General features: G+C 44.6%; 33 protein-coding genes, 1 tRNA gene and 5 pseudogenes (1 of these 39 running past the window's edge). 15 read left to right on the forward strand and 24 right to left on the reverse strand.

Annotated features, from left to right (window positions below):
* Positions 1-189: 189 nt before the first annotated feature.
* The 6 genes from QTN95_RS08060 to QTN95_RS08085 form a co-directional block, all read right to left on the reverse strand.
* Positions 190-1782 carry an ABC transporter ATP-binding protein gene (locus tag QTN95_RS08060; protein ID WP_331417084.1) on the reverse strand — a complete coding sequence of 531 codons (1593 nt, stop codon included), beginning with the start codon at positions 1780-1782 and terminating at the stop codon, positions 190-192.
* Positions 1783-1784: 2 nt separating this feature from the next.
* Positions 1785-2819, reverse strand: a complete 1035-nt coding sequence (locus tag QTN95_RS08065) for an ABC transporter permease (protein ID WP_331417085.1) — start codon at positions 2817-2819, stop codon at positions 1785-1787.
* On the reverse strand, positions 2819-3907 hold the full coding sequence (locus tag QTN95_RS08070; protein ID WP_331417086.1) for a microcin C ABC transporter permease YejB: 1089 nt from the start codon (positions 3905-3907) through the stop codon (positions 2819-2821). The genes QTN95_RS08065 and QTN95_RS08070 overlap by 1 nt, the downstream gene beginning before the upstream one ends.
* A gap of 11 nt (positions 3908-3918) precedes the next feature.
* Complete coding sequence (locus QTN95_RS08075) at positions 3919-5733, reverse strand: extracellular solute-binding protein (RefSeq protein ID WP_443088806.1); 1815 nt, start codon at positions 5731-5733, stop codon at positions 3919-3921.
* Positions 5734-5950: 217 nt separating this feature from the next.
* Positions 5951-6469 (reverse strand): NUDIX hydrolase, encoded by a 519-nt coding sequence (locus QTN95_RS08080; RefSeq protein WP_331417088.1) that lies wholly within the window; start codon positions 6467-6469, stop codon positions 5951-5953.
* A 61-nt stretch (positions 6470-6530) separates the two neighbouring features.
* Positions 6531-6998, reverse strand: a complete 468-nt coding sequence (locus QTN95_RS08085) for a GNAT family N-acetyltransferase (protein ID WP_138972593.1) — start codon at positions 6996-6998, stop codon at positions 6531-6533.
* A gap of 165 nt (positions 6999-7163) precedes the next feature.
* On the opposite strand from QTN95_RS08085, the pseudogene QTN95_RS08090 reads away from it, so the two are divergent.
* Positions 7164-7346: pseudogene (locus QTN95_RS08090) on the forward strand (2-hydroxyacid dehydrogenase); the annotation flags it as partial.
* Between the two features lie 48 nt (positions 7347-7394).
* Here the strand turns inward: QTN95_RS08090 and QTN95_RS08095 are convergent.
* Positions 7395-9755: a Lon protease family protein gene (locus QTN95_RS08095; protein WP_331417089.1), complete on the reverse strand. Its 2361-nt coding sequence runs from the start codon at positions 9753-9755 to the stop codon at positions 7395-7397.
* A gap of 206 nt (positions 9756-9961) precedes the next feature.
* On the opposite strand from QTN95_RS08095, the pseudogene QTN95_RS08100 reads away from it, so the two are divergent.
* Together QTN95_RS08100 and QTN95_RS08105 are read left to right on the forward strand one after the other, a co-directional pair.
* Positions 9962-10464, forward strand: a pseudogene (locus QTN95_RS08100) (hypothetical protein).
* Between the two features lie 13 nt (positions 10465-10477).
* Positions 10478-10936: pseudogene (locus QTN95_RS08105) on the forward strand (ATP-binding cassette domain-containing protein); the annotation flags it as partial.
* 202 nt (positions 10937-11138) lie between these two features.
* On the opposite strand, the gene QTN95_RS08110 reads toward QTN95_RS08105, so the two are convergent.
* From QTN95_RS08110 to QTN95_RS08120, 3 genes are all read right to left on the reverse strand, one after another.
* On the reverse strand, positions 11139-11309 hold the full coding sequence (locus QTN95_RS08110; RefSeq protein WP_331417090.1) for a hypothetical protein: 171 nt from the start codon (positions 11307-11309) through the stop codon (positions 11139-11141).
* Positions 11299-11601, reverse strand: coding sequence for a hypothetical protein (locus QTN95_RS08115; protein ID WP_331417091.1), 303 nt, complete (start codon positions 11599-11601; stop codon positions 11299-11301). The genes QTN95_RS08110 and QTN95_RS08115 overlap by 11 nt, the downstream gene beginning before the upstream one ends.
* A gap of 110 nt (positions 11602-11711) precedes the next feature.
* Complete coding sequence (locus QTN95_RS08120) at positions 11712-12611, reverse strand: LysR family transcriptional regulator (RefSeq protein WP_331417092.1); 900 nt, start codon at positions 12609-12611, stop codon at positions 11712-11714.
* A 157-nt stretch (positions 12612-12768) separates the two neighbouring features.
* Here QTN95_RS08120 and QTN95_RS08125 point away from each other — a divergent pair.
* From QTN95_RS08125 to QTN95_RS08145, 5 genes and pseudogenes are all read left to right on the forward strand, one after another.
* Positions 12769-13014, forward strand: a pseudogene (locus tag QTN95_RS08125) (L-lactate permease); the annotation flags it as partial.
* A 278-nt stretch (positions 13015-13292) separates the two neighbouring features.
* Complete coding sequence (gene lldD, locus QTN95_RS08130; protein WP_331417093.1) at positions 13293-14432, forward strand: FMN-dependent L-lactate dehydrogenase LldD; 1140 nt, start codon at positions 13293-13295, stop codon at positions 14430-14432.
* A gap of 100 nt (positions 14433-14532) precedes the next feature.
* The gene (locus QTN95_RS08135; RefSeq protein ID WP_331417094.1) at positions 14533-17382 is read left to right on the forward strand and encodes an FAD-binding and (Fe-S)-binding domain-containing protein; all 2850 of its coding nucleotides are present in this window, start codon (positions 14533-14535) and stop codon (positions 17380-17382) included.
* A gap of 159 nt (positions 17383-17541) precedes the next feature.
* Positions 17542-18330, forward strand: coding sequence for a PhzF family phenazine biosynthesis protein (locus tag QTN95_RS08140; protein WP_331417095.1), 789 nt, complete (start codon positions 17542-17544; stop codon positions 18328-18330).
* A 151-nt stretch (positions 18331-18481) separates the two neighbouring features.
* Positions 18482-19099: pseudogene (locus QTN95_RS08145) on the forward strand (esterase/lipase family protein).
* 32 nt (positions 19100-19131) lie between these two features.
* Here QTN95_RS08145 and QTN95_RS08150 read toward each other — a convergent pair.
* Positions 19132-21882 (reverse strand): M16 family metallopeptidase, encoded by a 2751-nt coding sequence (locus tag QTN95_RS08150; RefSeq protein ID WP_331417096.1) that lies wholly within the window; start codon positions 21880-21882, stop codon positions 19132-19134.
* Between the two features lie 165 nt (positions 21883-22047).
* Here QTN95_RS08150 and QTN95_RS08155 point away from each other — a divergent pair, with 165 nt between their 5' ends.
* Positions 22048-22389: an ArsR/SmtB family transcription factor gene (locus tag QTN95_RS08155; RefSeq protein WP_331417097.1), complete on the forward strand. Its 342-nt coding sequence runs from the start codon at positions 22048-22050 to the stop codon at positions 22387-22389.
* A gap of 66 nt (positions 22390-22455) precedes the next feature.
* Here QTN95_RS08155 and QTN95_RS08160 read toward each other — a convergent pair whose 3' ends face one another.
* The 8 genes from QTN95_RS08160 to QTN95_RS08195 all read right to left on the reverse strand — a co-directional run bounded on the left by QTN95_RS08160 (position 22456) and on the right by QTN95_RS08195 (position 44583).
* Positions 22456-24492: an EAL domain-containing protein gene (locus QTN95_RS08160; protein ID WP_331417098.1), complete on the reverse strand. Its 2037-nt coding sequence runs from the start codon at positions 24490-24492 to the stop codon at positions 22456-22458.
* A 253-nt stretch (positions 24493-24745) separates the two neighbouring features.
* Positions 24746-25606 (reverse strand): mechanosensitive ion channel family protein, encoded by an 861-nt coding sequence (locus tag QTN95_RS08165; protein ID WP_331417099.1) that lies wholly within the window; start codon positions 25604-25606, stop codon positions 24746-24748.
* Between the two features lie 71 nt (positions 25607-25677).
* The gene (locus tag QTN95_RS08170) at positions 25678-26568 is read right to left on the reverse strand and encodes an OmpA family protein (protein WP_331417134.1); all 891 of its coding nucleotides are present in this window, start codon (positions 26566-26568) and stop codon (positions 25678-25680) included.
* A gap of 15 nt (positions 26569-26583) precedes the next feature.
* Positions 26584-30117, reverse strand: coding sequence for a hypothetical protein (locus tag QTN95_RS08175; protein ID WP_331417100.1), 3534 nt, complete (start codon positions 30115-30117; stop codon positions 26584-26586).
* A 46-nt stretch (positions 30118-30163) separates the two neighbouring features.
* Positions 30164-41173 carry a DUF11 domain-containing protein gene (locus QTN95_RS08180; RefSeq protein WP_331417101.1) on the reverse strand — a complete coding sequence of 3670 codons (11010 nt, stop codon included), beginning with the start codon at positions 41171-41173 and terminating at the stop codon, positions 30164-30166.
* A 263-nt stretch (positions 41174-41436) separates the two neighbouring features.
* On the reverse strand, positions 41437-41904 hold the full coding sequence (locus tag QTN95_RS08185) for a DM13 domain-containing protein (protein WP_331417102.1): 468 nt from the start codon (positions 41902-41904) through the stop codon (positions 41437-41439).
* A 75-nt stretch (positions 41905-41979) separates the two neighbouring features.
* Positions 41980-43209 carry a peptidase T gene (pepT, locus tag QTN95_RS08190; RefSeq protein ID WP_331417103.1) on the reverse strand — a complete coding sequence of 410 codons (1230 nt, stop codon included), beginning with the start codon at positions 43207-43209 and terminating at the stop codon, positions 41980-41982.
* Positions 43210-43374: 165 nt separating this feature from the next.
* Positions 43375-44583 (reverse strand): NupC/NupG family nucleoside CNT transporter, encoded by a 1209-nt coding sequence (locus tag QTN95_RS08195; RefSeq protein WP_331417104.1) that lies wholly within the window; start codon positions 44581-44583, stop codon positions 43375-43377.
* 541 nt (positions 44584-45124) lie between these two features.
* Between QTN95_RS08195 and QTN95_RS08200 the strand changes: the two genes are divergently transcribed.
* From QTN95_RS08200 to QTN95_RS08210, 3 genes are all read left to right on the forward strand, one after another.
* Positions 45125-45571: an exoribonuclease R gene (locus tag QTN95_RS08200; RefSeq protein WP_331417105.1), complete on the forward strand. Its 447-nt coding sequence runs from the start codon at positions 45125-45127 to the stop codon at positions 45569-45571.
* 179 nt (positions 45572-45750) lie between these two features.
* Complete coding sequence (locus QTN95_RS08205) at positions 45751-46035, forward strand: type II toxin-antitoxin system RelB/DinJ family antitoxin (protein ID WP_331417106.1); 285 nt, start codon at positions 45751-45753, stop codon at positions 46033-46035.
* On the forward strand, positions 46032-46310 hold the full coding sequence (locus tag QTN95_RS08210; RefSeq protein ID WP_331417107.1) for a type II toxin-antitoxin system RelE/ParE family toxin: 279 nt from the start codon (positions 46032-46034) through the stop codon (positions 46308-46310). The genes QTN95_RS08205 and QTN95_RS08210 overlap by 4 nt, the downstream gene beginning before the upstream one ends.
* Positions 46311-46600: 290 nt before the next feature.
* Here QTN95_RS08210 and QTN95_RS08215 read toward each other — a convergent pair whose 3' ends face one another.
* Positions 46601-47812: an MFS transporter gene (locus QTN95_RS08215; RefSeq protein ID WP_331417108.1), complete on the reverse strand. Its 1212-nt coding sequence runs from the start codon at positions 47810-47812 to the stop codon at positions 46601-46603.
* 91 nt (positions 47813-47903) lie between these two features.
* Here QTN95_RS08215 and QTN95_RS08220 point away from each other — a divergent pair, with 91 nt between their 5' ends.
* On the forward strand, positions 47904-49610 hold the full coding sequence (locus QTN95_RS08220; RefSeq protein WP_331417109.1) for an ABC transporter substrate-binding protein: 1707 nt from the start codon (positions 47904-47906) through the stop codon (positions 49608-49610).
* A 168-nt stretch (positions 49611-49778) separates the two neighbouring features.
* On the opposite strand, the gene QTN95_RS08225 is transcribed toward QTN95_RS08220, so the two are convergent.
* The 4 genes from QTN95_RS08225 to QTN95_RS08240 all read right to left on the reverse strand — a co-directional run bounded on the left by QTN95_RS08225 (position 49779) and on the right by QTN95_RS08240 (position 54241).
* A tRNA-Gly gene (locus QTN95_RS08225) sits at positions 49779-49853 on the reverse strand.
* A gap of 184 nt (positions 49854-50037) precedes the next feature.
* Entirely contained in the window at positions 50038-51396 is a 1359-nt protein-coding gene (locus QTN95_RS08230; RefSeq protein WP_331417110.1) for a transporter substrate-binding domain-containing diguanylate cyclase, read from the reverse strand.
* A 143-nt stretch (positions 51397-51539) separates the two neighbouring features.
* Entirely contained in the window at positions 51540-53540 is a 2001-nt protein-coding gene (locus QTN95_RS08235) for a HAMP domain-containing methyl-accepting chemotaxis protein (RefSeq protein ID WP_331417111.1), read from the reverse strand.
* A gap of 161 nt (positions 53541-53701) precedes the next feature.
* The gene (locus tag QTN95_RS08240; RefSeq protein WP_331417112.1) at positions 53702-54241 is read right to left on the reverse strand and encodes a DUF3332 domain-containing protein; all 540 of its coding nucleotides are present in this window, start codon (positions 54239-54241) and stop codon (positions 53702-53704) included.
* A gap of 569 nt (positions 54242-54810) precedes the next feature.
* Between QTN95_RS08240 and QTN95_RS08245 the strand changes: the two genes are divergently transcribed.
* Both QTN95_RS08245 and pdhA read left to right on the forward strand, forming a co-directional pair.
* A complete protein-coding gene (locus QTN95_RS08245; RefSeq protein ID WP_138973655.1) occupies positions 54811-56361 on the forward strand; it encodes an alanine/glycine:cation symporter family protein in 1551 nt (516 codons plus the stop codon).
* Positions 56362-56848: 487 nt separating this feature from the next.
* Positions 56849-57671 carry the 5' portion of a pyruvate dehydrogenase (acetyl-transferring) E1 component subunit alpha gene (gene pdhA, locus QTN95_RS08250; protein ID WP_331417113.1) on the forward strand. Its footprint extends 281 nt past the window's final position, so the window shows 823 of its 1104 coding nt (coding positions 1-823); its start codon is at positions 56849-56851; its stop codon lies beyond the right edge, outside the window.

A 57671-nucleotide genomic window follows, 5' to 3' on the forward strand; every position in this document is an offset into this window, starting at 1 on the left:
TAAGTGAATCAGGAGAAGCGAAGTCATCAACATCAATAAGCCAGTGAGCCAACATAAAAAATACCCTCAAATATGAAATGTTTGAGGGTATTTTCAACCAACCACAGGATCGTTCAACTGATCATTTACTTAACTGATCGGAGTTAGCCAATTATGGCGGCTTTTTGCTACCAGCTTATCTCGGGAAATTCATAAACTCGACAACTCAACTAGATGGCGGGTGTATTCCTGTTGTGGATGACTAAATAGAGCCTGCGTCTCTCCTTGCTCCAGCACGAGTCCTTGCTTCATCACAATGGTGTAGTGACACAAAGATTTCACGACATTGAGATCATGGCTAATAAACAGGTAGGTCAGATGATATTTTTCTTGCAGAGATTTTAACAGATCAAGCACCTGAGCTTGCACCGTTCGATCCAGTGAAGAGGTCGGTTCATCAAGTAGAATAAACTCTGGCTTCAAAATCAGCGCGCGTGCAATCGCAATACGTTGACGTTGCCCCCCCGAAAATTCATTGGGATAACGGTAACGAGTTTCAGGATCAAGATCCACCTCTCTCATCACTTCGCATATCAAGGCATCAATTTCTGATTCGTCATATTGCTGATGAACTCGTAAGCCTTCACCAATAACTTGAGCAACCGACATCCTTGGGTTGAGCGCAGAAAACGGGTCTTGGAAAACCACTTGCATTTTACTGCGGTAAGGGAGCATACCTTTACGATCCAAACCTTGTAATTCGCGCCCTTGATAAGAGATTGAACCTTCAGATTTTATCAGCTTTAGGATTGCCATTCCTGTGGTCGATTTACCCGAGCCGCTCTCCCCGACAAGTCCAATAGAATAGCCCTTTTTAAGGGTAAAATTCATATCGGTGACAGCTTTAATATGTGAAACCACCCGTTTAAAAATGCCACCAGTGAGTGGAAACCAAACCCGCAACGATTTGACGTTCAATAGAGGCTCTGCGTTGTCGTCAACGTTTGCCGGCAAACCTCTCGGGTCAGAGTTAATCAGTGCCTGAGTGTATGGGTGCTCTGGGGCACTAAATACCTGTTGGCACTCCCCGACCTCAACCAATGCGCCATCTTGCATCACAGCCACTCTGTCTGCAATTCGCTTTACAATGCTGAGGTCATGAGTGATAAACAACATCGCCATCCCTAACTCTTGCTGGAGCTCTTTCAGCAAATCGAGTATCTGAGCTTGGACGGAAACATCCAGCGCGGTTGTTGGCTCGTCGGCAATGAGCAGTTCAGGTTCATTGATTAGCGCCATTGCAATCATCACTCGCTGACGTTCACCGCCAGAGAGCTCGTGCGGATAGGACAAAATCTTTTGCTCTGGATGGCGTATTCCTACTTTTTCTAGCCATTCAATCGCCAGCGGTTCTGCGTGACGGGTTCTCATCCCCCGGTGGATTGAGAGGGTTTCGACTAACTGCTTGCCAATTTTATGCAGCGGATTTAGCGATACCATTGGTTCTTGAAAGATCATGCCAATGCGCCCACCACGAATGCCTCTAAGTTCACGTTCAGAACACGAGAGAATATCGACACCATTAAAGTCAATTGAGCCATTTAGGTAATGAGATGAGCCTTTAGGCATCAGCTTTAACACTGAGTTGGCGGTCACCGACTTGCCGGAACCACTCTCGCCCACCAGCGCCAATGTTTCCCCTTTACGGATAGATAAAGAGACATCGTGAGTCACTTGCTGAATGCTATTTTTTTGCCCAAAGCCCACCGACAGATTCTCAATGGTGAGTACCGTTTGATTCATGGTTATCTTCCTTGATGGTGAGGGTCAAAGGCATCACGTACTGCTTCGCCAATGAAAACAAGCAGGGTTAGCATCACCGACAGTACAAAGAATGCAGAAAAGCCGAGCCACGGCGCTTGCAGGTTTGCCTTACCCTGTGCAAGTAGCTCCCCCAGCGAAGGAGAGCCTGCCGGTAACCCAAATCCCAAAAAGTCGAGCGAGGTGAGTGTCGTGACTGAACCAGATAGAATAAACGGCATCATGGCTAGCGAGGCGACCATAGCATTGGGTAACATATGACGGAGCATGATACGTTTATCATCGACACCCATCGCCTGCGCAGCGCGAACATAATCAAAATTGCGGCAACGCAGAAACTCCGCCCTAACGACACCAACCAAACTCATCCAACTGAAAGCCACCATGATGCCTAACAACCACCAGAAATTCGGTTCAACAAAGCTTGAGAGAATAATCAGTAGAAATAAGGTCGGCATGCCTGACCAAACTTCGATAAAACGTTGACCAAATAGGTCGAGCCAACCGCCGTAATATCCCTGAGTTGCCCCGACCGCAACACCAATGATGCTTGAAACGATCGTTAATACAAATCCAAACAGCACCGAAATGCGAAAGCCATATATCACACGGGCAAGGACATCTCTTCCTTTGTCATCGGTTCCAAGCCAGTTAACGCTATCAGGTGCTGAAGGCACACTACCATCAATATTGAAATTGATAGTATCGTAGCTAAATCGAATCAACGGCCAGACAATATAGCCCTTATCCTCAATCAATTCGATCACATAGGGGTCGGTATAATCGGCTTCGGTTTCAAACTCTCCGCCAAATTCAGTTTCAGCATATTGATTGACGATCGGCAAATACCACTGGTTGTTGTACTCCACCAGCAAGGGCTTGTCATTGGCAATGACTTCAGCCAATAAGCTGATCGCAAATAGCACTGTGAATATCCACATCGACCAGAAGCCACGTTTATTGGCCTTAAATCTTTGCCATCGCGCCTGATTTAGCGGGTTCTTACTACGACGAAACATCAACGTGCCTCAAAATCAATTCGTGGGTCAACCCAGGTATAGGTCAAATCAGAGATGATGCTCAGCACAAGACCAAGCAATGTCATTATGTACAGTGAGCTGAATACAACTGGATAGTCCCGTTGAATGGTCGATTCAAAGCCAAGCAAACCAATCCCTTCCAACGAAAACATGACTTCAATCAGCATCGACCCAGTAAAGAAAATACTGATAAAAGCAGCAGGAAAACCCGCGATGATGATCAACATAGCGTTGCGAAAGACATGTTTATAAAGGATGTCACGCTCATCGAGACCCTTTGCACGTGCTGTCACCACATATTGCTTGTTGATTTCATCAAGAAACGAGTTTTTAGTTAGCATGCTCAAGGTGGCAAAACCACCTATCACCATAGCGAAGATAGGTAAGGCCAAATGCCAAAAGTAATCGACAATCTGTTGATACCATGTCAGTTGATCGAAGTTACTCGATACCAGTCCTCGCAGTGGAAACCAGCTAAAGTAATTGCCGCTGGCAAATAGGATAATCAAAATGATCGCAAACAAAAATCCCGGTATCGCATAGCCGATAATAACAACAGCACTCGACCAAATATCAAAACGGCTACCATGATGAATCGCTTTAAGAACACCAAGAGGAATGGAGATTAAATAGATAATCAACGTACTCCATAAGCCTAACGATATCGAAACGGGTAGCCTTTCGACAATTAGGTCAATGACATTACCGCCCTTAAACAAACTTTCACCAAAATTGAACGTAGCGTAGTTTTTGAGCATATCAAAGTAACGCTCATGGATCGGTTTATCAAAGCCGAACTGTTTTTTTAGGGCTTCGACGACTTCAGGGTCTAAGCCTCTAGAGCCTTTGTATCCGGTAGCCCCCGCTTCATCGCCGACACTGAGTTCTACTTCATTTCCGCCGCCTGAGAAGCGTTCCATAATACCTGAAGAGTGCCCTTCTAGTTGAGCTATTGCCTGTTCGACAGGACCGCCGGGAGCAATTTGTATGATAAAAAAATTAATAGTAATGATCGCCCAAAGCGTGGGGATCACCAGCAACAAACGTCTGAATATATACGCTGCCATTATTCCCTCATCTATCGACGTTTTTCAGGTAGCAAAGCCGCTTTTGACTCTGATACCCACCAAGTATCAACACCTAAATCATACTTAGGTAAGATCTCTGGACGTTCAAACTTGTCCCACATCGCCACTCGATACTTGCTCACATACCACTGGGGGATGATGTAAAAGTTCCATTGCAGCACACGATCCAAGGCTCGACCTAGAGGGAGTAACCCCTCTGAATTCTGCTGATTTTTGGCGATTTCCATAGTAAGGAAATCCACCACAGGGTCGGTGACACCAGCGGTGTTATACGTCGAGTCGATGTAGTTCGAGTTCCACACAATCATCAGATTCGGGCTTGGATATGGGTTAGCGCTGTAAGATGAGGACACCATATCAAAGTCACGGTCACGAAGTCGCTTAATGTACTGGGTGGTATCGACGGTACGTATTTTCATATCGATACCCATACTCTGTAAGTTTTTTTGGACTGGTATCGCAATTCGTTCCGTGGTTGGACTGTAGATCAGCAACTCAAAGGCCATAGGCTGCCCCGTTTCTGAGTTCGTCATAACCTTGTTTTTTAGTTCCCAGCCCGCTTCTTTGAGTAGCGTAAAGGCCATGCGCATCTGAGTTCTAATACGACCAGAACCATCGGTCACTGGTGGCTGATATTCTTCAGTGAAGACACGTTCAGGCAACTTATCTTTAAACGGAGCAAGTATCTTCTGCTCCGCTTCGGAAGGTACACCTTTCGCTTCATAATCCGTATTTTGGAAATAACTGCGTGTGCGACTGTATTGGCTGTAGAACATGTTCTTGTTCATCCACTCAAAGTCCATCGCGTAGTTGAGCGCCTCACGAACTCTAGGGTCACGAAATACGTCACGTTGAGTGTTAAATACAAATGCTTGAGTGCTCTCTGGTTTTTGATGAAGGATTTCTTGCTTGGTAATGTACCCTTTATCAAAGTTGACACCCGTGTAGGAGTTAGCCCAAAACTTAGCCGAGGACTCTAATCGAAAATCAAACTCCCCCGCTTTAAATGCCTCAAGCATAACCGTGTCGTCTCGGTAGTAATCATATTGGACCTGTTTAAAGTTTTTGCGCCCAATGCTGACAGGAAGATCAGCGGCCCAATAGTCATCAACTAAACTGTAAGTGACACTCTGGCCTGATTTGTAATCGGTAATTTTGTATGCTGCACTGCCCACTGGAGGGGTAGATAGCGGCTCTGATAAGTTCTTGTCACTCCAGAAGTGTTTGGGCAATACACGAGTGCCCTGAGCAAAACTGAACATCTTTTCACGATTTGGCGTCGCCATTTCGATCCTGACTGTTAAATCATCTTTTGCCGTAACGGATTTAATATCTTGGTAGTAAATACGGTACTGAGGGGCGCCTTCGGACATGAACTTATCGAACGTAAACGCGACGTCATGAGCGGTAATTGGCTTACCATCATGAAAACGAGCTGCTGGGTTAATATCTAACTCAAGCCAGCTGTAGTCATCGGAGTAACGAACTTTTTGTGCGATCAATGGGTAGTATGAGTCAATCTCATCACTAGGAGAAAACATTAAAGTGTCGTACAGCTCGCCACTGGCGGCTGCGGGTACGCCTCTCGACGCAAAGCGATTGAAGTTATCGTAAGTTCCGACTTGACCATAGGTCACTTTGCCATATTTGGGCGCATCCGGATTAACATAGTCAAAGTGCTTAAAGTCTTCCGCGTATTTCGCTTCTCCAAATCCCACTAGCGTCGTGGTTTCGATTATTTTGGCATAAGATCCAAAGCTCGCTGTTGTGGCAACCAGTCCACCTAGTACGAAGCGCATCAACATCTTCATATACTAATCCCTTAGTCGTTATCCGAATCGCTGTGTTTACTATAATATTAATTAGTATTAATAATTCAATTACTTGGATAAGTATAGAAAGAATATGAGAATTCTGTGCGCTAAATTGAATGCGCATTATGTTAACTCACTAATAGCTAACAAAGAGAAACAACTTTTCAGCGCCTAAAAAGCCTGCATGTGCAGGCCTTGGGAGATGAGCCTAAAGCATTTCTTTGACGATTAAGTGAAGTAAGAAGGTTTCTCGTTCAATACTCAAGCCCTTTTTAGGGCTTTCGGCCATTGTCTTCTCGTTGTGAGCGATAGCGTCGTGAATATTTTTCCAGACAGCTTTCATGCCATTGTTGATTTCATAATCTTCGTAATTGGTTTCGCCTAACTGGCGGTCAATTTTGCAGCTGTAGCAATGTGAAATCATATGAACGATGTCCGCATCCTCTTTATGCCAAGGACGAAACTCTTCATAGGTGCCGAACGGTTTGATGGCATGAATGTTCTGTGCGCCAGTCTCTTCTTCGAGTTCTCGAACCATACCAGCAATGACATCTTCGCCTTCGTCAAGACCACCTCCAGGGATGGTATAGTCATGGTAACGCTCGGTGTATAGTAGGAGTATGTCTTCGCCATCAATCACGATAGCTCGGGCAGCGTTACGCTTATAGATAATCTTGCCATCCAAATGGTCTATGTCAGGATGAATCGTGGTCTTGAGGTGTCTCATAAATTTACTACAACTGAAAGTTTGCCCTGATTCTAGCACCAGTAGTCTGCCGACATAACCCCTATAGAGGCATGAACATTATATGCTGTGGTCCCGCAGCGCCGCCCAGATATAATTGATTGCTATCCTTGAAACCATTGTTAACATAGCACTGGTACGCTGGCGTATTTTTGCAATTAACGGTTAGATAAACAGCGCCAAAATTAGGATATTGTTCACTGAGATATCCAGCCAACTTCGACATCGACTTAGCGCCAATTCCCTTGCCCTGAGAACCACTATCGATTAAAAATGCACGAAATCCAACGGCATCAGAGGGTGAAAAATCGTAATTTTGCCCATAAGTGGTATCAATGAGAAAAATACCAACAACCTTCTCTTGTCGCCAAACTAAATGGGGATGAACCTTGTCATCTGCATTAAGTAATATTTCTTCAATAGTGCCGACATAAGGAAGCTGCTCTTTCTCTATCCTCAGGTTCATCACTTGTTCCAAATCACTGCTTTTCATCGGGGCTAGTTGGATCATTTACTCTCTCGCTTCCACTATATCTATCCATTCGAACTATATATATCAACTATTTAAATCATTTAGCAAGCAAACAAATCCCCCAGAAAATTCGTGGTTTATTTTCATGTGAATTAGGTATTCAATAAGTGCTGTTACTCTCCTTTTCTCTTTTGAGAGGTTTGATCGAATGACGTCATTGTTGACGATGTCTTCCGCCGTTTATCTGCATGCCATAACGTACTTTTCATCGGTCACCAGGCATTCTTGACTCATGAAGCCCTTGGCAATATTGCCGAAGCAACACTGGGAAATATTGACGCATTCGCGAAAGGCGTTGCCTCAGGTAATGAAGTGATTGAACTTTAAACCCATCTAAACGAAAGAGCCCATTTGTGGGCTCTTTCTTCTCGTTATTTACTTACGCAATGCATTGATTTTCGCCTGTGCGATACCAAAAACGGTATCTATTGGGTAACTGCCCTCATCACTCGGTTCACCAGCTGGCTTGCCGGTAAACAGTTCTATTGCCTCGGTGACATGGTCTATCGCCCAGATGTGGAATTCACCTCGTTCTACCGCCTTGACGATATCAGGTCGCAGCATCAAGTTATGCATGTTAGAGCGAGGGATAATCACACCCTGCTGATTGCTACGTCCTTTGATGGTACATACATCAAAGAAACCTTCGATCTTTTCGTTTACACCACCAATAGGCTGAGACTCACCAAACTGGTTCATTGAGCCAGTAATGGCGATATCCTGCCGGTTAGGTTGTTTGGAGAAAGCCGATACCACCGCACAAAACTCAGCCATACTCGCGCTATCGCCATCAACGCCACCATATGATTGCTCAAAAGTAATGGTGGTACTCAATGGTACTTTCGCCGTTTTACCAAAGACAGAGGACAAATAAGCGGTCAGGATCATAACGCCTTTTGAGTGTATGCTTCCGCCGAGATCAACGCTGCGTTCAATATCTATCACTTCGCCGTCACCGTAGCAGGTCGTGGCGGTGATTCTGTTTGGTGCACCAAACATATACTCACTGGTGCTCAGCACCGACAAGGCATTCACCTGTCCCACTGCCACACCTTCAGTATGAATTAAGGTTGTACCGTTGATAAAGCTTTCCATTACACTGTCTTTCAAACGACTAATGCGCAACTCCTGATTCGCCAGTGCCTCTTCGACGTGGCTTGAACGAATCATGTTCGAATTAGCCTGTTTCGCGACATAGTTCGATTCACGCAGCAAATTAGCAATATTGGCCGAATGCAGCGAAATTTTAGTCTGATCGCCCACCAGTCTAGAGCTATGTTCAATGATGCGAGCAATCGCCTTACGGTCGCAGTGAAGCATGCCATTATCATTAACCACACTAGAGATAAAACGTGCATACTGAAGTTCAGAATCCGCATCGCGTTTCATCTCATCTTCAAAGTCTGCCGTTACACGAAATAGCTCACTGAACTCCGGATCATAATGTTGTAGCAACTGATAAGTGCGGTAGTCGCCAAACAGAATGATTTTAACATCAAGCGGTATTGGTTCCGGATCCAAAGAGACGGTACCTGTCAGTGTCACCTCTTTCTCTAATGATGTGAAACTTAGCTGACGAGCCCGCAATGCGCGTTTTAATCCATCCCAAACATAGGGTTGCTCTAGCACTTTTTGTGCATCCATTAGCAACACACCACCGTTTGCCTTATGCAGGCTGCCCGGACGAATAAGTGAGAAATCTGTGAAAACCGTTCCTTTGAAGGTTGCCGTTTCAATGTAACCAAACAGGGTGTGATAGTTAGGGTTCTCTTCTACCACAATAGGAAATTCGCTACTCTTACGGCTTACTAGAACATTAACCTTGTATCGACGTGGTAATTTCTTATCCAAAGAGGCACTCGCAACTTCCCCTTGCTCAGCGCTCTGTTCTAGGAAAATATCCGCGTTTTCAACAATATCTTGCTGAAGTTCGGTTAAGTAACTCTTGATCGCCGGATAACCAGAATAGTCCTTCTTCAACTGTTTGATAAAGTGGGTAATCACATCGAGAGTCACTTCATCGTTGAGCTTCTTAATCTTTTCCGTGTACGCTTCTTCCCATTCAGTGAGCTGACGAGCCATAGTTCTTAATTTGACCTCAAGCTCGTCGATGGTCTCACCAAAATACTCTTGCTCTTTCTTGCTCAGCGCATCAAAACTCTCTTCGTTGTGAAGCTCTTCACCGTTCATCGCCACAAACTGATAATCACCCTGAGTCGTGATGGTCAAGCTAATGCCCTTGGCTTTGGCATCTTTGGTGATAACTTCTAGTTCTGCTTCCTGCTTTGCTGCAAGCTGATTCTTCAACTTATCAGCCCGGCTGTAATAGAGTTCATTGTCAAACGCTAATGGCATAGCATTGACCAGCTTAGACATCAGTTTTTCGATATCTTGCTTGAGTTTGCTACCTACACCGCATGGCAGTTTAAGGACACGTGGTGTACGAATGTCCTCAAAATTGGCGACATAACACCAATCGAACAAAGCGCTTTCATCATGCTGATGGCGGTTAAGATAACGCAAAATCATCGTTCTCTTACCTAAACCATTTTGGCCAATAGCATAGATGTTATAGCCCTTCTCTTTTATCGACATCGCGAATTCGACGGCTTTTTGAGCTCTCTCCTGACCTACAATCTCATCGATAGGCGCCAACTCTTTTGTCGACTTGCTTTGCAATTTTTCTAACTCAGCGTGTAGATATAGCTGATTGGCTTCAAGTCTTTGAATCGTCATCACTCTATCCTTATTGTTATGATTTTATAAAATCTAGTTTAGGCTAGATTCATTTATAATTTAGTGACTTACAACTAATTCATGTCTAAGTGCTTATTTTTTCGCCATTCGAGATGCAAAACAGACAATTAAATGATAATTATTTGCATTAGTTAATGAGTTGTATTTAAATGCTAAGCTTATTACTGACTGCGGAGTATTTAGACATGGATTTGCAGCAATGCTGGACGCATTATCTAAAAGCACAACAATTGCTAGAGCAAGGACACTGGCCAGAAGCCCACTACCTTTATGAAATCGTCCTCACTCATTTACCATCACACCTGCAAAACGCGTTGGGGAGTGAAGACACTAAACCCTGTCAGTTTAGTTGCTTAATCACTGGATTAAGAGATGCCGCAGTCTCGCAGTCTCGCAGTCAGAGATTCTCAACAAGATGGGGCAGCATCAACAAGCGTTTGATCTTCTCAACCAGACTTATGCTCACCTTCAGTTTGTCTCTATCGAGTCTTTTGAACTGGTTTACGCCACTCAACACATCATCCAGATTCAGTGTGAAGATCTATTGCGTCACATAGGCGCATTTTGCAGTGCTCAGCGCAGCGCTCAATGGATGCTGGAGTTTGAGCATGTACAAAGAGCACACCACTATTTCTCGACACTGAAACAGCACAACACCGCGATGGAAAGCGCTTACTGCATTAATTAATAAGGAAATTATAATGTCCATGATGCCGATTCTTGAGGTTCGTAACCTGTCAGTTAGCTTCACCACCAACGATGGGATGGTTGATGCGGTAATAACATCAGCTTTGACTTATTTCAAGGCGAAACTCTTGCGATTGTGGGTGAATCCGGTAGTGGGAAATCCGTTTCAACCAACGCTTTAACGCAGTTGCTGCCAAAGAATGCTTTAGTTCACTCCCAATCCAGCATTGTGTTCGAGAGTCAGCAGTTGCTCGATAAGTCTGAACAAGATATGCAGGACATTCGGGGAAGATCGAATTGGCATGATTTTTCAGGAACCAATGACGTCACTTAACCCATTTATGCGTGTCGGAATTCAAGTTGCTGAAGCCATACTCTGTCATTGAAGCGTCAGTCGCTCTCAGGCTAAAGAGAAAGTTCTCGAACTGTTTGATTTAGTTCACTTAACTAACCCTCAAAGCGAATACACCAAGAAGTTAATTGCCGCCTCTTTTGAACTGGAAGATTCAACTCATGCAGCCTAAACTAAAATAATTCGGTTTGGCCGCCGACGAAAAGCCGACGCAAGGATGCGTCGGCGTTTTTTATTGACGTATAAGAAATCGAGCAACCCAACGTTTATGAGTCTTATTTTTTCATACCTCGATGAACACTTCTAAATATAACAAACATCAATCAATTAAAGTCAATATCGTTTCTCTGTGCTAGTTCTTCATGAAAGCGTTCTATTTTCCGTCTAATTTCGTGTTTGACGGGCTGCCGTTTGGACTCAATATTATTTTTCAATGCTCGTTCGACAACTTCATATAGCAATAACACTTTGTCATCAATATCATCAGTTTTCATCTTTCCCCCTCAACTCAATCGCTTGCTCTTGCAGCTTCTTTAGCTCAGATAGCGACTTGTGTAACAGTGAGAGTTTGGTAGTAAGTTCTGATAAAATCATCGATAAAGCTAAATCACTAGTAGGGGCGCTGTTAAGCATTTCATCGATAATTTTCTGCTGTTCAAGTACACACTTCTTGTTTTTCCAGTCGACTCTTTCTGAGGAAATATATTCAGAAACAACTTCTCCTCGGTACTTTTTAATTTCGCTATCAGTTTTATCTGACAGTTGAGCCTTAAATACATCATCCATAAACGCCCCCAGAAAATAATCATGTAGCCATCATACTAATGGGTGTATGAATAATGATGCAATCTATCAGAAAAAAATCCTACTTTTCGTACAAAAGCAGGAGCATGTATTTAGAAATAGTGTGAGATAGCCAAATATCGAGTTCGAATATGTTCTATTAACAACTTTACTTTATTAGGGGGCTGTCGGGTAAACGGGTAAACAGCATAAATACCCAATCTCTTTCCGACTTGTTCGGGGAACAGATCAACTAACTGTCCGTTACATATATCGTGATACACCAAGCACCTAGGTACGTAAGCGATACCATGCCCACCTAACGCTGCTTTTCGAAGTGCAGTCGCGTTATCCGTTGAGAAACTACCACTGACTCTCACAATATAATTGTCATGCTGAGCCTTAAACTCCCACTCGCTCGCTCCGGTCGTTTGATAGGCGTATTGAAAACAATTATGCCGAGTGAGATCTTGCGGTTTAATAGGCTTGCCATTACGAGCAATGTAAGACGGTGACGCACAAACTACCCATTGTGAATCTAAAATGTGGCGTGCGATTAATGACGAATCTTCTAAATAGCCCGTTCGAATAACTAAGTCATACCCCCCTTCAACAAGATCAACGAAGCGATTATCAAGTGACATATCTACCGTTAACCCCGGATGCAAGTTGCAAAACTCAGCGACCGCGTCGGCCAAAATCAGGTCGCCAGAGATAGAGGGGACAGACATTTTGATATGTCCGCTGATATTTTCGCCAAAGCCTGAGACTGCATCCATAGCCTCTTGCACGGCCTGTTTCACATTTTTGGCACCATTGGTTAACGCCTTACCCGCTTCTGTGAGCGTTAATTTGCGCGTTGTTCGGTACAATAGCTGAACACCTAGTTCTTCCTCTAATCTGGCGATTCTCTTGCTAACTACTGAGTTTGTAAGGTTATTTATATCAGCAACCTTACTGAAGCTACCCAATTCTACGACCTGAGAAAACAGGATTAAGTCATCTGCACGCATTGATTATGTCACTTTTGGAATTAATTATTTTCATTATTTCCCTATATAAATAAAAAATAAAGGGGTAAATTCACCAGCGCTTAACAAAATCATCACAAATATAAAATCTAAGAGGCTGCGAAGGCCCTTATTGAGAATGTAAAGGACGTACCAATGAGTGACTCTCGTGGCTTTCTCACCAATTGTGGTGGCAGCCATTTTACTGGTGGGCCTCAACTGGCCTGCAAAACGCGCCATGCCCGTGGCATTTGGTCTAACTGTCGTCATTGCGCTTTTCGCATGGGACATGACCACCACACGTGTACTCGCCTCTGTACTTCAAGGACTGGGTATCACCGTCTCCGTTCTATGGATCGTGTTTGGTGCAATATTCTTGCTAAACACACTGAAACATACGGGCGCGAGGGCGCCACATTGCGTAAGACGATTCTCCCAACTATTTATTATTTAGTTGTCACAGGCATCATTGGTCTTGTCGCCATATATGGCCTACATATCACTGATGCACTAATGCACTAACTCATTGATCTAAGGCGTTAATACTCAACTCTCCCTGACAAGACCCCTGCCAGTGTGAAAACGCTAGCAAATTCACGAGTATTAACGCCACCTTACTTAGATGTCGACCACACTACCCCTTCAGAGAAAGGGTGCTGCAACAAGATTAATAGGAATGACTTTATGATTATCTCTGCCTCAACTGACTATCGTGCTGCTGCGAAATCCAAGCTGCCTCCGTTTCTTTTCCATTATATTGATGGCGGTTCTTATGGCGAACACACCCTACGCAAGAATACCGAAGATCTTGCTGATATAGCGTTAAAGCAGCGTGTGCTCAATAATATGTCTGACCTAAATCTCAATACCGAAATTTTTGGCGAGAAATTAGCCTTGCCAATTGCCCTTGCTCCTGTTGGTCTGACGGGGATGTACGCACGTCGCGGTGAAGTTCAGGCAGCAAAAGCCGCAGCCAACAAAGGTATCCCATTTACCATGTCGACAGTCTCGGTGTGCCCTATCGAAGAAGTTGCCCCAGCAATTCAACGTCCGATGTGGTTCCAGTTGTATGTACTAAAAGATCGCGGCTTTATGAAAAACGTACTAGAGCGTGCCAAAGCCGCTGGTGTAACGACGTTAGTATTTACGGTTGATATGCCAGTTCCAGGGGCACGCTACCGTGATATGCACTCGGGTATGAGTGGTCCAAATGCAGCGGCGCGTCGTGTTTTTCAGGCAATGCGCCACCCTAGCTGGGCATTTGATGTCGGCTTATTGGGCAAACCGCACGATCTTGGCAACATTTCTACCTACCGTGGTGAACCAACCAAACTTGAAGATTATATTGGCTGGCTTGGTGACAACTTCGATCCGTCAATCTGTTGGAAAGATTTAGAGTGGATTCGAGATTTTTGGGATGGTTCGATGGTGATTAAAGGGATTCTCGATGAACAAGACGCTAAGGATGCGGTGACGTTTGGTGCCGATGGGATTGTTGTCTCTAACCATGGTGGTCGTCAGTTAGATGGTGTTCTCTCTACCGCGAAAGCCTTGCCGACCATCGCAGATGCGGTTAAAGGTGACCTGAAAATCTTTGTGGATTCGGGTATACGAACAGGTCTTGATGTCGTCCGTATGTTGGCACTCGGCGCGGATTGTACATTGCTTGGTCGCTCTTTTGTCTATGCACTAGCTGCACAAGGTCAAGCGGGTGTCGAAAACCTACTTGATCTGTACGAGAAAGAGATGCGCGTCGCAATGACTCTGACTGGAGCCAAAAGCATTCAGGATCTCAGTCGCGATTCATTGGTCAACATCAAATAATGACGATAGGTGTCATAGCCAAAATCCTTTGTCTGTGGCACCTTTAACCTGCTGAAAAGAAAACAACAATATTGACATCAGCATGTACAAGGAAGCCAACATGTCAAACCAAACTCACCCGTCTGATAGCGATGGCCTATATCAACAGTTAGAATCTCTGCTAGCGGTTGAAATTGATCCACAACGCATCATTACTCAACACGCTAAACGTCTCGCTTACGGTACTGATGCCAGTTTTTATCGCCTTGTTCCACGCATCGTATTACGCCTAAAAACACTCGATGAAGTGATTTATACCATTCAGTGCTGCCGTGAAATGAACATCCATTTTACCTTTCGTGCCGCTGGCACCAGCTTATCTGGTCAAGCCGTCTCTGACTCTGTATTGATCACCTTAACGGATGATTGGCGTGGGCATAAGATTATTGATAATGGCAATAAAATCTTGCTCCAACCGGGTGTTATCGGTGCAGATGCAAACAAATACCTCGCTCCTTTCAAGCGCAAAATTGGCCCTGATCCTGCGTCAATCAATACCTGCAAAATTGGTGGTATTGCGGCAAATAATGCGAGTGGCATGTGTTGCGGTACCGCACAAAACTCTTACCGTACCATTGATTCCATTAAAGTGGTCTTTAGTGATGGCACACTGCTTGATACCTCATGCAAAGAGAGCATCAGTGCGTTTCATGCGACCCGTCCGGATATCATTCAAGGCCTCCGTCAACTGGTCGAAGAAACGCATCACAACCAAGAGTTGCGTGAACTTATCACGCACAAATACCGCTTAAAGAACACCACGGGATATGCTCTGAATGCCTTAGTCGACTTTCACGACCCTATTGAGGTGCTAGAGCACTTAATGATCGGTTCTGAAGGTACGTTGGGCTTTATTGCAGAGATCACTTACAGCACGGTCATTGAACATGAGTTTAAAGCGTCGTCTCTGTTGGTGTTTGCTGATATAGAAGAGGCCTGTCAGGCTGTCACGACGCTATCACACACACCTGTCGCTGCGGTTGAATTGATGGATGGTCGAGCATTGCGCTCAGTGGCAGACAAATCGGGTATGCCAGAGTTTATCCAACACCTTGATCTTGAGGCGGCGGCGATACTGGTTGAAACCCATGCCAGTAACCAAGCGGACATTGATACTCAATGCCAACAAATTATGGATTCTCTATCCGATTACCACATCATTGAATCGGTACCATTCACCCTCGATCCAAAGACGGTTGCTACGCTATGGGGGATCCGTAAAGGTATGTTCCCAGCAGTTGGTGCTGTGCGAGAGGTAGGAACCACCGTTGTTATTGAAGATGTTGCTTTCCCAGTCGAAAACCTTGCAAACGGCGTACGAGACCTGCAAGCGCTGTTTGATAAATATGCCTACAGTGAAGCGATCATATTCGGGCATGCGCTTGAGGGAAACCTCCACTTCGTCTTTACCCAAGGCTTTGATTCTCAACAAGAGATCACGCGCTATGGAAATTTCATGGATGATGTGGCTGAGTTAGTCGCTGTCAAATACCAAGGTTCTCTCAAAGCGGAACATGGCACTGGTCGAAACATGGCTCCCTATGTCGAGCTGGAATGGGGCAAAGCTGGTTATCAATTGATGCAAAAGATCAAAGCACTTTTCGATCCTCAAGGATTGCTTAATCCTGGCGTCATCATTAATGATAATCCTCAGTCACACATTGAAAATCTCAAACCGATGCCTGCCGCTGATCCACTCGTCGATCGCTGTATTGAATGTGGTTTTTGTGAACCCGTCTGTCCATCACGTACGCTAACTCTATCCCCTCGCCAACGAATTGTTCTCTATCGCGAATTGCAGCAACGACGTGCTGTTGGAGAAGACACTGCCGCCACAGAGTTGGAACAGATATTTGAATATCAGGGGATTGATACGTGTGCAGCCACAGGTTTATGCGCTGACCGCTGTCCAGTAGGGATTAACACTGGCGACTTAGTCAAACAACTACGCACAGCAAAATATAACAAGTTCACCCCTATTGCTAAGTGGACAGCCGATCATTTTGCGACCACAACGGCGTTAACCCGAGCATCTTTAAAGGCAAATCAAATTGCTGTAAAGGTGATTGGAGAAAGTGGCGTGGCAAGCCTAACCAACGGTGTCCGTAAGCTAGCCAACAATAAAACCCCTGTTTGGCTTCCTGAAACTCCACAAGCCAATCAACATAACATCAATAAAGCGATGGAACTGCTGGTTCGTTCGGATAAGAAAGTGGTCTACCTACCCTCCTGCGCATCGCGCACGATGGGCCAGCAAAGTGATGCAGTTGATCAGCGCTCACTAACAGAGGTGACATTGTCACTTATAAAGAAAGCAGGTTTTGAAGTGATTATCCCAGAATCACTCAATGACCAGTGTTGTGGTATGCCTTATGACAGCAAAGGGATGAACGACATTGCACGCAATAAAGTGCAGCAACTTGAGAATGCGCTTTGGAAAGCCAGCTTGGAAGGTGAATACCCAGTACTTATGGATACCAGTCCGTGCGCAAAACGCAGTATTGAGCATTTCACAAAACCACTGGAAGTCTTAGAGCCAACGGGCTTCGTCACTAAGTACTTATTGGACCACCTCACCATTACGCCTAAGCAGGAAACCGTCATGTTGCATGTAACGTGCAGCTCTCGCCGTATGGGGTTAGAGAATGACATGATCACGCTGGCTAAAACATGCGTTTCCGATGTGGTCGTCCCTGAGCATATATCTTGCTGTGGTTGGGCTGGTGATAAGGGCTTTACCACTCCTGAACTGAATCAAGCGGCGGTTCATCCGCTTAAGGCGCAAGTTCCAAAGGGGTGTCAACGCGGATTTAGTAACAGTCGAACCTGTGAGATTGGTTTGTCCCACCATAGTGGTATCGCATATCAGTCAATACTCTATTTAGTGGATGAGGTAAGTTCTCCGCAATAAACAGAGCTTAGACATAACTTAACAATAATGAATGAAACTTCAGTAGCATTCACTTAGATCTTACTCTCAACTCTACACTGTTACACAGACTTAGAGGCAGCGATAGGTTCATAATCAAATTCGATTATGAGCCTATCAGCCGACAATAAGGAGTAGTTGATGGAGTATGAAATTTTTGTATGTGATGCTTTCACGCAAACAAAATACAGTGGGAATCCTGCTGCTGTGGTTCCCGTTAGTGAATGGCCAAATACAGAGCTAATGCAGAAAATCGCCGCTGAGAATAATCTTTCTGAAACTGCCTTCACTAAGCAAATTGCACAAGACCACTACGAAATTCGTTGGTTTTCTCCACTATGTGAAGTGGATTTTTGTGGCCACGCTACACTCGCTACAGCCTATGTGTTATTCAATCATTTTAATGCAGGTGAAATCCTGCGTTTTGAAACAACCTCTGTCGGCCAGCTCGTCGTCGATCGTGATCTAACAGGTCGTATCTGCATGGCTTTTCCTCTACTCACGCCTAGCGCAGAAGAGATTCCTTCTCTGCTTCTTGAAGGGCTATCGATCACACCAACAGAGATCCTACGAAATCAACAAGCATACTTCGCGATCTATGATAATGAACAAGACGTCATTAATCTCAAAACCAATAGTCACTACCTAAAACAATTGGCTCCCTACGATGTGGTCGCAACCGCTCCCGGAGATGAGTACGATTTTGTTTCCCGCTATTTCTGGCCTGCCAATGGAGGAGATGAAGACCCGGTTACGGGTTCCATACACGCTGGATTAGCACCGCTTTGGGCTGAACGATTGGCAAAACCTAACCTCAAAGCTTACCAAGCATCTAAACGAGGGGGGATCTTATACTGCCATGTGGAAGATGATCGGGTCATTGTGTCAGGCTATGCGGTCCTTTACTCTCACGGAAAGATTTTCTCGTAGTATTTCGATCTATGGCGGCTAATGCGCAATTAGCTGCCAGTATTTATCTCAACGTCCAATCCCACATACTTACACAATCTGATATTTTTTAGGTGCTTTTCTTTGTCGAAAATGGTTAGATTATCTAGCACATCTCGTAACAGGGAGTTCTATGAAAATCATCATCTTACATGGCCTGTATATGCATGGTATGGCCATGCAGCCCTTGAGTCACCGCTTACGTGATTTAGGCTATCGCACCAAAATTCTCTCTTACAACACTGTTGCGATTGACGAGAATAAAGTCTTTAACGCTATCGATAATGCCCTTTCAACGCAAATGCCCAATATTCTGGTCGGGCACAGTCTAGGTGGACTTATCATTAAGCACTACCTACAAGCTCGCCAACTTGATCAACAGCAGGTGTCACATGTCGTCACCATTGGCTCTCCGATGCAAGGCGCATCCATTGTAACTCGCATTCAAGAACTGGGGATGAGTGCCATCCTCGGAAATTCACCATCATTTGGGTTGGCGCAACACGAAGGAACGTGGAATCAACCACAAAAACTGGGATGCATCGCTGGAACACTGCCACTTGGCGCGCGATCATTACTGATGATGGATAATAAAATGATGTCTGATGGAACGGTCACCGTCGATGAGACCAAGATAGAAGGTATGACCGACCATGTATAGATTCGCAGCAGTCATACCAGCCTAATCTACACCTCATTGGTTCCGCAGCAAATTCATCATTTCATTGCGAACAATGCGTTTATCCATTAAAAAAGCAGCGATGACTCGCTGCTTTTCTGTGGCTAGGGTTTCGGTGTTAGGGTGTACTTAGTCTTGATACTCTCTTCACCGAAGGCCTGGCTAACCCTCTGTTCAAACTCTGGCTTAGTGATAGACTTCGTCATCGCATCAACATCGGTCAATGCCTCTATCCCATAGCCATGGATAAGATAACGGGTATAGAACCAGAGTCTTTGCACAGGATCATTATCTAGGGGTTGTAACGCTACGGACAGCTGCTTCGCCACCAGATCTAAGTCTTGCTGACTGATTCCCTGCACCATGTCATCTATCACCTTATCTATCGCTTGATCGATCTTTTTGATATCTTTCGGAGCGACCTGAGCCTCAATAAACCAATCGGTACTTGGTTCCCTGTCTTGAGAAACGCTGTAGGCATCTGGCGCATAATCGAGGCTGAGCTCTTCCCTAACATAGCTGGTCAGTTGCTTTGACAACTGACGTTGGATCATGTCATCGATAAATGCCGTGCGTACACTACTCGCAACCGTACTTGGGTTGGTTGCTCGCAACAGATAGAAACTGTTTTGCTCATTATTTAACGGTAAATCAATACGCGGCTTCGGTTGCAATTGATAGCCAGCGGCATAAGAGCTTTGTGGCGCATCCTGAAGAGGAATAGAACCGATGAAATGAGTCAGCAGTGGCTCTAACTCCTCCGCTTGAATATCACCAATCACCACCAGCTTGTTATTTCGATTAAAGTCATAGAGCTGCTCATAGACTTTCTGCACTTCAACGTCTGTCACCATTGCGAGCTGAGGAGCGGTAATCATACGATGGCGACTATCCGGTAAGTAAGCGTTACCGTTGATCGATTTATTCCACTGACCAACAGGTGTCTCTAAGTATGACTTGAGTTCCTCTAGTCTTTCTCGAGCGACGGTTTCTACCTGACGCTTGTCTACTTTAGCGTTGGTTACAATGTTGAACATGACATTAAACGCATCAGCAAGTTTTTCTCTCGGTGAGGCTATCTCAATACCATGATGACTGAACCCAATGAATGGATAGACTTCAATCGTGTTGCGACCAAGGTAAGCATCAAACTGGGAGCCAGTAAACTCACCAACACCACTGCGTGAGATCGCAGCCACTGCTAACTCTGATGCTGCGTATAAACTCGGATCGAGTGCCGCAGTGCCGCCTTCACTTGCGTAAATAAACTGAACGTTGTCACCGGCATTGGCGTCTTGTTCAAACCACACCTCAACCCCATTGGATAGAGTCCAAACGGTAAAGCCCGTATCTGTGATTTGTTTATTTGCAATCGTACCGCTTGATTGAGGCTGAGCCAGTTCTGATACCGATGTCGCTAAAGCAAGGGGTTTAACTCCCGGTTGTTTAACTTGCTTGCGCAGTTCTGGCAGCTGTTTTTCAAGTACAGGAATCGCAGCGGTGTCATCGGCACCAAGTACAATAGCAAAGTCCTGCGACAGCAAATCCTTCAGCGTCTTATTGATCTGCTCAATCGAAGCTAGCTGGATAAACTCATCTAAGCTTTGCTTATAGTCCTGCTTTGACTGAGTCGACTCACCGAGTGAAATGACATTAACCATTTGACTAGCGAAGTCGACTGGAGACTGCTGTTGCCAATTATGATCAACATTAGTCGCGAGTTGATTAAACGAAGCCATCACCCTTTCGATTTCTTGCGCACTGACACCGTGGTCTCGCAGTGATGCGAGAGTTTGACTAAACAACGCCTGTGCTTGCTCTCTGTCCGGTGCTGAGAAACTCACTGAAAGCAACGCATAGCGTCGTTCATTCAGGTAATAAGGCGATGAGTAGAGACTTTGTAGGGGTGCCGCCTGCTCAGTGAACTTAGCATCGAGGCGGTTCCAAACTAGCTGTAGTGCAACTTCATCCAGCCACTGTTCATGCAGTTGACCACGATGACGGATGCTCGCTGGACCACGCTCAACCAATAGGCTCATGCTTGGAGCATCAAATTCGCCAACCTCAGTGGTGAAGTCACGTAATACCAGCTCGGTATGTTGCTTGCTTTGTAGTTTAGCGCTTGACGTTTGCTGCCAAGAACCAAAGTACTTATCCAGCAATGCTTTGGCTTGCTCAAGCTCAATATCACCTGTCAGGATGATTTCAGTAGACTGAGGCTGATACCAAGTCTGGTAGAAGGCTCGGATCGACTCTGGTGTTGCACCGTCGACTGACTGCTGATTTCCAACTGGGTCGATGTTATCCAGTTGAGTTCCCTTGACAAGAAAATCGTAATACTTACCTTCCAACGATTTATGCTCTGGGCTAGAACGACGAATCTCACCTTGAATAACGCCTTTCTCTTTCTCCACTTCATTTGGAGAAAGCGACAAACCATCCGCGATGTCTCGCATCCACATCACCGCGGTTTCGATCTCTTTATTGTCAGGTAGGTCAAGCTCATACACCGTCTCATAGTAAGAAGTATAAGCGTTCATATCGGCGCCAAAGGTTAAACCTGTCTTTTCAAATAGTTTAACAATGTCATTGGTGCTGAAGTTTTTCGACCCATTGAACGCCATGTGTTCCAAAAAGTGCGCGTAGCCTTTTTGTTGAACAGTCTCTTGAGCTGAACCCGCATGGACAAACATGCGAATCGACACAGATTCATCGTCCATCGGATATAAGTGGAAACGAACACCGTTTTCTAGCTGTCCGCTTGTCCATTGTGGATCTTGTTGTATTGCGACCTCAACTTTAGGTTGACTACAACCGACAAGCAAAAGTGCTAGGGCAAAAAATATTATTCTCATAGCCATACTTCATTATTATTAAAATCAGCTCAAATATATCCCAAGCAAATGGAAATATTAAATAATTCGTTCTCAATAATGTAATATTCTGATTGAGTTGCAGATTTGAGATAAGGTGCGTATTATTTATCGCAATTCGACGATTAACTATTTAAGTGTGTCCAGATGCCTAATTCATGCACTCAAGTCAATGCGCAAGCTTTCAAATCTACTGAACAAGAGCTGGCACAGGAACTCAAACTCGCCGCACAAGCAAAGGCACTCTCCCACCCTGCGCGCGTAAGAATAGTGAAGATTCTACTTAATCTCGAAAAGCTGGACGGATGCCTGAATAGTGATTTGGTGTCTGAGCTTGGATTGGCACAATCAACCGTGTCTGAACACTTGCGCATCCTGAAGCAGGCAAATTTCATCACAGCTCAATCTATCCCACCCAAAGTTTGCTATCGCGTCAATAAGGCAGAGCTAGCGCAGTTCTCTGGTCTGTTCGGTATGGTATTTAGTTAACGGTTGCGATGGAAATAGCACAAAAAATCAAAGGAGCCATACGGGCTCCTTTCGTAAACACTAACATCAGTGATTGCAGATCACCACTTGCTGGCAAACTTGTTCAAACGGCATTGGCTGGTAGAAATAGTAACCCTGAATGAGCGCAATCCCTTGTTGAGTTACAAAATCCAACTCCTCTTGTGTTTCCACACCTTCGACAACAATTTCCGCTCCAGTAATACGCACGAGCTCACTGGTTAAACGGAACATCTCTCGACCGTTTTTGTGCTTTAAGTTGATGACTAATGAACGGTCAATTTTCACCTTATCAAATTCATACTTGCATAAGTGACCAATAGAGGAATAACCAGAACCAAAGTCATCAAGCGCGATTCTAATGCCTTTCTCTCTCAACTGTGTGAAAACACTCCAAGTTCGCTGCTCATCTTGAATCAGCAGTTCCTCAGTGATCTCCAGTTCAATTTGCTCATAGTTCAAGGTGCTATTCTCAATTAGCTCAATCACTATTTCAGCAAAATTAGGCACAAGAAACGTTTCTGGAGAGACGTTGATCGAAATCTTGAATGTCTTATTGGATGCCAGCGGTGCAACCTCTTTTAACGCTCTTCGGATAACCCATAGATCTAACTCTGAGGTCAGTCCCAATGTGGCGAAATTGGCGAGAAAATTCGGTGGCGTTATCGTGCCATCTTTGCTTCGGTGTCGAATCAGCACCTCAAGAGAAGAGACACAGTGTTTGCTATTGTCGATCTGTGGTTGATAGAACAAAACAAATTCGCCATCGTGTTGCAAATCACTAATCTGCTTTTGTGCTCGAAAGTTGCCACTCATATGAGGCAGTAAACCTATCACACCACCGCTATTCCCCACTTCTTGATAGTTGAAAAACTCATCCGAGGAACCCTTTGAGAACAACGCATGACTGCCCAACACTCGATCCATCTGCTTAAAAAATGGCAGATAAATCATCATGCCGATGGCTATGATGACAAATTGAAGGAGGGCACCACTGATGCTGCCATCCGTCGCCAGATAGCCACTAAACAAGGTTGGCGTCATCCAGCTAACAAATTGCGACACCGGAGCGACCAACCCAATCCATGTCGCGGTGTAAGCAACTAGAATAGCCACCAGTGGTGTGATCAAAAACGGAATGATGAGAACGGGATTAAATATCACAGGCAAGCCAAACAACACAGGCTCATTGATATTAAAAATACTCAGAATTAACGTCGCGCCAGCTAAGGTGCGATAGCCTTTGTTTTTAGTGAACAACAACATACATAACACTAAGCTAAGCGTATTGCCTGCTCCACCGATTCCCGCATAGACATCGTAGAAACTGCTGGTCAGTATAGGCAGCTCCTCTCCCATGATTTGATACATAGTGAAGCTATCTACTGAGAGTTGATACAATTCTTGTTGGTAACCCGCGAGTAAGATGTGGCCGTTAATACCTATTGTCCACAACAGATTTCGTACTAACTCATACCATAGACCACCAAGCAACGAGTCAACACCAATGGTAGGAACCAGCTCCTTCACACAAGACATTGAATAAAATGCACCACCAAGGTAATGCCCCAGTGAAACATAGAGGGTCACAATTAAAACCGTGCCAAATATCAAGTTGATCGACTGATCGACGACATTCGGTAAGTCAGACTCCATGTAGACTCTTCGTCGGGTCAAATGCTTTACCGTCAAAGCCACGAGTAGAGGCGTAATGATCGCCATCGGGTAGTTATCCGGTAGAATCGAACCGGTATGAAGTAATCCCCACTCATTAGATAGGATGACGTAGATCAGCAGCGAAGGCGTAATAACATTGGTACGAGAGATGTTATGTAAACGCGCTAAAAATAATGAATAGTAAATTAGCAGGAGTATTGGAAAGAGCTTCCACACAAGTTTGCTAATAAACATCAGATAGTTTGCCTGGGATTGAAAACCAAGCTCCGCCAGACCACTACTAATGAGCATAGCAAAGGCAGAAAGCAGCGAAACCGGCAGCAACATCACAAAGACATTACATAAGCCGTTCAGATAAGCGTTTTCCGAAAATCGGGTAAAAACGCGATAGATAAAAGAGGTGTTCATTAAGGAAATTAATAGCCAATAGATTAAAGAAATTACGCACTTGGTGCGCATCCATTGCCTAACGCAGCATTTTCCTTAATGAAATTTTTTGTATCCGTAAGCTGCGCACAAAGCTCCGAATAGACTACCGAGCTCATATAGGCAATTGCGCGCACCATACTCCATTTTCCGACAAAACTCGAACTAGGTTATCTATCGATACGACAACCAATTGCAATTAAACCAATCACATAACGAGCAAGGCTGACGCTATTTAGTCCGATTCCTGTGCGTTTTTATTGCACGGAAAACGTTGTTCATAAAGCGCCATAAAGTCCGCCCTAATCTCTTGTTCCAGATGCGTCGCCTTATCCGTTGGGCAGAAAAGCATAAAGTGGACGATTTGCTCACCCGTGCTGCCACTATTGATATGAATATGCGGCTCTGAGCCTGGCAGATCAACACCTGCGTGCTTTTCGATCATCGAGTTATAACGTTTGGCAACTTCGCTAAAGTAGTGAATACGTTCATCAATCTTAGCCAAGATATCTGGGACAAGAGGAAACAGATTCACAAAATCTGGCACGACGATAGAGAAGTCATGGTAGACATAGCGCTTCATAAAATTGAGGTTTTTCACCGGATAGGTAAAGAACATACTGTTAGGTAAGGTCGCTGTTTTACCTGTGTAGTGATACTGACCATGATAGAGGTCAATCTCTTGAATCACCGTCGCCATCATGTTGTGTTCAATTACCTCACCACAGATCTTACCCACTTCTATCCAATCACCAATACGAAATGAACGCGAACTGGCTCGTTGAATTGACCCAGTGAAGCAGAGAATTATCTCTTTAGATGCCACAACTATCGCAACAGCAATTGCGGTGACTGAGAGCGCAAATTCATTGATTTCCGACTGCCAGAGTATAAACAGCAACATGACCAGTACGATGAATGACCCGTTTTTCGTACGTGACATCCAGTTACGCTGTTTCTCTGTCACAAAGGCTACCTCACCACGTATCCGTGACAATATTAGCCGACGACCCAGTGAGATCATCACAATGATCAACACGGTAAACATCAATTTGTGAGTTAGAAGAAAATCGATGACTGCTTGTACTTTCTCCACGCTCTGCTCCTGCTTGGTAATGGTTAAAAAGGGGCAATGTGCCCCTTTAAATAGTTGGTTTATTGAATGAGTTACTTGGGTAACTCACCCTCTTTGAATACGACAAACGCACGTCTATTCAGAGCATTGGCATCTAGGTTCTGCTCTTGAGTGACTGGGTTCAACTCACCAAAAGACTTAACTTCCCACACAAATTGGCTTGGGTCTAGCTTAGTCTGCAAATATTGCATGACCGATTCTGCTCTGCGCTGCGCGAGCTGCTCATTGTAACTGATTGAGCCTTGATAGTCGGTATGCCCTGCAATCAATACTCGCCCATTTAAGCCAGTTAAATTGCTCGCAAACTCGTCCAATGAGATTTTATCGGCTGGATTCAGCTGCGCCTTGTCAAAGTCAAAATGAGAGGTCATGGCGACAAAGACTTTGCGCTCTGGTTCTGGAGGCTGACAAAACGCATTTTCCTGCTGGGTTTGCGTCTGTTCAAACACAATATACGCACGACGGTTTTCGGCATTCGCCTGCTTTGTCGTCCCCTCAACCAGTGGCTTAGACTCGCCATAGTACTTCACTTCCCAATCGTAGCGAGAGGGGTCTAATTGAGTTTGCATGTAAGCTTTTACCGCTTCAGCCCGACGCAGTGACAGTTTAACGTTGTAATCATCCGAGCCTTGATAATCAGTATGGCCGACAATCGCAATCTGACCATGCAGTTTACCAATGCTTGAGATCAGTTGGTCGATTGATGCTTTATCCTGTTGTTTCAACTCTGATTTGTCGAAATCAAAATGGGAAGCCATGGCAATTCGTATGTCTCGCTCTGGCACGATACACTCTCGAATCAAGAACTTCTCTACCTGCGGATCACCAAACTTGTCTATGTTTTCTTTACTTACATAGGTATCGGTAGAGCACGCGACCAACCCCATTACCATACCTACAGCAAAGAGCGTTTTGAGTTTCATTGTCATGTTAATCCTCTATAACTTACCAACAAGGTTGATAAAGACACCCTTGGCATTGTAGTCATCATCGTTGGCTAAGTTACTGTCAAAGCCAGAGAAGTTATAGCCAATACCAACTTTAAAGTTGTCAGAAAGATGTTTGTTCACTGAAACAAGTGCACCGTGCTCAAGTTCATCATTGAGCGTATCGGTTTTCCAGTGATATTCGCCCGTCACATCCCACTCTTTAATGACATGGTAGGACGCGCTTAAACCATATAGGTTGATGTTGCTTTCGACCGTTTCTACGCTCCCAGAAGCACGCTCAAAATCCTCTTTCTTATCTTTGTGCGCGTATTTAGCACCGACATCGACTTTGGCGTTTACCGAGTAGATACCTTCCACTTCGATGATATGTGACTCTTCATTGCTGTAATCGACATCACGATCGAGATTATCTTTGTCGGCAATATACGTATAGCGGCTAAGCAGATTTAATCGATCATTATAGATAGGACGATACGCTAGGCCACCTGTTACTTCGACGAAGCGCTCTAATGTTTCATCGGTCTCTTTACTGATCGATTTCGAATAGTTGAATTTACCGAACAAGGTATATTCTTCGGTTAAGTTCTGAGTGTATCGGTTGGTCGTAACAAACTGATCCACCCTACGCTTATTGACATCGACATTTTCGTTGCCTTTATCAACACGGTACTCAATCTTATGCTTGAGGTTAACATCGTCAATATCCATATTGGCGGTGAACGTCACCGCTTTACGTTCCGTGATTTCTAGTTTGCTCGGATCGACGTCGTTTTTCTTCTCAATTTCACCCTGCTGATAACCGATACCAAAATCAATGTCGTCACTCATATCGTAACCAAAGCCAAAGGAGTCAATCTGCCCTTTGCCGTTGTTCTCATTAACAAACTGATTTTCCTGATAGAAATCGACATTGGATGTCAAATCGGCACGCTGCCCTACGACAACGTTATTTTGCCCTTCGTAGTTATCGTCCGTATAAGTTACATAGGTGGTGTAATTCTCTGTGATGTCGTAACTTGCTGTTGCCTCTGTCGAATCACCGCGATCACCTGTGGTGTATTCCGCTCCCAACGAGAGATCATCAAACACTCGGAATTCAGCACCCACAGAGACACTGTCGTTATCTTCATACTGAGCCGTCTTATCTACCGTAGACTGGCCTTTAATATATACGCTGTTGTCGCTGTCCCAGATATAGTCAGCTCTTAAGCCCGCTAAGGTACCCTTACCCTTTACGTTTTCACGATTCAGCTCGTCGACTTGTTTTGCTGCTGCCGAAACTTTAACGTGATCGGTCAGCTTTAACTGAGCTTCAAGTTCAGCCTGCTGAGTATCAGTTTGCTTAGTACCATCGAGCTCTGTCTCTTCAATCGAGGTATAGCGCGTCGCAAAGCTCAGTCGATCGGAGGCTTGTAAACGCAACTCGGTTCCGTATGACAATTGCTCCAAATCGTCACTTTGGCTGGCATAGCTGTAACCCGAATCTTTCGATTTGTACCAAGCCTTTACATCGTTCCCCACTGCACCAAAAATGTTCGGAGCAATGTCGTATAAGCTTGCAACACCTTTAACCTGTATCGAGTCACCTTTACGCTCATCAAAATCTTCACCCACTGGGGTAAAGGTTAAACCACCATCAAAAGAGACAAAGTTTGAATCCGTCTGACGGCCCTCGCTGTGTGCCCATTCCGCTTTGATGTACGTCCCTTCTGTTGCGCGTAGCGTCAGATCCGTTCCCGAAGCCTGATAGTTCTGACCATCTCGCTCTTCAGTTGCGTAGTTGACTCCAATACCAATGTAGTCGTTTACCCAGCCCTTAGCGCGACCACCGTAAGTCAATGAATCCTTAACGTCGGAGCCTCTTGGCACGTACTCATAATCGACCGCAAGATAGTTTTCAAAACCGTCTGTTGGTGTGTCATCAATCACGCTGCCAAAGCTATCTGAAATGATGTTGTTCAGAGGTCGCATCAAGATGATTCGGCCCTGATATGGGTCGATTTCATAGTCTCGGCCTGATTGAAGTGGTACTTCTCGCTCTGATATACCCGAGTCCTTATTGACGACTTTGACATAGACTTTGTCACTGCCTGGGACTAACTCACCATGACGTAGGAAGTAAAGTGACCCCCCTGTACCGAGGAATTCATCATGAGCAAAAGAGGAGTCTGCTGACGCAGCGAAGCCAACAATATTGAGTCTATCTTCGCCATACCTAGTGGTAGAACGGGTACGATAATCGCCTTTAAAACCATACAAGCTACGGTTGTAGTCATTGTTATCGGTGCCGGTCAGTCCAGTGTTGTAGTTACCCCACAATACCCGAGACTTATCGTACTCAAGATCGAAGTATACTTTACCTTTAGTGTTCACCACCTTGTGGATGTTGGCTCCATCGCCGTAATCACCATAGTAAAGTTCATCATCGTCTTCGAGAATGTCGAAGACAGACGAGTCTTCCGCAGCAAATGGATGCTTGAAGATGTCTTTGATCTGTCCATCTTTACTATCAAAGTGCGTGGTTAAACGTAACTTATCGCCGAACTTGCCCTGACTGAAGTAGGCAATACGTCCTTGGTTGTAAACATCATCCTTGTATTGGTCATTGACACCCAATGCTCCGGTATCACCCGTTACGCGGTTTTTACCAATATACATATCGGCCAAACCTGCCTGTGCGTAGTAGGTATCTGGAATACGCACGTACAACTGATAGCGGCGCTCATCGCCATTGTCAAAGATGACCTTGGTTGGAAAAATATAGGCGTCAGCAGGCAAGAACTGCTCGGCGTATAGCTCTCCATCTTCAACTTCGAATTCATCTTCTCCAATCACCACTTTATCGACACCTTTAAGCCCGGTACCAATAAACTTAGCCAAACCCGAATTGGTCGGGATGTTATGCCGCATTAGCTGCGCACGACCAAAACTTCGCGCCAATTGCTCTTCGCTCTGATTACGATCGATATCCACCTCAGAATCTGGGCGTACTAGGTCAATCACGCCGATAGTCGTGATGTCCATGTTGCCGTCTTTATCCCAAGCTTTGAACCTGAATTGCAGTTGGTTGCCGATTTCGAATGCATAATCAGTGTCGGTCGAGCCATCCCAACTAATATCAATATCGTTCGCAACCTCAGTACCTTCGATGACCTTAATCGGCTGAGATAGGCTGCGGTCTTGACCACGGAAAATCTCTATTTGATAGCGTTGCATGTAGTAGCTGTAGTTTGAGCTGACGGTAAAGTTAACCTTGTCAGATAACTGTCCCTCTTTAACTTCTAGCTCATCACTCACACTTACATCGAGTACTGGTTCAAAACGGGTAATATCTCGGCTAGCCCAAATAGCACCCTCTTCGAGATAGATGCGTGAGCTGTCTTCCTGTTGATGAACTTCGACCTCAATACCCGTGGTATCTGTATCGATTTTTTCCAACTGACTGGTATCTTTTGCCACTGCCATAATGGGAATGGCTGCCATAATACTTACTGCCAAACGAGTCATTTTGAATTTATTCATAATTGTTCCGCCAATCGCGTCTGTTTGTCGTTATAGTTATTCACGATTACTCTTTGTCCTCTACCGAGACACTGAAGTTAAACTTGGTCAGTTTGTTGGGAGAGATCCGTTGTACTCTTGGGTTTTCGCTGATGACTTTCATGCCTGTCGGCAATGAATCGGTATCAACCTTCACCAAGAAGTTCTTACCTTTTTTATCTAGAACCCACTGATCTGGTACATGGTAGCGACCGTACTGATCGGTTTCTATCACAATACCTTCTACTGTGAGTAGTCTTACACCAGGGATGCCATCCTCATAGATCCCTTTGTTTTCTATGACGATTTCCCACAAGTAGTGATCACCATCTTTGTATAGGTTTCTGGTTACATCAAGATTTTCAGCAGATAACCCCTGTTGCTTATCTCCAACATGGTTCGAACTAATATTGCCCTCTCGATCAAACACTAGGCGCGTTCCAGACTCAGTAATGACGCTAAAGCTGAATCCCTCTTTGGTCTTCGTTTCAAGCTGGAAACTCACCTTGTTGCTCGATGGTAAGGTACGGTTTTTAGACATCCCATATAGCTCGTCTATCTCATAACCAGCCACTAATACCGAATCAAACTGCTTTGACTGTTTTTTCGATTCGACCGCATGCCCATAGTTATGCTTAAATTCGCCAGCCTGATTAGCCTGCACGCCATAGACATTACCCGTATGCTCACCTCTTGTATGACTACGGTCTTTAAGATGATGCTCTTTTCCATCACGAATCATCACTGTGGTGTTGGCAATATAATCTCTGTCACTGACGTTCGCAGACAACTGTACTTCGAATGCGGTTGCATCAGCTTGGAAACCATCTTTGTTATGATCTTCAAACACTTTACCTATGATAGAAGCCGTGTCGAATACCTTATCTGGCATGACTTCAACCGTCGCGGTGGCTGTGTTTGATTTCTCTTCCAAAGCGCCCGTCACCTGACCTTCAGGTGGCGCCATTGCCACCGCTGAGTTGACGTACTTGCCGAATGTTGCGCCAACAGTCACACGCAGTAGGTAACGAATACGAACTTGCTCCGTGATGGTCTTGTCAGCACCGCCATAGGCCAACATATCACCCACATTAAAGGTAAGCGTGCTCGTGACAGCTGGATCATCCGTGTTGATGACATCATCATTGGTATCAAACTGACCATCAGGACCGCTATTGGTGATCTCTGTGGAACCAGGAACATAAGCGAAGCCTGATGGGTAACGATCCACTAGCTTAACGTTCTTAAATTCTGATTCGTTGTTGTTGATGATGGTCACTTCATACTCAACAACGTCGCCGACCTGCGCATCTGTTTTCAGCGCTTCTTTGGTCACCAGCAACTCACCTTCATTGTCAGCAAACTTCTTGACGTGAATAGTGACATCATCCGATGCAGAAATGCCGGTCGCAGGGTCAGTGACAGTAAAGGTATTGGTGATGTTGTCATCCAAGCCTTTGTTCAATTCACCGGTAATCTTAATCACATAGCCATTACCCATGTAAGGCAACAGATCGAGTGAAAGCGCTCCATCGGGAAGCATCAGATCTTTATCGGTAAACTCGCCTTTCTTCTGACCACTCGGCCACTCTTCAATCGTTCCTTTCCAAGTAGTAAATAAGGCATTGCCGTTCGCCCCCACCAGCTTAGTGATTTCATCCACCATTTGCGCACCAGAAATGGTCGCCGACCCTTCATTGCTCACACGAAGAATGTAAGTCAGCTCTGAATCATCATTGGTGTACTCTGCGTTCTCACCTTTATCTGTGGTTTTGTCGATTGCAAAGCTGACAGCTTGAGGAGTGATCATCGCACTGACGGTTTCAACCGACACATTTCGTGTTGACGGCGTTGCAGATTGAGACTCGTCGATCTTATGCGTTGTGTTGATAATTTCACCCATAGCACGAGCATCTGTGGTACCCGTGATCACGATTTCAACTGTATCACCCGGAGCAATATCACCCGAGATATCAATGTCGTCATTGGCAGCCAATGTACCCACATTAATGTTAGTTCTAGGGTCGGTGCTTGTCGCAGTGATGTCCCAATCGGTAAAGGCATTAACAACTTCACGATCACCGCTGGTTACGTCCGGTTTAGTCGGAACTTTCATCCGAGAAATCGCATTTCTCAGCACGATATCGTTGGCAAAACCTTTACTGTCGTTAAATAGCGTGATGCGGAATGTCGCAGCTTGACCCGCCTTATAGATTGGGTTGTCCGCTGATTCACTTATCACGATGTTATCTGGTTCAGGGATTAGGCTTGCAACGGCAGTCGAACGCTGTGGGCGACCACTGTTGTTGATTACCATCGATGCTTTGTTATCAATCTGTCCGTTAGCAAACTCATTCACTGTGCCTTTAATCACCAGCTCAAGAGTGTCGTTTGGCGCGAGATTGACGACCGCATCCACCTGTTTATTGTCTCCGCTAGGATCTGGGGAAATCGTCGTCAGCTCGTTGCCTTTGTTGACTTCAATGTTCCAACTAGAAAACGCAGCTTCTTTTGCCCCATTCACGGTATCCACTACCATTGAATCAAGGAGATCTTTCAGTTGAATGCCAGCAACAAAGGCCTCGTTCTGGTTAGCAACAATGACACGGAAGACAGACTCTTTACCCGGTTCATAAGCCATTTCTGTCTCAGTTCCAGTTTCACCAACGTATTTGTCCAATGTCAGAGATACAGGGCGGTGCTTGATGATCGCCTCTGCATTTAACGTTGGCTGACCAGAAAAATCCACACTCACCTGGTTGATAATATCCGTCGTTGCATAACGGTTGACCGTACCATTTATCGTAAAGGTCACCGTGCTATTCGGTGCAATGTCTGCAATAGTATCAATATCAGGATTGTTGCCGCTAGGCACAGACGTCAGTGATGAAGTGACATCACTCAACTGTGTCTTAACCGTCCATGATTCAAATGCCGTGCCGTTCGAACCATCAACCAAAGTGACCAAGACATCGTTCATGATGTCTTTGATGATCACATCATTGGCGAAACCTTCTCCGCCATTGGTGATGGTTACGACAAACTGTGCACTCTGCCCGGCCTGATAGAATTCTTGGTCAGCGATTTTCGTCACCGATATATCTGCTGGCTTAGGCTTAATCGTAGCACTCGGCTCAAAATTTTTGCCATCGTACACCACCTTAGCTGTGTTGACGATATCACCTATCGCTTTGGCATCGACTTCGCCTTGAATCGTAAACGTAATCGTATCATTCGGCGCTAAGTCAATCGTCGCATTAATATCGCTGTTCCAAACGTAACTGCGTTTATCCACCGATGTCATTGGATCGTTAGCGGAGTAACTGACTGTCCAGCGACTAAATGCTTGTCGGTCAACACCATCGGCTGTCGATACCATGACCGCAGAAATCAAATCTTCCAGCACTATGTCATTGGCGAAGGCAGCATCCTTATTGACGATTTTGATTTCAAAGCCGTTAACCGTTCCCGGTGTGTAAAGAGGATCGAGCGGCTCTTTTGTTACTTCAATCGTTGGAGTCAGTGGCGTACTGATCGCTTCATCTTCAAGCGTCTTACCATCGTATTCAAGCTGAACGACGTTTCGCACTTCGCCAATGATTTCAGGCTTGAGTTGCCCTTTGATCGTAATCGTCACAATGTCTTGCGGCGCAATATCAATGGTGTTGTCGATATAGTTACCCGATAGTGCTGGCAAACTGGTGTTTCCATTGGAAGAGACGGCGCTAATTTCAATCGTTGCTGGGTCAAATACTGATATCGTACTGCCGTAGATCGTTTCCGCACTGATACGATCAACTAAGTCCGTAACCTTCACATCAGTCGCCCATACTCGCTGTGTATTGGTCAACACTAGCGTATAAGTTAGGGTATCTTGCGCCTGATAAACACTCTTATCGACGGTTTTCGACACGGTCACTTCCGCATCCATCGGCAAATAAGTTGCCGTATCGTTAGCCCCGTCGACGTCATCAGCGGTGACACTCACTTGGTTAGTAATGGCCCCGATCACATTGCTATTCACAGTACCTTCAAGATGAAGCAGAATCTGAGATCCGGGTGCGAGATTAAAGTCACCACTAAACCCATCCGGCGCATCAAAAGCCGATTGGTCAATCACAATTGTTTTGCTTGCCGAAGGATCTACGATGGTGGCCGAACTGGTTGCACTATCCCATGAGTTGAACACTCGACCTGGCAATAAACTGTCCACGACATCCGCTCGGATACTTGACGCGATATCTTCAACATGAAGATTTTGCAGATAACCCGCGCCAGTATTCTCAATCACAATATCAAAGCCAATCGAATCACCGGGCGCATAAAGCGCTGGAGATAACGAAGCTTGTTTCGTGACGGTCAGAGCACCTTGCTGAGGATAGATAAAATGCTGCTGTAAATCGTACTGTTTGTTGTTGACGTATAGCGTGTTACCAAACTTACCAATCGCATCGTCTCTGACTTGACCCACCACTTCGATTTTAAGCACCGTCGGCTCGGTACCGGCCGCACCTAATTTGACGAAGGCATCAATATCGCCACTGGTCTGAATGGCACTCGCATCGTTGAACGCGGCGCTGATATTCGACACAAACGTTGCGTTAGTCGTCCAAGATTTAAGTGCTGACTGCATTGAACCATCAGCGGTCAGTACCGTAAATTTCGAAATCTCATCTTGAACACGCACATCTGCATTCGAATCGGCTCGGTTGGCAACATACATGGTATAACGCACTTCACCACCAGGCGTGTAACTTGGAGTATCAGTCGACTTAGCCGCGATAATATCGGCGTCACCTTGGCCAAGTACTATTGAGTTCGAGTCCTGACTGTCAACTTTCGCAACATTAGTGATGGTACCGGTCGCATCAGAATCAACAATACCCAGCAGACCAAACACGACTTTATCGCCTGGCATTAGGTCGAAAGTGGCATCAAGAGGCTTGTTTCCTGAGTAGTTACCAGAAATAAAGAAACGATCGCTACTAGGTTGTTCAATGATGGTAGTCGAAAGTCCACTGAATGCTTTTGCACCAGTCGATGTACTAATGGCATTTAGCTTGTCGATAATCGCGACGTCATTGGCAATACCTTCACCACGGTTTTCGACCGTAATGGTGTAACTCACCTGACCACCTGGGTTGTATTCACAACCGCTGCCACTGTTCGATGGGAAGCTACAACTACTGCCATCCGCAGTGGTATTGGTAACCAGTTTTTCGAACACGAGATCAGGAGCCACTGGAGGTATCTCTGGTGTCGCTACTTCGTTAATGCCGCCCGTTGCTTGGTTCGCGTCAATGGTACCCAGTGCGTCTGGTCTGATAGTGCCCTTGATCAAGAACTGAATCTCTTCTCTCGGTGCTATATCTGCGACGATGTCGAGATCACCTGTTTTGTCATACGGAGGTAGATAGGTATCGATGTCACCATCTATACCTGTAGAAATCGTATGCGTGATTTCAGTGTCCAACAATGCTTGGGTAACATTGCCACCGAGTACTTCTACGGTAATGTTCGACAATAGGTCACGCAGTACAGCATTGTCGCGCCACACTGGCGTCGTATTGGTGACAGTAAACTGATAAATGACTTCTTCGCCCGGTTTATATGTATCGCCGTTCGAATAGGGTCTACCACCAATAGATACAATCTCTTTACTGACATCTAGACTCGATGTTTCTGGTTTGATTTGCGACTTACCAAACCCAGTACCATTGTATTTAGGCTGAATGGTCACCGCAGTCATTGCATCATCGCGGATCTGGGATTCCATCTTAATATCAATCCAACCATTGGCTGCAATCGACAACTTAGGAATATCAATATCCACATCGGTGCCACCTACGAATGAGCCAATATCGGTCGTCACTTCATCAGATTTTGCAACCGAGACAAGCCAAGTAGCTGGTTGGTAAACCACGCCCTGCTGGTTGTCTGGTTGACCTGCGGCAATTTGAGCGAGCTTTGATTTCAGCTTGCTAAACTCTTCACTCAGATTCGCGTTGTACTCAGTACCCTTACCTTTGTTTTCAAGACGCAGACGGTAAACCACTTTCTGCCCATCAACAGTATGGTTGTAGGTTCCCTTTTGCGTTGCATAACTAGAATCCGTGTAGGATTTATGCAGTTTTTCAACATTGGCTGGCAGCATATCTACTCTCTCTGACGGGAGATTATGCTTACCATCAACCTTAGCAATATTTTGGATAGATCCTACCGCTTTGTCCGACACATGCGCCTTAATCGTGTACTTAACGAAGGTGCCTGAAGGTTCAAAACTGCTGGCAGCGAGGTCAGCCACCGTATCTATGTTGCTGTTGTTGGCGACAGACCCCGCGTTTGACAGCGATGAACCATCAACGTCGGTATTGATCGTCCAACTCGTAAATGCTGGACCTGTTGTGCCATCGAAATATTCGGTTGAGATTCCCTGAATATCATCAAAGATGGCAATGTCTTGTAAGTGAACATTGTTTTTGTTTTTGAGCAGGATCTGATACTCGATGTAACCACCAGGTGTGTATCCACCCGAAAGCTCGGTGCTACCGTCAACATCGTATATTTTGGTCACATGCTTCTCAAAGTCATATTTCTCAGTGTCGGCTTTCGACTCAGCACTCACTGTGTCACCGTCGACCTTGAGCAAGTTGACAATATTACCTACCGCATTGGCATTAACTTTAGCACGAACAACATACTCAACCGTTTCACCAGCCGGAATTGAAGCATGCGTATTTATATCTTGGTTATTTGCAATGGTTTTATCGAGATCGACTTCAGCATGCGGATTGCCACCAACAACCTTAGGTTCTATCGTCCAACCGTCAGGAAATGCAACACCTTCGCTACCATCAAGCAAACTCACTTTGATAGTCGAAAGTGTGTCGACAACTGGAATATTGTATGCCCCGCCCTTACCATCATTTTTGATCGTGAGATGGTAAGTCAGCTCAGCACCTGGTTGATAGTTTTTCTGCTCGACTGTTTTAGTAAACGCAAGATGGTAGTCGTACGGTTCAACGGTAATTCCACCAATAGTGATATCCCCAACGGCATCGTCACGTACTACGCCTTCGACGGTATAGAGGACATAATCTCCACCTGCAACATCTATGGTTGTCGTGATGTTTTCATTGTCCTTAACCACACCATCTAGCGTGCCGTCCGTTGTGCCATCGCCACCATCGCTGTCTTCTTTTTCAACCGCTACAGAGAAGTTGTCATTAAACGGGTTAGCATTCGTTCCATCTAAAAGCAGAACGCTTACTCCCTTAATGTTTTCAGCCACACGGTGGTTATTGAAATAACCACGGTCAGAACTGACTTTTACTTTATAAGTCAGCGTATCACCTGGTGCATAAAACGCACTCTTCTTGCCATTGACCAATAGTTCACGAGTCGTTGTGCCACCACTATCCACTCGTTCCATTTCATGGTGCGACACATGCGACTCTTCCGAGACTTGTTTGTAATCACGGAAGATGTAGGCGTTGTTGGCGATGATAGGCTCTAATATCCCTGCTGAATCACGAGAACCAACCACGTTGTCTTTGACTCGAGCTTTGATCTTAACAGTGCGCGTCTCGCTGGCTGCTAGAGAAAACGAACTGCTAACACTGCCTGGAGGATAGACTAGATCTTCTGTAGTTTGACCTTGCCAACCGGCACCATCTCCATAATCAAACTCCCAGTATTCAAATGGAGATTGGTTTTCATAGTCTTCAAACTGATTGTTCTTCTTGTTGGCAAGTACCGACTTAATTTCCTTAATTGGATCAACAAGTTTCAGGTTGTCTGCCGTGTTATCACTGTTGTTCTGTAAATAGATAAAGTAGGTCACATCCTGTCCCGGCGTGAAGCGAGTCACGTCGGCAGTTTTTAGGATAGACACGTTCAGTTTTGCGTCGCCACTGTCACCAATTTCGGCGGTCGCGGATTGGTCAAGATTATTGACTGGGTCGTGGATCTCTACCGTGTTAGAAATTTCATCTTTGCTGTAGTCATTTTTGACTAAACCGCGAATTTTATAGGTAACAAAACCCATCCCCTGAACCGTTTTAGGGTCAATATCAATACGGGTATTTATGTTACCGTTGTCTGGGTAGTTCGACTTCACATCAGGATAACTACCTGTTTTAAAAGGAGAGTTATTCTTATCTGTGATGGCTTGTATTGTCCATTCCGAAAACGCATTCATACCCACGATATCATCAGTGACTCGCACTTCATTCGCGTAACCTGCACCACGGTTATAAACCGTGACATCGAACTCTACCCACTGCCCCGGAATAAACTCATTCTCTTTGGTGGTTTTTACTACGACAACATTGGGCGCTTTTGGATAAACCACAGCAGCATCTTGCATCCCTGACTGAGAGTCTGAATCTGGAGTTTCAACTACAGCACTGTTGTCTATACGCTTATAGATAATTTCGTCACCATTGCTGCGATCGATCTGAGCGGTAATGGTGTAAACAACCTCAACGTTTGGCGCAATCTGAGCGACGGTATCAAGATCTTTGTTATCTTCAAAAGTCCCGACCTTGGTGAAAGTACTATTGCCGTTTAGCAGTGGGTCATCCGAAATAATCTCTGCACTGATCGTCCAGGAAGAGAAGACTTTTTTCGAAACGTTGTCTGGTTCAAGTAGGCCAGCCTCAATCGTCGAAAGGCTATCTTTGACTTTTACATTAGTGGCATAACCATTCCCTTTCGCATTAATAACACGCAGACGATAGGTGATCTGGTTTTCCATTTTGGAATAGCTGGTTTGATCCGTATGGAAGTTCGCGTCGTTGTTTGTTTTCACTTCTTTGATCAGATTAATATTGAAATCTCGAGGATCCGAACCTCGGTCAGCATAGACGGAATCATCCACTGTCACGCTGTTTTCAATATGACCATTCGCCAATGGATTGGTCTTAGCTTCAATGGTGTAGATGATGTAACCGTGCGGCTCAATCGTTGCTTTTACATCCAGAATGTCAGGACTGCTAATACTACCACTGATGCCTGTGTCTGATGCCGTTGATGGTGAACCGTTTTCTTTATACGCTTGTGCTGTAATAGCCCAACTATCGAAAGCAGTAATCGTATTACCAAAGATGTCGACAGTTTCTAGCTTATCGATGGCATCCATAACATGCACTTGGTCTGCAAAACCATCGCCGTCATTATCAACACGAATAGTGTAAGTTAGCGTATCACCTGAAGAGTAGTAACGTGAATCAACATCTTTACTCGCACGAAGGTTATCCTCAGGCATCTGCACACCTGAACCTTCTTCTGTCACGTTATCACTACACGCAGGGTTATTATCGAGAATCAGACCCACGCTCGAATCGTTGACTTCGGCAGTAAGCTTGTAAGTCACGAACTTACCAGGTGCGACATCTGGTGACACTGTCACTGGGGAGCTAGTCCACGAGCCATAGCTATATTGGCCATGATCGGTACCTTGATTATCTTCTGCGCTGACAGGTTCCAGCTTCCAACGCTTGAAAGCCTGCCCCTGACCTGCACCAGCAGCCATATCAGTGGTAACACAAGTTAAGTCATCGACGATTTGCAAATCGTTAGCGAAATATTTTGACGAAGAATTGGAAACTTTAATCTCATATTCAACGGTATTGCCCGGGATATACTCAGACTCTTTAGTCGTTTTAACGATCTTAATTTCAGAGTCAGAAACATTGAGCGTTCGCTCTGCAGCAAATATATTGCTGATTTGGGCGTCTTGCTCAAGCGCACCATCAGCGTTGAATATCGCCGCATTAGCCCCTTTTATCTCACCGATCGCGACGGGTGAAATACTCGCTTTAAGCTGATAAGTGATGCTTTCATTTGGGTAAATAGAAACTTGGTCATCAAAATCTACATCTGATTGAGACCCGAGGTCTTTATACTTGGAAAGAGAATTGCCACCGATATCGGTCACCTCAACACTCCACTGAGCGAATGGATTACCAGATAAGTCGCTGCTATTGTGCTCAGGTTGTAAGTTGTTACCTAAACCTAAGTCAGTGATCAGTTGTTTGATATTGTGTTTAACATGATAGCCGTAAGCAATGCCTTGACCGCTGTTGCTAACTTTAACAGTAAAGACACGCTCTGAACTAACCAGATATGGCGATGCATTATTGAGTGTATGTTCAATACTAACGATGGGCTGAGCTGGAGGGGTGATTTGTTCATCACTTTCAATATTACCCTCTTTGGTATGCGCTGTTGCTGAAGTGACAATGTCTCCAACAAGATCGTTGGCTACCGTCGTTGTAACGGTATAGGTCAGCTTGCCACCTACCACAATCTTTGCGTCTGTAACCGCCAGATCACCGCTCGTAGCAAAAGTACCAAGTTCACTACCACTACCGGTTGTTTTACCACTGATGGTGACATTACTAAACGGAGATGAAGTTGCTCCGTTGGTATGCTCGACAGCCAGTGATTCGAACGCTTGATTGATATCAAGACCTTGAACTCGATAACTGCCTGTGTTGGTCACCGTGAGGGTATAAGTCAGTGAATCACCGACGAGGTACTCATCTTTATCTGCCGAGAGAGCCAGTTCATATTGGTAAGGAACTGGGTTAAAAACACTCGCCACACTCGGTACAAACACTTCTGCGCTACCATCGCCATCAACGTCTGCTCTAACCGTGGTTTTGCCAAGTTCTATTTTACCAATCGCATCATCACTCACTTTGGCTTGGATGAGATAATCGTTGCTACCGAATGGGAATAACTTTGCATCAGATACCGACAGATTCGAATCACTGCTGGTAAACGAACCAGGGTTTGACCCCCAACTATTTGAAGCCGTAATTGTGACTGAACTAAACGCTTTACCACGGCCAGACTCGGTGTCGGTCTGTGTATCCCAGACAAGGTCTTCCACTTCTACGTCACGGAATGTTTTCGCAGTAGTATTTTTTACGGTGACATGATAATCAATCAACTGACCATTTTCGTATGTCGAACTTGCAGGTGTAACAACAACTTCTATATCTGCCGCAAAGGCTTGTATAGAAAACATTGCAAATAACACTGTAATTAAAGAATACAGTTTTGAAGGAATCTGGTTTAGCAAAACGGTTTCATCCCATTGTCTAATTACTACTATCGCGATTGTTTTATTTTTTTGATTAGCAGCGGTTGAGCAAGCTACGCATTATTGTTTTGAACGGTCATCGGTTGTCACTGCTCTGTCAAAAAGCATCTATTGAGTGTAAAAAATATCAAATACTCAAATTTGAGATACCTTTAAAGCCCATTGTTCAGAAATGTCCTACATGACAATTACCTATATCTTGCCGACGTAATAAACTGGTCAAAGCTTTCACACCAGATAATAACGGTGTTGTATTTAGCCGCATCAAACCCTGTTGGAAGAGTGACAGTAAAGCGATCGAAACTTTTGACATCACCAACCTGAACCATCTGTTCTTTTTGCGCTAAAAAATCTGCTTCGGTTTCAATAAAGGTTGGCGAAAAATATAACTTGTAGTCGGGCCCAGGAGCCAAACCGCCAACAAAGGCAACTTCATCTTGGCTGATGGAAAGTGAACCTTCTCCCCAATGTAAAAAATCACTATCTTTGCGATCTTTTTGAAAACTCGCAGTATAAATAGCCTGCGTGGTGATACTTTGCACCTGCTGCATCGTAGGAGATGGAGGTTGAGTGAGAATGGGCAACGCATAAATTCCTAATGCAAAGCCCAATGCGATACACGTCGTGTGTGTTAGCAGCAGCAATATCCTTTTCATCCTGACACTCACTTGAAAAATTACTGCTATAAATGTATATGATTTTTAATAAAATATCATTGTTGAATTAGATACTTATTGATAATTAAGAGCTGTTTTCTCTGCCAATGTCACAATAACTTTTACCGCTTGCTCCATTCCCTCTATCGAAACGAACTCATGGATGCCATGAAAGTTGTAACCACCGGTGAAAATGTTAGGGCATGGCAGGCCCATAAATGATAATCGCGCACCATCCGTACCACCACGAATTGGCTTAATCTGGGGCTGAACATCGCACGCAATCATCGCTTGTTTCGCTAACTCTATGATATGCGGATACGGCTCCACTTGCTCTTTCATGTTGAAGTAGCTATCGGTTAACTGCAATTCAACTGAACCGTGCGTTAATTGGCTGTTCAACTCGGCAACTTTTTCAATCATAAATTGTTTACGAGCCGCTTGCCCTTCACGGTCAAAGTCTCGGATGATGTAGCCCAACTCGCTACGCGCAACCGACATACTCGCGGACTTCAGATGGTAGAAACCCTGATAGCCATCAGTGCACTCAGGAGTCTCGTCACTTGGCATCATCATTTGGAACTGAGCAGCAATGTTCATTGAGTTGACCATCTTGTCTTTTGCTGTTCCAGGATGAACATTGACACCATGGCAAATAACATCAGCACTGGTTGCATTGAAGTTCTCAAATTCCAGCTCACCGACCGGACCACCATCAATGGTGTAAGCCCACTCGGCCCCGAACCTTGCCACATCAAACTTGTCAGCACCTCGGCCAATCTCTTCGTCCGGCGTAAAGCCAATACAGATCTCACCGTGAGGGATTTCGGGATGGGCGATAAGCTCCGCCATAGCAGAAATAATTTCCGCAATGCCTGCTTTATTGTCTGCCCCAAGTAACGTTGTCCCATCTGTAGTAATCAAGTTATGCCCATGTAATTGATGCAAATCGGGATAGTGAATTGGAGAGAGTATTTGATCACCTTTGCCTAACGCAATATCGCCACCCTGATAATCTTCTACAATCTGCGCTTTTACATTCTCACCTGAAGCATCAGGCGCAGTATCCATATGCGCGATAAAGCCAATGGCTGGAACAGGATAATCTACGTTACTAGGCAGCTTAGCCATTACATACCCATTGGAATCGAGAGAAACATTACTTAAGCCAAGTTCAATCAATTCCTGTTTAAGAAATTGAGCAAAGGTCATTTGTCCTTCGCTGCTTGGACAGGCAAGATGGTTCGGATTTGATTGAGTATTAAAAGTCACATAGCGCAGAAAACGTTGTACCAATTCATTCATAAATACATTCTCTTATAATTTAAGCCTTACTCATAACGAGCTCTCATCGTACTCCTTCTTAGCTACAAGGCTTTGCTATAAATCATTTTTTTCGCAATAACTAGCGAATACAAAAAAGCCCGAACAGCATAGCTATTCGGGCTTAAAAATATTCAAGTTGCAGGATTAAAGCAGAATAAAGATACCTGCCAAACATGCACTCGTCAGGTTAGCTAATGTGCCAGCAAGCACAGCTTTAATGCCTAAATTGGCTACTTCAGCGCGTCTCTCTGGCGCAATAACGCCGATTGAGCCCAGCTGGATTGCAATAGAACCAATGTTAGCAAAACCACAAAGTGCAAAAGTAATGATGACTTGGCTATGCTCTGAAAGCAGAGCTTTATGTTCAACAAAATCAATGAACGCAACAAATTCATTCATTACGATCTTCTGACCAATGTATGAGCCAGCCATCAACACTTCATTGGAAGGAACACCTATAACCCATGCTAGTGGCGAAAACAAATATCCAAACAGTGCTTGGAGCGTCATGCCACTAAAGCCAACCAACTCACCTAGGCTTTCAAGACCCGTATTCACCATCGCAATCACACTGACAAAAGCTATCAGCATAGTACCCACCGCAACAGCCACCTTCATGCCATTCATCGCACCACTTGCTAGTGCATCAATCACATTGCTCTCTTGCGCTTGATCCATTTCAATATTTGATTGGTCGATAGGAGTATCACGTTCAGGCACAATGATTTTTGCCATCATCAAACTACCTGGTGCAGCCATAAAACTCGCGGCAATCAGGTATTTTAACTCCACTCCCAGACCTGCATAGCCACCGAGCACACTCCCAGCAACAGACGCCATGCCACCAGCCATAACGGCAAACAGCTCAGAACGAGTCATTCGAGAAAGAAAAGGACGAACTAGAAGAGGAGACTCACCTTGAGAAAGAAAAATGTTACCCGTTGCCACCAAAGATTCTGCTTTACTGGTGCCAAGGAATTTTTGAATACCACCACCGATGAACTCGATAACTTTTTGCATAATGCCGAGATAATAAAGTGCAGAAATAAGAGCACTGAAGAAGATGATGATAGGAAGAACGCGAACAGCAAAAATGAACCCAGTGTTGGCTAGATCACCAAATAGGAAGGCTATCCCTTGGTCTGCAAACCCCAATAAGCTCGATACGCCGCTACTTAAACTTGTTAATGCTGCCTGTCCCCAAGGGAAGTAAAGCACTAACGCTGCAAAACCAACTTGAAGTAACAGAGCACGGGACACTGTTTTCCAGTTAATTGATTGGCGACTTTCCGACAGGAATACTGCACACAAAAGCAGGGCAATGACACCGATTAAGCCAAATAAAACATTCATTAAAAATTACCTCTACAAGCATTGAATTGGTAGCTGGTCCTGTCCTTGGGGTCATTCACCATTCCCTGTGACGGCTTGTATTGGTAGAGCTGTTATTCTCAACCGGGCGGAAAGTATAGCGCCACGAATGAGAGTTTCATCACATATTTTTACGCAAACGTTCAAGTGTTCAATGTATGACCACTTTGCATATTTGGGACACCTATTGGTCGCGGTAAACTTCGTTTTTACCCTTGTCAACATACGCACTTAAACACCTATAAAATTGGAACCAAACTCTCAATTCCACTATCAGGGCATCACAATTATTGGCCAAAAACTGGCGTTATATCATTTGGCACCTAGTGTTAAATAACAAAGCTTAACGTACCTTTGGTATGACAATTAAGTTCACTACAATGTCATAGGCTAACCTAGCTAACATAACTAAGACTTTCCCCCGCTCATGCGGGGATTTTTTTGGCTCGTAAGGAAGGATCGTATGGTATTTTCCCTCCCAACCGCTAGAATACCCGCCCTACTTTGATGTCTGAGAGCCTATATGCAACGCGATTACACTTACAGCAGTCTCACTCAAACTTCTCGTGAAGAACTTGAAGAATTGAGCTTGAAAATGATTCATCGTCTTATTCCTGAAGAATCAATGACAGAACTGTTTACGTTTGAGCAAGATGAGACCGAAGATCAGGATAAGCTTCAAGAAGCTCAGTTTGATGCAATGCTAAGAATGAACGCTATCGCACTGAGCCAACTGCCAGCATTGTTTGAAGAATCGGACAATGAGCAGCAAAACATCATTCGAATGCAGCGACTACTGCTGTGGCATTTTTACACAGTATCGTTCCATCTAGAGCGAGCGATTCCACTTGAGACTCACTGTAACCACGTTGAGATAATCCTCAAGGAGAGCCCTCAAAACGCACTCGAATGGGTAACGACACTCACTGACTTACTGCGTCAATACGCTCAGATTGCACAATCAAAATGACGATACTAGAAAGCGACATCGACTACTCGTCACCTCCAGATGTCCTAATTCATTGGATAGCCAAAGAGTAGATTCAAACCAAAAATGCCAAGCATTGCGAATCTGCTTAAATTATTGTTAGTTGCCCAACTTTAAACCTAGTGCTAACATCTGTACACACATAAAATATGGAGTGCATCATGGACACAAGAATTCAATTTCGTGTTGATGAAGAAACGAAGCGACTAGCCCAACAAATGGCAGAAAGCCAAGGCAGAACACTAAGCGATGCCTGTCGCGAACTGACTGAGCAGCTGGCCGACCAACAGAGAAAGACTTTATCTCACGATGCATGGTTAACTGAACAAGTAAACTTAGCTTTTGAGAAGCTTGAATCAGGAAACGCTGCTTTTGTTGACCACGAATCAGCCAAATCTCGTATGGCCGAGCGCAAAGCTAAAATACGTAACCGGGGCAAATTATGATTTTGTGGGAAGAAGAGTCTCTTAACGATCGTGAAAAGATCTTTGATTTTCTTTATGACTTCAACCCCAAAGCTGCTGATAAAACAGATGAAATCATCGAGGCAAAAGTTGATGACCTTTTAGATCAACCTCAAATGGGAGTCCAACGAGACGGCATTAGAGGGCGACTGCTCATTATTCCTGAGATTTCTATGATAGTTTCCTACTGGGTTGAAGGAGACATCATTCGAATTATGCGAGTACTGCACCAAAGACAAAAGTTCCCAACAGACTGATTATGTCGACTGGGTAACTAACGAATGATATGGACTCCCTCTCCCTGACACTCCGCGTGCCATACTGACTCAGTACACCGCGAAGAACTGGAGGTTATCACGCCCAACATTTAAACTATTGGCGTCGCTCTCTGAGAGTAAAGCTCATTAATCTTCTTTCCATATAAAAGTGCTTTAGGGGTCATCACTAAAAGTATGGGAAGCAGCTAAGGTTGATGCCCCGTTTTGTTAGTGCGAGTCACTTCTATTGCCACCAATGATGACGTTCAACTTTATCACCTATTTTGCTGTTAACGAATAGAACGGACGCTGGTCGTCATTAACCAAAATGCTGTTAATAGTTGTGTGGCAAAGCATCCGACGAACAACCACTCAATACCAATCAATGATGTTATATAGCCAGAACCAGCAAGGCCAAATGGCATTAGAAGTTTGAAGAGCGAGCCCGTTATACCGTTTACTCGGCCGAGAATGCTGATATCAAAGGCTTCTTGGCGGTAACTCCAAACACAGATGCTACTATATAAACCCACAGCGGATACCCAAAAGAACCCAGCAATAAGCGCTGTTTGATTCTCCATTACCAGTGGAATAACAAACCCGATCGATTCAAGTACAATCGAGATAATGAGAAGCCATCCCAACCCCCATTTCTTACGTAGTTTATCGGCACTGAATGCACCAATGAGACCACCAAGACCAGAAGCAACGATCAGATAACTCACTCCTACAGCATTCAACCCTAAATCTGCCTTGGCATAATAGATAGCTTGAATCCAAAATACCGCGCCTGTTGTGTTAATGACCATTACAGCAAGGGTGATCAGCCACATATTCTGTTCATTACGTAGTGCTTGCCAACCTTCTTTTATTGCGCTGAAAGTGCTTTGTTCATCTTTATTGATTGGTGTTTTTACCTCGAGTCTTTTGACCTGCCAAAAAGCCAGTAACATCAAAAGCGCTACGCCGATGAAGACGTTATGAATGGCCGCCAATAACATGATGGCTCCCGAGAGTACAGGCCCTACGGTTTCCATAAAACTGCCCAAGGAGCTCATTCGAGCTGTTGCTACATTCTGAGTGTCATGTGAAAGCGCGCTTTTCTGAATCGACATCCGCGCATTATGGTAGCCGTAGTTAAATGCCATCATTAAGAACGCGCACGGGAACAGAACCCATAATGGATCTTCAAGGAACTCAACTGCGAAGAAGGACGTGAGCACCGTTACCGCTTGACCGAGTAACATCGCCAGCGACCACTGCTTTTTATCACAGCGATCGACCCACACGCCAATAAAAAGAGCCAGTAATAGATTGGGTAGAAACTCAACAGCTCTCATCCAACCCATCCACTCGGAAGATTGGGTCAGTTCATACACCAACAACGGTAATGCAAGTGCGTAGATTTGGCTCGCAAAGCTCACAAACAGAGCACTGCTAAACAGTGTAACAAAGGTTTTATTCTTCCAGATGGAGCCATGAGACTCAGCTAACGTATTCATCTAAATGTCCTTTTTATTTTCGGTAACGCGGCTATTATTTGAAAATAAAAGATGAAGAAAAATAGAAATATAATTTTAGGATTTCACCTTTATGCGTTATTGGTTAGCTTTAGTATTTTTGCGAGACTTTGGGTTTGAGATAGGTCGATGGACACCGATTTCATTAAATGACGTAACGAAAGCGTTGAACTGCACACGTCGCAATGCTCAGTTGGTCATCAAAAGGCTGGTGGAAGAATCGATCATTGACTGGAAGTCGGGTGTTGGAAGAGGTAATTTGCCTCAGCTTCTCCTTAAAGAGCCGGTACACACAACATTAAGCGTACAAGCTAAGTTTTGGATGAATGAGGGAAAAACCGAACAGGCGTTGAAGCTAATCAGAAGCAAAGATCGTGATCAGTTTATTGCCGAGTTCATTAGTCAATATCAACAGCAAGATAACGATCAGGACATCCTCCAAATCCCTTTTTATCGAGCGACACATAGTTTGATCCCCTATGAAATATCAAGGCGTACTGAGCAACATATCGCGAATTACCTCTATGCCAATCTGTTACGTTTCAATAAGAACACTGGCCAGTTGGAGGGGGATCTAGCGCAAACTTGGGAGCACACAGGTGATACGCTGAGAGTTCGACTGCGTAAATCACTTAAGTTCTGGGACGGCTCAGCACTTACTGCATTTGATGTGAAGGAAGCCTTTGAGTCGATCATCTCGTCAAACTCGGTGAGTCGAGGTCTGTTCAAGCTCATTGATGAGTTTTCTGTGGTCGACGAGTACACCTTACGAATTCGTTCCAAACGTTTGTCTCACTATCTGCCAAAGTTGATGGCGAATAGTGCGTTGTCGGTTTCCAAATTGAACAGCGACGGCTCGATAGTCGGAAGTGGATCGTTTCGATTAGCAGAGCAAACCAACTACCGAACGCTAATGACTGCTTCCACTCATTATCATGGTTATCGACCTTGGTTAGATGGCGTAGAAATCTGGAACATGGGCTTATCTGCAAAAGACTTTCAAATGAATTGCGATATTGTGCATGGCAGTTCAGCTCCGGATATTTCTGATGCATTCACACAGGTACAACAGTGGGAAGAGGGCTGTATCTACGTCTGTTTAAACAGTGCAAACAACGCATGGATGAGGTTAACAAAACATCGTCGATACATCCAAAAGTTGCTGCAATCTTTGCCAATGAACGGTGTGAGAGACACTGTGATTTATCGCCGAGCCTCAGGTATGACAAGCCTTGAGCCCTTTAAATTAGGCAAAAAAGTGGACTTGTCTTCCGTAAATCAGGTGCCGCTTGAGGTGTTAACTTATCAGTTGCCTGGGCATATTGAAGCTGCTGAAAACATCACTGAGCTGCTGTGTCAGCATGGTTTAGATTCAAACCTTACCGTGCTTCCATACCCTGAATTTGACCAAGTAGAGCGACAATCGAAAGCGGATATTATTGTTTCTGGTGAGGTGTTTGGTGAACATAAAGAGAGTTCTTGGCTTGGATGGCTGTTGTGCACAAACACCTTGACGGCGAGCCTGAATAAGCAATCAAAGCCTTGGTTCGAACAACAAGTATTTGATAATTTGGCTCAATCAGATGAAAGTAAGCGTGTTCAAGGTTATCAGCGAATTGAACGCGAGTTGATTCGAAAAGCGATTTATATGCCCCTGTTTCAATGCGCACAAGACATGAGAATCTCTGATAAAGTGAATGCGATGGATCTTCTTACTAATGGCTGGATCGACTTCAATCAGGTTGTTTTTAGGGGCGAACAACGCAACCACCTTACCTAACGCACTTCTTTTGGATAGCCAAAGTTAACCCATTGAGAGGTAAAGTAAAAACGAGAGTAGTAAGTAGAATTACGATTTCGAAAAATGTACATCGTGACACCTTGTCGTATCAGTGCCAATTGGAATTGCTTAAAATTGATGTAAATCTTTGAAATTACTGAGGAATTTTGGAGCGTACTGCGGGAATCGAACCCGCATCATCAGCTTGGAAGGCTGAGGTAATAGCCATTATACGAAGTACGCTTTGCGTCGAAGGCCTAGTTAATATGCCACATCTGACTGAAAAGAAAACCTTTTTTTTGGAGTTTGCGTTCAAGTGAACAGTTAAGCATCAATGTGAGTGGTTTTTCCGCGAATTCTCTCTCTGACGGCAACAAATTAGCCGCCAGATTCAGCCGTTATTCGGGAAGAAATCTCACTGTGAATACTAGGGATAGCAGATCGCGGTGACTCTATCCTTCCCTTCTAACTTTGATTGATACATCAGGTGGTCAGCGTCTGATAGCGTGATGTCACCGTTATTAGACAAATAATGTGCACAGCCTAGACTGACTGAAACTTTGATGCTTGGGTTATCGAGAATAGATAAGTGTCGAATTCTGGTACATAGGCTTTCTGCAATATCCACGACTTTGCCAAACTCCCCACCACACATGACTATTGCAAACTCTTCCCCGCCTATACGACCAATCAAATGTTGCTCAGGGACGATATCGGCGGCGGCATGTGCCACACTTTTAATCACTTCATCACCAGTTTGGTGACCGTAGGTATCATTGATGCTCTTAAAATCATCAATGTCAAAGATCATTACTGAAATTGCCGCTTCGCTGGCAAGACGTTGCTTTAACTCTGCAACAAAGTGGCGTCGATTACTTAGCCCTGTCAGTTGGTCTGTTTCAGAAAGTACTTTAAGCTCTCGGTTGGCCTGCTCCAGCGCCTTAGTTTTAACTTTAACCGTAATATTAAGTGTCACGATATAGCCAAAAGTAACTAAACCGATCGCAAGTGCAGATAGCGGTATTAGGTAATCAGGATACACGGTATTGATGTACATCCAGCGATTGAAGATCTTCTGTTTATCTTCAACACCAAACGAGTTGATACCTTGTGAAATTCGTTGTTGTAGCGCTATATTCCCTTCAGCTACCGCCGCCCTTAACTCGCCAGAATAGAGATGGCGAACCCCAAAAAATTTCGGGGCTTTTTGAGATGTGTGGATATAGAAGTTAGCCACTTGTAGGTCTGCAACAAACGCATCAATATCACCCGCAAACGCAGATTCGATCATCTGTTTGTTATTGGCAAAGCTAACCAGATTGAGATTTGGAAAATGCAGTTTGGTGAACTCTTCCTCATAACCGCCCGCAACAACCCCTACCTTATTGTCGTGCTTAGAGAGCATGAATTCATCTAGACTAGAGCCTATATGCTCTTGACTGATAAAAAGCTGAGTGTCGATAGACATAATGCCAGCGGTAAAGTCTAGGTAGCTGTCTCGTCCTTCGGACCATAGCAAACCCGCATGTAGATCTGCACGGCCATCTTTTACCGCTTCGAGTGATGATTGCCAGTCCAACAAAAGAAACTCAACGTCTATATTGTTCTTGTGACCAAACTCCTGCCAATACTCAATCAATATACCGTCAGGCTGACCTTCTTGATTAATAAATGAGAAGGGTTTCCATGCTTTTGAGTTAGCCACAACAAGCTTTTGCGGCGAATCAGCTTGCCCCCAAGAAGTAAAACTCACTAGAACCAATACACTAATAAAAAATCGAAGCACTTCCATCCTTACCATTAAGCTGACTCTTACGACTATTAAGCTATAGACCATATATTGAGGTTGGTATAGATCGTACTTCGATCAATTTCATCAATTATGATTATTGTTAAGTAATTCGCGTCAAATCTCACTAATTCAACAAATTAGCTTATTTTAAACTGTCCCATCTCATTGTTAAGTTCGTTCACTTGAGTCCGAACCTGACTCGATATATCAGAAGAGGAATTGGATATCTTCGCGACGTCCTCAACGGATAAGATGACCTCTTCCATTAAGCTCTGTATTTCGTCGGTCGCTAACGACTGTTGCTGAGCGGAACTCAATAACTCTTTCATCTGTTGGTTAAGCACTTCAATTTGATCCGTGGTTGAGTTGAGTGTCCCATACGCCAGTTCGGTATGTTCCGCACCTTCGCGAGCTAAATCCTTACTCTTGTCAATTTCGTTGACAACGGCTCTCGTCGAAGTTTGGATCGCGTTAACGATGTTGTTGATTTCTGTAGTCGATTCTGTGGTGCGCATAGCGAGTAATCGAACTTCGTCGGCAACCACAGCAAAACCTCGACCATATTCCCCTGCCCTTGCAGCTTCAATCGCCGCATTTAGCGCGAGCAAATTCGTTTGTTCCGCTAAACCTTCAATCACCTCGGTAACCCGGCCAATCGCTTCACTTTCTTTGCTGAGCTCATCCACCTGGTCACTCGCTTTTTCTATTGTTGTGTGCAGCAAACCTACAGTATTTTTATTGAGATCCAACGCTTGTGAACCACGTTCGATCTGTTGTTTCGATTGAAGCAAATTAGTCACCGACTGTTCTGCTTGTATTGCAGTGTCGTTGGCTGACTGGCTCACTTCACTCACTTGCTGGCCAACTAGTGCCATAGTCGCCTTCTGACGTTCGACCTGAGAAACCGTCGCTTCGTTGGCGTCGAGCAATGACTTCATACTATCGCTGACGGTGTTCGCTTTAGTCGTGACACCTTTTACTATACTGGCGAGCTCATCATTCATTCGATTGATCGAATGCATCAAACTGGCCAGCTCGTCGCTACCTTCAATTTCTAGCGAAGCTTGAGATACATCACCATCAGCGATGGACTCGGCACGTTTGGACACAATCGACACACGACGACCAATGTTTTTGCCCATGAGGTGGGCAGTAGTTACCGATACGATCACGACCAGAGCAATCGAGCCAACCAGCAAACGAATTACATTCGTGACTGAGCTAAAGATCCCTTGCCCACTCGCATCAGCTTGAGCTTGCTGCTGGTTGATCACCGCCTCGAGGCTAGCATCAAGTTGCTGTACAGCAGGAACCAGCTCGTTTGCCATCTTCTGATTTGCGATGTTCCAGTCGTTCGATTTACGAAGATTCACTACCTGATCCGCTAAGGGAAAATAGAGCTGTTGCATCTCTTTGAACAGTGACCATAGTCCTTGGTCACTGCTTGATAGCAAATCGGTCTTAGACTCGATTTCTTCTACAGATTTGGCGTGGATGCTTAGAAATTCTTGATACTTGTCGAGATGGTCTTGGCTACCGTATTGAAGAAAATCTCGCATTGATGAAAGCGCGTTTGCTAACGAGGTATAGCTATCTGCATAGAGCCTGAATAGACGCTTACGCTCTCCACCCTCTTTATTCCCTGCTTCGTCATTGATTAAACCTTGCAGTTGATCGAGTGCGACCTCTGCGATAGGGGCGGCTTCAAAGATAAATAGTGAGTGAGCAGGAAGGTTTTCATCGCTATGGCTGAGCTCGGCGATTTCATTCAACGATTTGGTTACCACTGTCCATTGTGACAAGACTCTTTGGTAACTCTCTGCAACTAACAGCGTTTCTAATTGGGGGAGCGCTTCATCAACCTTGAGTAACGCTTGGGTTAAGTTGTCTCTCTGCTCAGCCCCCGTCATTTCATCCCCTCCAAGCAGCATGTACGCTCGTAGAGAAGATACTGTAGCTTGAATAGATTGCTGAATTGAACGACCGGCATCTACGGTCGGCAGATCACTCTCTAGCAACGAACGAGTCTGAGTATCGACAGTATTAATGCTGCGGAAGATTAAAAATGCGGAAACGATAAAAAGTACTGCAAGTGACAGAAAACTTAGCTGTAACTTCCCTGATATCGTGAGTTTCATCCATTAACTCCTATAGTAAGTTCAATGCTTACTATAGCGTCTTGCTCAATGTTGTTAAATAAATGTGTATTAATAAATTAAACTTTTGTATGAGCCGGTCGGTAAGTGCAAAAAAAAGTCCCCGCTAAGCGAGGACTTCGAAACACGATATAACAGGGCTATTAAATATTTGCCGCTGTTACGTAATTCGTTAACTCATCATTAGAGACTGTCGTGATGTACTGGTCATCTAGGTAGAAGGCTACGCTATCTTGCGACTTTTCACCACGAAGTACTTGTTGAGTACCATCAATGTATGAAATATCCATCTGCATTGTGTTTTCGTCGATTTGCTGCATCGTTGCTTTTTCGATGTTTGCGTTGTTCGACAAAGGAACATCTTTAAGTGAGCTGTCTAAATGGCCATTCACTTTGATGTAGTTTTTGGTCGGAGTATCTACTACCGCTGGTGATTTACCAGAAATTGGGTTGGTACCTGTCCAAAACTCAATCGCGTTGAAGACGAATAGATCGACAGTACCAGCGATACCATAGATAGGTGAAAGAAGCAGGAACATACCTTCACGACCGTAGCGGTTATCTACCACTTCTAGATTGAATTTTGACACAAGACCCGTCGTCGCCATTTGTCCCATACAACCAGTAAGAGAAGAAACACCTAAGCCTACTACAATAGCCATTTTTAATACGTTAGTTTTCATGTATACCACCACTTAATCAAGATGGCGCGCATCGTACTCTTGTTTTCGGCTAAATCAATCCATCACAATAGACATTTGACACAAAATTTACTATGTTAACCTTTTGTTTTAAATAGGTTATTTCCTACAACACAATCTATATATAGTGTTATGACAATACCCAATCCGCCCTCTATAGTGATCGCACTGCTCAGATTTAGGCTCGATAACATTTTGTTTCAGAATGCAGTACAAATAATCTGCAAAATCGGGGGTTAACCTCATCTACCACTGTTCAAATAGTAATCAGACAGTTTTATATATTCGCCCAAACCGCAAAATATCCGACCAAAATAGTCAATTACATCTTTATATAAAATCCATATTTTCTACAGAAAGCAGTGAATAAGTTCAAAATCAGCCTGACTGGTTAGTAAAAATCAGAATTGTTTGCTAGATCAACTTTTCCGTCAAAGATGTTGCGTGCTTATTTATTAAATGAATAATAGACAACGTTACACAAATGTAACAAAACACAACACAATATAAGTATTATTTATAAAAACACCCATTTCACAGGCAGGAAAAGCATGACAAAGCGTATTTCGCTAGCCATATTGGCGAGTATATTTGCAGGTAGCGCTGCAGCATCCAACTTGGATGACAAGATCAACGAAGTCGTTGCACCTATCGTTAACCCTTTTGTAGGAATGATCTTCTCGACTATTCCGTTCCCTTTTAGTGACGTACAGGTGCCGTGGATTGTTCTTTGGTTAGTTGTTGCAGCAACTTTCTTCACAGTCTACTTAGGCTTCATTAACGTGCGTGGTTTTAAACACGCTATCGACTTGGTATCTGGTAAGTTCTCAGATCCAAAATCAAAACAAGATGGTGAGGTGTCTCACTTCCAAGCACTGACAACGGCTCTTTCGGGCACTGTTGGTTTAGGTAACATCGCTGGTGTTGCTGTGGCTGTGTCTATCGGTGGCGCTGGTGCGACATTCTGGATGATCCTTGCAGGCCTACTTGGTATGTCGAGCAAGTTTGTAGAGTGTGCACTTGGTGTTAAATACCGTAACACAAACCCAGACGGTTCTGTTTCTGGTGGCCCAATGTACTACCTAAGCAAAGGTCTGGCTAAACGTGGTAACGCCGCATTCGGTCGTACTCTTGCCGTTCTGTTCTCTGTGTTCGCAATCGGCGGTTCACTTGGTGGCGGTAACATGTTCCAAGCAAACCAAGCGTTCAAACAGGTTGTAAGTGTTACTGGTGGCGATGCTTCATTCTTTGCAGATAAAGGTTGGTTGTTTGGCCTAATCCTCGCTGTGGTCGTTGGTATCGTTATCATCGGTGGTATTAAGTCTATCGCTAAAGTCACTGAGAAGGTTGTTCCATTCATGGCAACCATCTACGTTGGTGCTGCTATCATCATTATCTTGATGAACTTTGATCGCATCGATGACGCATTCTCAGCAATCTTTAACGGCGCATTCACTGGTGAAGGTATTGCTGGTGGTGTAATCGGTGTTCTAATTCAAGGCTTCAAACGTGCGGCGTTCTCGAACGAAGCGGGTGTTGGTTCGGCGGCTATCGCTCACTCAGCGGTAAAAACAAAAGAACCAATGTCAGAAGGCTTTGTGTCGTTACTAGAACCTTTCATTGATACGGTTGTTATCTGTACTATGACTGCACTAGTTATCATCATCACAGGTTACCTAGACACAGATACAGGTCTAGCGGGTGTTGAACTAACGTCTGCGGCATTTGGTAGCGCAATTAGCTGGTTCCCTTACCTACTTGCTGTAGCAGTAATCCTATTTGCTTTCTCTACGATGATCTCTTGGTCATACTACGGTCTAAAAGCTTGGACTTACTTGTTCGGTGAGAGCAAAACTGCAGAAATCATCTTCAAAGTTAAGTTCTGTATCTTTGTTGTCATTGGTGCGGCAATGAACCTTGGTCCAGTTATCGACTTCTCAGATGCAATGATCTTTGCAATGGCTCTAGTGAACATTGTTGGTCTTTACATCCTAGTACCAGAAGTGAAACGTGACCTAGCGGATTACCTAGAACGTTTCAACGCAGGTAAAGTGTACAAAGCACAGCAACCAAAACAAAACCTAGCAGAGCAACCAGAATAATCTGACATTTCGCTCTAACTCGTTAAACAGCAGGCTTCGGTCTGCTGTTTTCGTTTAGATACACGGCTAAAAACAGATATTTTGTATCTAAACTTGCAAACCAATCCTCTAGATCAAGCTCAATCACAAGTATAAATAACTAACTATTCATCCCGTCTTTGTTAATAAACGCGATTTTTCGCCACAACTCACGCAAGTGTAAGCTCAGCTTTACTACACAATAATCATTCTCAACACGCAACTTTTAACATCTTTGTTACACTTACCTTAAAGTGTAATGATTGAAATTGATCGCTGTTTTCATCTTTGTTTACAGGTGAATAATACGCAGGTGGCGAATTCATCAGCAGGTTGTTTTAGTCACTAACTTAGAGATGTATGAAACTTAAGTATCTATCTGGGCTTTGATGTGCCGAAACATGGTCACTGAGTCAGACACCGTTGCTCCAAGTGCGATCCACTAATGAGTAACATAAAGGAGATAGTAATGAATGTTCAGACACTACCCATGTTACGCTTCATCGATCACGAAGGTAACGCGGTCAACCAACTTCCCGCATGGGCAGACTTAGCGACCCTAACCGATTTTTATAAAGATATGCTGCTCACCCGAACTTATGACAATAAAGCGGTGGCGCTGCAACGGACGGGGAAACTGGGGACTTACCCTTCCCATCTGGGTTCTGAGGCTTATGGTGTGGCAATTGGCCATGCGATGCATCCAAGAGATGTCTTTATTCCCTATTATCGCGATATGCCCGCAATGTGGGCACGAGGCATCGCGATGGAAAAGAACCTTCAATATTGGGGAGGCGATGAACGAGGCAGTGACTTTCATGTTGCGCCCCAAAGTGATACCCCAGAACCATGCTATGACTTACCTTTCTGCGTACCTATTGCGACTCAATGCACCCACGCTGTTGGTGTTGCGGCAGCGCTGAAAATAGACAATCAACATCACGCTGCCCTCGTCACCTGTGGCGATGGCGCGACTTCGAAAGGTGATTTTCTTGAAAGCATCAATTGCGCCGGTGCTTGGAACCTGCCACTTGTGTTCGTCGTGAACAATAATCAATGGGCGATATCGGTACCCCGTGCGCTGCAATGCGCCGCTGATTTTCTCTCTGATAAAGCGCAAGGAGCTGGGATCCGTGGAATTACCGTCGATGGGAACGATGTTGTTGCTGTGCATGACACGGTTCTAGCTGCGTTAGATCGCGCTCGCAAAGGTAAAGGGCCGACACTAATCGAAGCCGTCAGTTACCGACTTAGTGATCATACCACCGCCGATGATGCGACGCGTTACCGGA

The organism is Vibrio sp. M260112, from assembly GCF_036533775.1.
Classification (GTDB): domain Bacteria; phylum Pseudomonadota; class Gammaproteobacteria; order Enterobacterales; family Vibrionaceae; genus Vibrio.

Coding starts and splice junctions, on each gene's coding strand:
- QTN95_RS08060 (WP_331417084.1), bottom strand. CDS start 1,782: ATGAATCAAACGGTACTCACCATTGAGAATCTGTCGGTGGGCTTTGGG.
- QTN95_RS08065 (WP_331417085.1), bottom strand. CDS start 2,819: ATGTTTCGTCGTAGTAAGAACCCGCTAAATCAGGCGCGATGGCAAAGA.
- QTN95_RS08070 (WP_331417086.1), bottom strand. CDS start 3,907: ATGGCAGCGTATATATTCAGACGTTTGTTGCTGGTGATCCCCACGCTT.
- QTN95_RS08075 (WP_443088806.1), bottom strand. CDS start 5,733: ATGTTGATGCGCTTCGTACTAGGTGGACTGGTTGCCACAACAGCGAGC.
- QTN95_RS08080 (WP_331417088.1), bottom strand. CDS start 6,469: ATGAGACACCTCAAGACCACGATTCATCCTGACATAGACCATTTGGAT.
- QTN95_RS08085 (WP_138972593.1), bottom strand. CDS start 6,998: ATGATCCAACTAGCCCCGATGAAAAGCAGTGATTTGGAACAAGTGATG.
- QTN95_RS08095 (WP_331417089.1), bottom strand. CDS start 9,755: ATGACGATTCAAAGACTTGAAGCCAATCAGCTATATCTACACGCTGAG.
- QTN95_RS08110 (WP_331417090.1), bottom strand. CDS start 11,309: ATGAAAACTGATGATATTGATGACAAAGTGTTATTGCTATATGAAGTT.
- QTN95_RS08115 (WP_331417091.1), bottom strand. CDS start 11,601: ATGGATGATGTATTTAAGGCTCAACTGTCAGATAAAACTGATAGCGAA.
- QTN95_RS08120 (WP_331417092.1), bottom strand. CDS start 12,611: ATGCGTGCAGATGACTTAATCCTGTTTTCTCAGGTCGTAGAATTGGGT.
- lldD (WP_331417093.1), top strand. CDS start 13,293: ATGATTATCTCTGCCTCAACTGACTATCGTGCTGCTGCGAAATCCAAG.
- QTN95_RS08135 (WP_331417094.1), top strand. CDS start 14,533: ATGTCAAACCAAACTCACCCGTCTGATAGCGATGGCCTATATCAACAG.
- QTN95_RS08140 (WP_331417095.1), top strand. CDS start 17,542: ATGGAGTATGAAATTTTTGTATGTGATGCTTTCACGCAAACAAAATAC.
- QTN95_RS08150 (WP_331417096.1), bottom strand. CDS start 21,882: ATGAGAATAATATTTTTTGCCCTAGCACTTTTGCTTGTCGGTTGTAGT.
- QTN95_RS08155 (WP_331417097.1), top strand. CDS start 22,048: ATGCCTAATTCATGCACTCAAGTCAATGCGCAAGCTTTCAAATCTACT.
- QTN95_RS08160 (WP_331417098.1), bottom strand. CDS start 24,492: ATGAACACCTCTTTTATCTATCGCGTTTTTACCCGATTTTCGGAAAAC.
- QTN95_RS08170 (WP_331417134.1), bottom strand. CDS start 26,568: ATGAAACTCAAAACGCTCTTTGCTGTAGGTATGGTAATGGGGTTGGTC.
- QTN95_RS08175 (WP_331417100.1), bottom strand. CDS start 30,117: ATGAATAAATTCAAAATGACTCGTTTGGCAGTAAGTATTATGGCAGCC.
- QTN95_RS08180 (WP_331417101.1), bottom strand. CDS start 41,173: ATGTTTTCTATACAAGCCTTTGCGGCAGATATAGAAGTTGTTGTTACA.
- QTN95_RS08185 (WP_331417102.1), bottom strand. CDS start 41,904: ATGAAAAGGATATTGCTGCTGCTAACACACACGACGTGTATCGCATTG.
- pepT (WP_331417103.1), bottom strand. CDS start 43,209: ATGAATGAATTGGTACAACGTTTTCTGCGCTATGTGACTTTTAATACT.
- QTN95_RS08195 (WP_331417104.1), bottom strand. CDS start 44,583: ATGAATGTTTTATTTGGCTTAATCGGTGTCATTGCCCTGCTTTTGTGT.
- QTN95_RS08200 (WP_331417105.1), top strand. CDS start 45,125: ATGCAACGCGATTACACTTACAGCAGTCTCACTCAAACTTCTCGTGAA.
- QTN95_RS08205 (WP_331417106.1), top strand. CDS start 45,751: ATGGACACAAGAATTCAATTTCGTGTTGATGAAGAAACGAAGCGACTA.
- QTN95_RS08210 (WP_331417107.1), top strand. CDS start 46,032: ATGATTTTGTGGGAAGAAGAGTCTCTTAACGATCGTGAAAAGATCTTT.
- QTN95_RS08215 (WP_331417108.1), bottom strand. CDS start 47,812: ATGAATACGTTAGCTGAGTCTCATGGCTCCATCTGGAAGAATAAAACC.
- QTN95_RS08220 (WP_331417109.1), top strand. CDS start 47,904: ATGCGTTATTGGTTAGCTTTAGTATTTTTGCGAGACTTTGGGTTTGAG.
- QTN95_RS08235 (WP_331417111.1), bottom strand. CDS start 53,540: ATGAAACTCACGATATCAGGGAAGTTACAGCTAAGTTTTCTGTCACTT.
- QTN95_RS08240 (WP_331417112.1), bottom strand. CDS start 54,241: ATGAAAACTAACGTATTAAAAATGGCTATTGTAGTAGGCTTAGGTGTT.
- QTN95_RS08245 (WP_138973655.1), top strand. CDS start 54,811: ATGACAAAGCGTATTTCGCTAGCCATATTGGCGAGTATATTTGCAGGT.